The sequence below is a fragment of the Streptomyces sp. NPDC050145 genome, from assembly GCF_044460245.1.
Taxonomy (GTDB): Bacteria; Actinomycetota; Actinomycetes; order Streptomycetales; family Streptomycetaceae; genus Streptomyces.
Genome location: NZ_JBITJS010000001.1, coordinates 571449 through 626645 on the forward strand (window position 1 = coordinate 571449; position 55197 = coordinate 626645).

The following is a 55197-nucleotide window of genomic DNA, read 5'->3' on the forward strand; positions in this document are numbered from 1 at the left end:
GGGTGAGGCCGTAGTTCTGCAGCAGCGGGTTGATGGGCTGGAAGTACGTGGTGCCGCCGCTGGTGCAGTTGCCGGAGCCGCCCGAGGTCACGCCCTGGGCCTGGCTGCCGGAGATGAACGAGCCGCCGGAGTCACCGGGCTCGGCGCACACCGAGGTGCGGGTCACGCCGGAGATGGTGCCCTCGGGGTAGGCGACGCTGGTGTTGAGCTGCTGGACCGTGCCGCAGTGGTAGCCGGTCGTGGAACCGGAGCGGCAGACCGAGGAGCCGACCGTCGCCTGCGTCGACCCGGCGACCTGCTGCGCGTTCCCCGCGACGACCGGTGTCGCCGTCCAGCTGCTGTTGGCCGCGACCCAGGCCATGTCGTTGCCGGGGAAGATCGACGCCTGGAAGGTGCCCTGCGCGACCTGGTTGTAGCCGCTGGTGCTGGTCCCCGCCCGGCCGCAGTGGCCCGCCGTGGCGAAGCCCTGCGTGGTGCCCCGGGTGACCGGGAAGCCGATCGAGCAGCGGCCGCCACCCATGTAGTACGCGTCGCCGCCCCGCAGGTCGTACAGCGGGCGGGGCCGCTCGGAGGTCTTCAGGACCCGGGCGAGGGAGGCGTCCACCCCGGCCGCGGAGAGCAGACTCCGCGCGGCGGCCGGCCGGACCGCCTCCACCACGAGCGTGTTGGAGCGCACGTCGACGTACCAGGCGGGCGCGTCGGTGGTGCCCCGCTTCGCCGCCGCCCGGTCGAGGCGGGCCTTCGCGGCGTCGAGGTCGGCCAGGGAGTGGCCGACCACGGCCGCGGTGGCGCCGCGTTCCTCGATCGCCGCGACGTCCTTGGCGTCGGTCGTCGCCACGGTCAGGGCGCCCGAATCCGCGCCGCGCACCCAGGCGCCCGCGAAGTCCTTGCCGAGCGTGAGACGTAGCCGTCCGGCGGTGGCGCCCGCCTCGGCCTCGTTGGCCAGCCGGGCGTACGCCTGCTGCTCGCTGATGCCGAGGTCCCGCTGCATGGCGTGGATGACGGCGGGCGAGGCCTCGGCGGTCCTCATGGTCTGCGCCGCGGACGGCGCACGGTGTGACGTCGGGTCGGCGGTCGCGGTCGCGGTCGCGGTCGCGTTCGCGGAGCCGCTGAGCCCGGCCACGAGCAGCGCACCGGCCGCCATGGCCCCCGTACACAGGGTGCGGGCGGGTCTGCGGAGTCGTTGGAGCATGGGGTGGTCTCCTCGGAAGGTTCGGGGAAGTGCGGGAAGTGCGGGGAGTGCGGGGAGTGCCCAAACCGTAGGAGCGCCGGGCCGGCGGCATAAGACGTCAGCCGACCCCCTGCCCCGGTGTTATGGAACGCGCTGCTCCGGGCCGATCAGGCCCGCGTGCGCGCTGCGGGCCTGATCCAGGACCTGCGCCGCAAGTTCCGGCCGCTGGGCCGTCGCGTGCCAGCCGAGCAGATGGCGCCAGACCAGGGGCGTTCCAGTGACCGGACGCAAGGAGATGCCGGGCGTGGCCGGGAACGAGGCCCGGCACAGGCCGACCGTCCGGCCGACCCGCACCAGATGGACGCAGGACGCCGTGTCCGTCTCGTACATCCGGCGCGGGCTGAATCCGGCGCGGGCGCAGGCGGCGGTGAAGCAGTCGGCGAAGCAGCCGTCGCCGGGGACGCAGGCCCACTCCTGGTCGGCGAGCGCCGCAAGGCCGATCTCACCGGCGCCGGCCAGCGGGTGGTCGTCGGCGAGCATCACGAGGACGGGGTCCACGGCGATCTCCCGCCAGACGAGCTGCTCGGGGCCGGGCGGGGTGGCCGATCCGCAGGTTCCCGTCAGGGCGAAGTCCAGTCGTCCGTCGGCCAGTTGACCGGCCAGCTCGCGCTCGGACCAGGAGGCGCTGGTGGTGACGGCGGCGCCGGGCGCCATGTCCGTGAGCCGCTCGAGCAGTGCGCCGAGCAGCGGGCCGTGGGTGCCGCCGAGCCGCAGCCGCTCCGGCTCCTGGCGGGCCCGGGCGAACCGGGTCGCCTCCATCTGGAGTTCGGCGACGGCGGGCAGCACGACCCGGGTGCGCTCGAGGACCAGCTCGCCGAGGGCCGTGGCCCGCACGCCGTACCTGCCCCGCTCGAACAGGGCTCCGCCCAGGGCTCGTTCGATCCGTCTGAGCTGTGCGCTCAGCGCCGGCTGGGCGAGCCCGAGCGTGGTGGCCGCCCGGGTGAGGCTGCCCGCCTCGGCGATCGTCCGGATGGTCCTCAGATGCCGCAACTCCAGCTCCATGCAGTGAGCTTGCGGGGCGGGCGGGACAGGAGCAAGAGGCTGGTATGGACCAATTGTGGCGGCGGCGGGACGATGGGCCGATGTTCAGGACGACTGTCTTACCTGGAACACCGTGCGCCCCTCCGCACCCCGGAGACGTACCCCTGCACCGGCTGGAGACGGCCGGCCCCGGCGCCACGCCCTTCGCGGCGGGCGGCTTCGACGCGCTGGGGCCGCTGGCCAGGGACCGCGGACCGCACCGGCACACCTTCTACGAGATCGTCCACGTCACCGCGGGCACCGGCACCCATGTGGTCGACCTCGCGCGCTGGAGGCTGAGCCCCCCGCACCTCGCCGTGATCTGCCCCGGCCAGGTCCACCACTGGGAGTCCGACCGGGACCTCACGGGCACCCTCGTGCTGTTCACCGAGGACTTCCTGGTCGACCACCCCGGTGACCGGGCCGTCCTGCGACGCCTCGGCGAGCGGTCCTGGTTCGGCCTGGACACCGAACAGGACGCGCGCATCGGCCTGTTGGCGGACGAGCTGGTCCGGGAGTACGGCGAGCGGAACCCCGGCTACGAGAGCGTGCTGCGCTCCCTGCTGCACGTCCTGGTGACCCGGGCGGACCGTCTGCCGGAGCGCGCCGCGAGGTCCCGGCCGGCGCAGGGCCGGATCGGCGCCGTCGCCGAGGCGTTCGCCCGGCTGCTCGCCGACCGGCGCGAGGCGCCCGCGTCCACCGAGCGGGACTGGATCGTCCGGGAGTGCGCCCGCCGCCTCGGCGTCACCCCCGGCTACCTCACCGAGGCCGTACGGGCGGCGACCGGCCGCAGCCCCGGACGCCTGCTCATCGAGGCCCGCGCCCAACAGGCACAACGGCTGCTCGCACACACCAGCCTCTCGGTAAGACAGATTGCCGACCGCACCGGGTTCGCCGCCCCCGCCTACTTCAGCCGCTTCTTCCGCCGTGAGACCGGATCGAGCCCCGGCGCCTTCCGAAAACACCACAGTCACCACCACCAGTCCCTCGAAGCACCGCGGCGGCGTCCCTAGGTTCATTGGCGATCCGACAGCCCCCACAAGGAGCAGGCATGGACAGCCAGACGAACCCACCGCACCCTTCGCACTCCCCGCTCGTCAGCCGCAAGACGGTGCTGCGCGCGGCCCTCGCGGCCGGCGCCGCCGTGCCCCTAGCGATGACGGGCACCCCCGCCCTGGCCCGCACGTTCGCCGACGCTGGCACCCCGGTCGAGGTGACCCCGGCCTGCGACGACGGCGATGACCCGACACCGAGCCAGATCGAGGGCCCGTACTTCAAGCCGAACTCCCCGCAGCGCACGAGCCTGTTGGAAGCCGGGACGCCCGGCATGCGGCTCACGCTCACCGGATACGTCTTCGGCCTGGCCTGCCGCCCGATATCGGGCGCGCTGATGGACTTCTGGCAAGCGGACACGAACGGCGCCTACGACAACACCGGCTTCCGCTTCCGCGGCCACCAGTACACGGCCTCGAACGGCTCCTTCACCCTGACCACGATCGTGCCGGGCCTCTACCCCGGACGCACCCGGCACATCCACGTGAAGGTCCAGGCACCGGGCCGCCCGGTCCTCACCACGCAGTTGTACTTCCCGAACGAGCCCCGCAACAACACCGACTCGATCTACGACCCACGCCTGCTGATGGCGGTGCGCGACGGGGGAGAGGGCCGCGAGGCATCGTTCGACTTCGTCCTCGACGTGCCCCAGGACCCGGGCGGCGGCGACCCCAGCGACCCACCGACCGGCGGCACCTGGGCCGTGGGGACGACCTACGGGACCGGCGCGACGGTCACCTACGGCGGCCGTAACTACCGCTGCCTGCAGGGACACACGGCCCAGCCCGGATGGGAGCCGCCGAACGCCCCGGCTCTGTGGCAACTCGTCTGACCTCGGCGGCCGGGGGAGCGGGTACACGCTGCCGTCACCGCCGCCCCGGGGCCGTGTCCCGAATTCGACGTGCGTCACGCTCGGGGTACTCACTCCGACTTGATCGGCCACGCTCCCGCCGAGTGTGGCAGACCAGCGGGGTTGCTCGGCTGATGCCCGACGCCGCGGTCCTCCCGCCGCTGCCGCGCGCCTGCTGTTCGTGTTTACTCGGGGCGGGTGGTCACTGCGGTGTGGTCGGGACGGTGATGCCGGATGTCGGCGCGTCCGTGGTCCTCTTCGGGTCCGCTTTGGAGAGGGTGCAGACGCCGTTCACACAGTTGCGTTCGAGACGGCCGCGGGTGATGGTCTGCGCCAGGCCGACCATCCAGCAGGTGGGGCAGCCGCGGAAGGCGATCAGGGCCAGCGGGGCTGCCAGCAGGGTGGCGGGGCCGAAGGCGGGCACGAGGGCGATCGAGCCGGCGATCAGTCCGAAGCCGATGGCGCCGCGCGCCAGGTGGCGTGGGACGGTCTTGCTGGCGAAGTTCGTCTGGGGCGTTGCGGGGTTTACGGCGGTCGGGGTGTTCGTGTGCTTCGCGGTTTTCACGTTGGTCATGGTCGTGCCTCTCCTGAGGCTGGTTGGTTGGTCGGTGTGAGTGAGTGACGCAAGGCTGTGCGGGCTCTGTGCAGCCGTGACTTCATCGCGGCGTTGCTGAGACCGAGTGATCGGGCGACGGTGTTGCCGGGCAGGCCCTGGATGTCTCGCATGATCAGGACTTGGCGCTGGTCACGGGGAAGTGCACTCACCGCGGCCGCGATCCGTTCCGCTTCCATCTGGCGCAGCACTGCTTCCTCGGCGGACTGCTCCGCGGACGTCTCCGGTTCGGCTGCCGTCTGGTCACTGGGTGAAACGAGCAGCCGTACCTGGCGGAGGCATTCGTTGCGCACGATCCGGAACATCCACGAGGCGAGCGCGCCGGTAGCGCGCAGCGTGCCGAGCTTCCGGTACAGAATGATCAACGCCTCCTGCGCCGCGTCCTCCGCGTCCTGCGGTGAGGCGCACAGCGACAGGGCGAACTTGCGCACGTGAGGCTGCGACTCGAGGACGACAGCGGTCAGCGAAGTGACGTCGCCGTCCTGGGCGGCCTTGATCAGCCGATCGTCCGGCCAGGGTGAGCGTCGTGTCATGGGTCCTACTCCTGCCCCGAGGGCGCAATGTGTGAAGGAACTTGTCAGCCATGGCTCTTCTTCCAGCGCCTCATGAGGTGCACGCTGCACGCGGACACCAGCACAACGCCGATCACGATGATGCCAACGACCATGGTTTCCTCCTGATATCCGTCGGCCCACGCGGCCGGTACACGGATAAGAGGCGGGGAACCCCGGAAAGGATTCACCCCGGTCGTAGGAGATCCTCGAGACGGTTCGGCGTGCTGTCCCGGCAGATGCCGGCCCTGTCCACAGTGAACGTTCTCGATGGCTCAGCCGGTTTCCCTCTCGTCATAGGGACCGTGATCACCGCCGCCAGCGTCACCCAGGACAACTACGGTGGTGCAGTCTTCGCCGCTCTTGGATGCGGCATCAAGCCCCGAACGCGTTACCCGGCCCGGCGGTATGCGAGGAGCCCTGCCCTGCCCCGGTTTACCTGCGGCGCGGGGCGTCGCGGGCCCCCGGTTGTCCACTCTCGCTGCCACGCCCCAGAACGCGCCTATCAGGGCCCGCACGCCGGTGTTTGGCGCCTGGCTCGACCGCCGACGCGGCCACGGCGAAGCTGACTGAATCACGAGCACGCTAATTTTGAACGTGTTCAGTTCTTGGTTTAGGCTCACCCACGACAAGGGAGCGGGAGCCGATGAAGATTGTGATTCCAGGGGGCACCGGGCAGGTCGGCGCGATCCTGAAGCGTGCACTCGACGCGGCCGGACACGAGGTCGTGATTCTCACCAGGCGCCCCGAACGTGAGGGCGAGCTCCAATGGGACGGTCGGACTCTGGGGCCCTGGACGGAGGCGGTGGACGGCAGCGACGTCGTCATCAATCTGGCCGGATGTACGGTGAGCTGCCGATACACAGCGGCCAACCTGCAGGAAATGATGGACTCGAGGGTCGACTCCACCCGGGTCGTGGGCGCCGCGATCGCGGGCGCCGCCCACCCGCCCAGGGTGTGGCTGCAGATGAGCACGGCGACGGTGTACGCGCACCGCTTCGACGCCCCCAACGACGAGGCCACTGGGCTGATCGGCGGCGCCGAACCGCGCGTGCCGCGATACTGGCGGTACAGCGTCGAGATCGCCAAGGCCTGGGAGAACGCTCAACAGCAGGCCGAAACGCCGGCCACGCGCAAGGTCGCTCTACGCTCGGCCATGGTGATGAGCCCGGACCGCGGCGGGGTCTTCGCCGTCCTGCGTGGACTGGCCCGACTGGGGCTGGGCGGCCCGGTCGCCGGTGGAGCACAGTACGTGTCGTGGATCCATGAACACGACTTCGTGCGCGCGGTGGAGTTCTTGATCGACCGGGAGGACATCGTAGGGCCGGTGAACCTGGCGGCTCCCCATCCGCTGCCGCAGCGCGCGTTCATGCGCGCCCTGCGCTCCGCGTGCGGTGTGCCGGTCGGTCTGCCTGCGACGAAGTGGATGGCCGAGGTGGGCGCGTTCGCTCTGCGTTCCGACACGGAACTGCTGCTGAAGAGCCGTCGTGTCGTCCCGGGCCGACTGGCTCAGGCCGGCTTCGAGTTTCAGTATGCACAGTGGCAGCAGGCTGCAGATGAGCTGGTGCGTCGGGTGCACAAACGGGGGCGGAGATCGTCCTCGGCACCCCGGTGAACGGATCCAGGAATGCGGCTTGGGCCTCACCGTACATACGTCCCGAAGTGTCGATACAGCCTCCCCGTACCTCCGAACTGCTTGAGCACTGGCGCCCACACCGCCTCGATGTGGGCGACCGCCTGGTCCTCCTCGAGCCACTCGGAGAAGCTCAGAACCTTCGTGCCGTCCAGGCTGATGCCGCAGAGGTCCTGAAAGGAAGAGGCCTTCTGGGCTCCGTCAGGAAGAAGTGACGACTGCCCCCGGCCCTCCGACAAGATCGAGGCGAACTGGCATGGCAGAGCAGGGCACCCATTCGTCTACGCGTCCGTCAAGGCCGCGAGTTCCTCGTCCGCCTCCCTGAGGCGCGGATGATTCTGCCGGGTGAGCCCTCGGCGGGCGGCCTCCAGAGCCGTACGCGCCTCGGCGGTGCGGCCGAGGCGGCGCAGCACGACGGCCAGGTCCAGCCGAGCCTGTTCGCTCCACGCGGCCACATGGGCGGCCTCGAACCCTTCAAGGGCACGCCGGAGCAACTGCTCGGCCCGCTCCCAGCGGTGCAGGGCGCGGTGGTCGAGGCCGAGGTGGTACCGCGTGTGCACCCGGTACAGCGTGACGATGGCTTCGGGCTGGCCGGAGAGGCCGGTGTCGCACAGCCGTTCGCTCTCCCGGTGGATGGCCAGCGCCTCCTCCGGCCGCCCCATGGACCGCAGATGGGCGCCCAGCGCGTTGAGTGTCGACAGCTCCGCCGGCCTGCTCTGGGGCGCGGGGCTCTCCCGGTGGCAGTCCGCCGAGTCCTTCAGCCACGCCAGCGCTTCCTCGGCCCGCCCGAGGTGGTGCAGGGCCCCCGCCCCGTAGCCGAAGGCCCAGCCGGCCTGCAGGAGATCTCCGGCCGCGCGGGCGGCGGCCAGGGCCTCGCGGGCCGCCGCCAGGCCCGCCACGTAGTCGTGGACGCACAGATTGCACGACCAGGCCAGGTAGTTGAGGTGCACGGCCTCGTCGCGACGGCTGCCGAGTGCCCGCGCGGCGGCCACCGAGCAGCGGAACACCTCCGCCCACTGCTCCCAGTGCTGGGTGCGGTCCGAGAACCAGTACATGGCCTCCACGGTGTCCAGCACCTCCCGGTGGTGCCCGTCAGCGAGCGCCTGCCGCAGCGCACCCGTCCACTGCGCCCGTTCGGCCTCCAGCCAGTCGCGCGCCTCGTCCGCGTTCCGGGGTGCGGTCGGCGGATGCGGATCACCGTCGGGCGCGCGCTCGCCGTCGTAGTGGAGCGCGGCCGCCCGCGCCCTGGCCAGCGTCCACAGCGCCGCGTGCTCCCGTGCGGCCGACATCTCGACGGGTTCGTCCTCGGTCAGCTGCTCGGCGGCGAACAGCCGTAGAAGATCATGGAAGCGGTAGCGCTCGACGGCCGGATCGGGCTGGAGCAGCCCACGATCGGCAAGACTCTCCGCGAGCAGCCGCGCCGTCCGCAGCGTGCACCCGGCCAGCAGCGACGCGGTCTGCGGCGAGAAGTCCACCCCGTCGGCGAGCGTCGCCCGCCGCAGTATCCGTTGTGCGTCGGGGGTGAGTTGCCGGTACGACAGCGCGAACGCCGCTCGCACCTCGAGATCACCGGCCCGCAGAGCATCCAGCCGAGACTCCTCCTGCTCGAGTTGAGACACCAGGCGTCCGAGCCGCTCGCCCGGCCGGGCCGCCAGTCGTTGCGCCGCGATCCGCAAGGCGAGGGGCAGTTGTCCGCACAGGTCGGTCAGGTCACGTGCGGCCTGCGGCTCTGCCGCCACCCGCTCGGCACCGATCGCCCGGCCGAGCAGCGCTATCGACTCCTCCCGCCGCAGCACATCGAGCGCGATCCGGTGCGCCCCCTCGATCCCGGCCAGCGCACAGCGGCTGGTCACCAGGGTCAGCGCCGGCCCCGACACGGGCAGCAACGGCCTGACCTGCGTTTCGTCCGCCGCGTTGTCCAGAACGATCAGCATCCGCCGCTCCGCGACGGTCGTCTGGAACAGCGTCGCCCGGCTCTCGCGGTCGTGCGGCACAGCGGACTCCTCCACTCCGAGCGCACGCAGCAAGCGCCGCATCACGTCGTGAGGTTCGGCCGGATCCGTTCGCGTGCCCCGCAGATCGACGGCGAACGCCCCGTCCGGAAAGCGTCCGGCCAGGTCGTGCGCCCCGCGCACGACGAACGCTGTCTTGCCCAGCCCCGGCTGCCCCGTCACCAGCACCGCCACCGGATGAGCGGGACCGGCCGCAAGCGCCACAGCACGAAGCCGCACGAGCTCGGCCTCGCGGGCAGTGAAGTCCCGTACGTCACGCGGCAACGCCAGCCCCGCAGGCGTCGCGGGCACCGGCGTCCGTGGTCGCGGTCGTCCCAGAGTCGCCGCCCGCTCCAGCGCCTCCGCGTCGGTCGCGTCAGGCGACAGGGCCGCCACCAGCGCGGCGACCGTCTGACGCTGCGGACCTCGGGTGCGCCCCCGCTCCATGTCGGCCAGCGCCCGCACACTCACCCCCGCCCGGTGCGCCAAGGCCTCCTGACTGAGCCCGGCGCGCGTGCGCAGGCGGTTCAGCAGCGGCCCGAAGCCGGCGGTGGCATCGTCGGCGGGGGCACCGGCAGGGATGTTCATCGTGCGTTCTCCGGTGCGGGGCTGGGAGCGGACAGAGGAGTAGAGCAGGGCACATGTGAAGGAGCAGGTGTTCCGGCAGAAGTGGGCGAGCCGTACTTCCGCCGGTAAGACTGCCTCGTGGCGGCCACGGTTCCAGTGGTGGACTGACGGGGGCTCAGACCCGTCCCCCTACTCGTCCCTCCCCTTTATTCCTGCCTGGAGCTGGTCATGTTCGGAAAGATCGCGCGTGCGGTCATGGTCGGCGCGCTCGCGCTGACGCCCGTCCTGGGAGCGACGTCTCCCGCTTCCGCGTACACACTGCCTGACATCGGACTTCCGCCCGCGGGAGACGACGGCCGGGACCAGGTGCACAAGGACTGCGATGCCGCGTCGATCGTCTCGCCGGGGCACGGAGGCATCGGTTCCGGGCTGACCTCGTGCATCCTGGCGTCCCAGGAGGACCAGGCGAACACGAAGCGGACGCGTGGCGAGTTCGTCCAGGAACTGCTCACGCTGATCGACACCGAGGTCGGCAACTGGTACAACGTCATGATCTTCGACATCAAGGGCAAGAACGCCTTCGGCGACCCGTGGTTCGTTCACGACTACCACGAGGACTTCAAGGACGTCGCCTTCACGATGGACGTCGACTGGGACGACCCGACGTCCCGAGAGGACCAGACCTTCCGCATCTGGGTGTTCTCCGGTGGCGGCACATTCGAGAACCCGGGTGACGGCGGCTGGATCAACTGGGGCTTCTCCGGGAACTACACGCGCAGGACCGAGGGCGGCACGGGGTACGTGGACTTCTCCCCGACCTACATCCCCAACTCTCCCGGTGGCGAGGTCCCGATCACGAACCGTAGTCCCAGTACCCCCGTGGGCCCGGACATTCCGCGGATCTACCCCGAGGGCGAGATGACCCCCCAGCAGCCCCTGGCTCTCACCACGACCGCCTCCGCCGCCCCGCCCACGATCGTTCCCGTCTACATCCACACCCAGCAGAGCCTGGCCGCCGTGCCGAACGCCGCGAAGTCCGGCGCGAAGATCGTGGCCGGGAAGTACGGAACCCCGGGCGCGCTGTGGGTGGTGACGCCGCTGTCCAACGGCCGCTACCGGATCGACGACGGCCTCGGCCTCTCCCTCACCACGAACACCACGACGTACCAGGCCAACCTCGCGCCGTGGAAGGGAAGTTCGACCCAGCAGTGGGAGATCGTCCCCAACGGTTCGGGCACCTTCCAGATCCGCAACTCCAGCCAGGACTGCCTCACGTACGACGAGGCGTACAAGACCCTCGGCGTCTGGACGTGCAACGGCGCGAAGGACCAGCAGTTCGGGATTGCCCAGTAACCTGCGCCCACCAACTCCTTGACGATGGCACCGGCAGCGCCGTGCACGACGGCGGTCACCCCGCACGCCGATCCGGTGACGCAGCACAGGGTGGCACACGGCCGGCCGCGTCACCGGCACGCCCCGGCTCTTCATCTCCCGTACGGCAGAGCGTCACGCGCTCCGCCGGCTCGGCCGCATCGCCGAGGCACGCACGACACCGGAAGCCGCCCACCATGGGCTCACTCGGCAAAGTCATCCTCGCCGGGCATAGGCCGAGGCGGAACGCGCCGCCCTCGCGCGTGCGTAGACCGACGGTCGACAGGAGCCCCAGGTCACCGCGGACGCTCAACTGTGCCTCCGCCACCGCACGGCTGTGTATCAGTCATGCATCACTGCAGGTCAGCCCTATGGGTCGATGAGTGGACCCGGGACGCCGGGTGCGTGGTGGAGCGTGAGGACAGGCATGATGGGGGGCCGACGACCACCCCGCCCGATGGATACGCATGTCTGAAGCCACTCCCGTGATGATCCTGCTCGTCGAGGACGACGAGGTGATCCGGAGATCCGTCGCGATCGCTCTGGAACGCTACGGCTACGCCGTGACCGTCGCCGGTGACGGGCTGACGGGGCTCGAACTGTTCAGGGAGGGCCGCCACGACCTTCTTCTGCTCGACGTGATGCTGCCCGGGCTGGACGGCATCGGGCTGTGCCGCCGCATCAGGGAAACGAGCATGGACCCGATCCTGATGATGTCCGCGCGTGGCGACGCCCTGGACGTGGTCTCCGGGCTGGAGGCCGGAGCGGACGACTACGTGGTCAAGCCCGTCGACACTGCGGTCCTGGTGGCCCGGATCCGCTCGCTGCTGCGCCGGGCCACGTTCGTCTCCCCGGTACCCGCCGGAGCGGCCGGGCCGGAAGAGACGGCAGAACGGGAAGGGGAGTGCGACCGGCTGGTCTTCGGGGACCTGACGATCGACTCCGCCGCGCTGGAGGTGTCCAGGGGCGGCCGCCGACTCTCCCTGACGCCGACCGAACTGCGGCTGCTGCTGGAGTTCGCGGCTCATCCCGGAATCGTGCTGGACCGCCAGACCCTGCTGCGCAACGTCTGGGACTACGGCTGGGACGGTGACACGAGGGTCGTCGACCTGTGTGTGCAGCGGCTGCGCAAGAAGATCGGCGCCGACCGTGTCGAGACGGTCCGCGGCTTTGGCTACAAGCTGCGGCGCTGAACGGAGTCACGGACATGACGGTCGTCCGCACGCTGCTGAACCTTCGCTCGATGCGCTGGAAGACCATTTTCCTGGTGGCCGTGGCGTGTTCCTCCATGGCACTCACCATCGGTCTGCTCGTGCACGAGTCGACCCTCGAAAGGTCGATGAACGACGGCGCGGCCAAGGCCCGCAGCAGTCTGGACCGCGCGATGAGCGAAGCGGAAACCTCGGGTCAGGAGCCGCCGTCGGTCACCTCCGGTGAGCTCCCGGACGCCCTGCTGCGGAAGCTCGATCGCCACGGCGAGGGCACCCTCTACGAGAACGGTCCGCCTGCCCCCGGCTACTGGGCCGCGCGGAGAGAAGGCGGGCGGCTGTACGCGGTCGAGGTCGACATGACCACCGACCTGCTCACCCGCCAGGCCCTCGACCGGCACCTGTGGAAGTACTCCCTGCTCACCCTGGCCGTCGTCATCCCGGCCACGGCCCTGGCCACCGCACTCCCGGCCCGGCGGCTGCGCCGGGTGGCCCGCACCGCCCGCAGCATCACGGCGGGCGACCTGAACGCCCGTACAGCCATGGGCGGCAGCGGCGGCGACGAGATCACCGAGATCGCCACCACCGTCGACTCGATGGCCGACAGCCTGCAACGACGCCTCGCGGACGAGCAGCGCTTCACCGCCGACGTCGCCCACGAACTGCGCACCCCGCTGATGGGCCTGCTCACCTCGGCCGGGCTGCTCCCCGAATGCGAGGCCACCGACCTCGTACGTGACCGTGTCCAGGTGCTGCGCGACCTCGTCGAGGACCTCCTCGAGATCTCCCGCCTCGATGCGGGAGCCGAGCAGCCGATGACGCGGCCGGTGGCTCTCACCGAGCTCGTCGAGGAGTCGGCGGCCAGAACCGGCCTCACCGCGCGGGTGACCACCCAGGGCGCACCGGCGGTGGCCAGGACCGACCCCCGGCGCCTGGACCGGATCGTGGCCAACCTCGTGGTCAATGCCCACCGCCACGGTGCCGGCCCCGTGGAGATCACCGTCTCCGGTGCCGCGATCACCGTCCGGGACCACGGCCCCGGCTTCCCTGCGGAGCTCCTCGCCGACGGCCCCCGGCGCTTCCGCACCGGTGCTGTCGAGCGGGGCCGCGGGCACGGCCTGGGCCTCACGATCGCCCGGGGGCAGGCGCAGGTGATCGGAGCGGAGCTGGACTTCGCGAATCATCCGGAGGACGGAGGGGCGGTGGCGGTGCTGCGTCTGCCTGAGGATCACCAGGGACCGGGCGGTCCCGACGCGGCAATGTTCCAGTCCTAGCCACTGACCACGGGTGCGGGCCGCTCTGCCGACCCCGCCTGTCCGGCCGGTCACGGAACGATACACGGCTGATGCCTTCCTGAGCATCAGCAGAGCAGTCGCAGCCAACGGCCAGACAAACCACTCCCGCAGCCTTGCAGGCATACCCCGACCCGCACGGCAGCCCCCGGAGGTGGCCTCCATGTCCCTTGCTCTTGCCCTCGCCCGTCGTCATCGCGTCGCCGGCGGCGCGCTGGCCCTGCTGGCCCTGGCCGTCACGGCCGTCACCGTGGAGCGCGGAGCCGCCCCCGCGTCCGGCGGCCGGAGCCCGGTCCTCGACGGAAGCACGATCCGGTGGCCGCAGGACGGTCAGAGTGCCGTCGAGCTGTTGGGCAGCGGCTCCCCGGAGGCGCGAGGCGACCAGCGACCCGTTGCGATCGCGAGCCTGACGAAGGTGATGACCGCCCACGTCATCCTCAAGGAGCATCCGCTGCGGCCGGACGAGCCCGGCCCGCAGATCGAGGTGGACCGGCAGGCCGTCCACGAGGTGGCGGTCGGAGGCGAGTCGACCGTTCCGCTCCAGTCCGGCCGGACGTACTCCCAGCGCCGGCTCCTCGAACTGATGCTGATCCCCTCGGGGAACAACGCCGCCCGCCTGCTGGCCCGCTGGGACTCCGGCAGTCAGGAGGCCTTCGTGAAGAAGATGCGGCGGGCCGCCGACGAGCTGGGCATGGACCGGTCGACGTACACGGGAGCCAGCGGTATCGAACCCACGACCACGAGCACGGCCGTGGACCAGTTGAAACTGGCCCGGCAGACGATGAAGGACCCCGTCTTCCGCGAGATCGTGGCCAGCCGGAGCGTCACCGTGCCCGGCATCGGCCCGATCACCAACACCAACTCCCTGCTGGAGATCCCGGGCGTCGTCGGCCTCAAGACCGGCTCCAGCACCCCGGCGGGCGGCAACCTCCTGTGGGCCTGCGAGGTCCGCACCGGTGACACCACCCGTCTGCTCCTGGGCGCCGTCCTGCACCAACGGGCGAACACCACGCCCAGCGAGGGACTCCACGCGGCCCTGGAGAGCAGCCGCCGACTGATCACCGATCTCCGCGACCGGCTGTCCTCGGCACGGACGGGACGCTGAACCACCATGACGACCACACGAACGGTGCCTGGCGCCCCTGCCTGCGACACGGAGCTGGACGAGCCGCGTGACGTTGCGGCGACGGCAGCCGAAAGCCCGCGGCAAGACCGAAGGACGGCGCCATGGCGGCCGGCCCAGTGGTGGCGGTCGAGGCGCAGGGGCACGACCACCACAGCCTGTTCCGTCCTCCTCGCACTGATCGTCGCGGGCCACCGATGGATCCCCGACGGCCCGGGCCACATGGGCAGCCTGGCCGAGACGCTGCTCCCTTGGGCAGCCCTCGCCCTTCCCGTGCTGCTCGCCGCGGCGCTGCTGCGCGGATCACGCGTGGCGACGGCGGCTCTGCTGATTCCGGTCACCGTCTGGCTCGCGGTCTTCGGCGGCAGGTTCGCGGACAAGTCCTCGCCCGGCGGAGACCTCACCGTCGTCAGCCACAACGTCCAGCAGGAGAACCCGGACCCGCACGGCACCGCGCAGAGCCTGATCGCCGCCCGGGCGGACGTCCTGGCACTCCAGGAACTGAGCCCCGACACGGCGCCGGCCTACGAGAAGGCCCTCGCGGCCACGTATCCGTACCACTTCTACGAGGGCACGGTGGGCCTGTGGAGCCGGTACCCCCTGCGCGGCACACGCCCCGTGCCGATCATGCCGTGGACCCGGGCCCTGCGCGCCACGGTGGACACTCCCGAAGGGCCACTCGCCGTCTACGTCGCCCACCTCCCCTCCGTCCGCGTCACCCCGGCCGGATTCACCATCGGCGCACGCGACGAGGCCCTCGGCCGCCTGGCCGCGGACCTTCGGGCAGAACGCGTCCGGCGCGTGATCGTGACGGGTGACCTGAACGGCTCCGCCGACGATCGCGCGCTGGGCCCGCTGACCCGCCACATGGCCTCGGCCCAGTCCACGGCCGGCGAGGGCTTCGGCTTCACCTGGCCGTCGAGCTTCCCCGTCGTCCGGGTCGACCAGATCCTCATGAAAGACGTGAAGGCCACCTCGGCCTGGACCCTCCCCGCGACGACAAGCGACCACTTGCCCGTGGCTGCCCGCCTCAACCTCGCCGCGGACCCTCAAGCCGGCGATCGTGCCCTCCCGGTTCGGCCGTCCACCTGGCGCTCGGCTGATGCGCTGCGCCACGACGCCGAGCGAATGCCGCGGTGATGGCCACGGCACCGAGTTGAACATGTTCAACTTTCGTGACAGCGTGTGTGCTTGACGGTCTGGTGCGCGATGCAACCGGCGTTGGACGTATGCAAGGGGGAGTCATGCGTGATGAACGAGGGCGGGTCGCTGCGGGGTTGCGTGGGGTGGTCTTGGCGGTCGCGGTGTTGACGCTGGCCACGGGGTGCATGTGGCAGCAGCAGACACTGGCTCGGGCCGACATCGTGGGCACCTGGACCGAGGGTGATACCGGGACCCTGCTCTTCAAGGACGATGGCACCGTCGTCGTGACCAACCTTGCCGAGTTCAATAATGACGGCGACAAGGTGTCCCAGTGCAGCGGTACCGGCGAGTGGGGCGTGTATCCCGACGGCAAGGAAGCGGAGCAGTTGTGGACCACGGTCTGCGACGGGAACCCGTGGGAATTCGGCGGCTCGAAGGCGCATCCGACGATGCAGCGCAGCGTGGGAGATCCTGACAACGGGGACGACCAAACCCTCAGCCGCAAGTAGCGGAAGCCGCCCGGCGCGTCCAGCCCGTCATCCACCCGACAACCCGGCCGTCGCCTGCTCATCGGCGAGCTGCTCGCGCATCCGTGGCCGCACCCGCTCGGCCACGGCTAACTCGTCCTGCTCGGCCGCACGTCAGACGGCTGCTTGACCAGCTGCTCTTCCATGCGCGGGCTCTGTGGAATCGTGAGCTGCCGAAGGCCTGGCACTGCGCTTTGAACCACCGGTCGAGGGCGTCGCCCTGTGGCGTTCGGCGGCGTGGCGGAGTATGAATCCCGGCTCGGGGTCCCGGCCGGTGGAGGGACGTGGCCGTGTCGCGGTCTCAGCCCTGCTTGCGGCTGCGCTTGAAGTGCAAGACCAGCGATGCGCCCGCACCGACGAGTACGGCGAAGACTGCGCCGCCGTAGTTTTCCTGGGTGATGCTGGCGGCGGCGATCACGGTCCCGATGACGAGGGGAAGCCGGTGGTCTGGCTGGTCCGTTTCGCGTGAGCTCCTTGAATGAACGGGCGGTGAAACGCGTCGCCGTGGTGGGCGGGCCGTTCATGCCGGTTGAGTGGCGTGCCTGTTGATCGTAGTCAGGCCCAGGACCAGACCAGCCGCACACCGGAGATCAACGCCTATCCGTTACGAGTTGTCGCGTCCCTGCGTCTTGACGTGACATCAACTCTTCACTGCGCCGCCCTCCCTGGCCGCAGTCAGGGAGCGTTCAGGGGCTGCGCGCCGGTATCCGCTCGGAGGCCAGTGACACGGTTGGGGCCGGTCCTGGTCGGAACGGACGGGGCCTTGGCCCCATCATGTGTGAGTGAACCTAGCCGGTACGTTCCTGCTCATCTGCTTCACCAACCCGGCCTCGTCCTGGAGACGACCGAGGATCCCTTGCCCGGGCCGACCAGCACCCGGCATTGCTGCCCACGTGCAGCATGATGGTCTCCGCGTCACCGATGCGGACATCCACGCTCAGGCCGAGGCCGGCACCGGCGACGGAGTGGGTCCACGCGGGGGAGGCGTGGTTCGCCTCCTTCTCCAGACACCAGCCGTTGGCCGACGTCGGGACTTTTCCCTTTGCCTCGCCTGCCTTTGCGGGCGTCCTGTGGCACAGCGCGCCGGCGGATTCAGGGATGAAGTTGCTCATGCAGCGCTCCCCGGGGCGTGAGATGCCTGGCAACTATCCGGTGAGCGTGGTCACTTCGAACGAGGGCGGGCGGCAGATCAGGCTCGTTTGCCCGTTGTCGCGCCTGCTGGTTCTCCTCTTTAATCTGCCCCGGGCAGACATCGTGCCAAGGAACGGGGAGGACGCGTGCTGAAGAAGATTGCCGCGGTAGGTGTGGCGGCCGCTGCTCTGGGCTGGGGCCTCGGTGCCGCGCCCGCACAGGCTGCGGGGATGGCGTACATGCAGGTGCGCAGCGTGGCTTACAGCCTGGGGGAGTGCCTCGATTACAGGTCTGACTACGGCCCCTACACGACCGGCTGCAACGGTGGCGCGTATCAGACCTGGCTGATGTTCGATGGCCTGGAAACGTTGACCGAAGTCCGGCAGAACGTCGGCGACAAGCTGTGTCTGGTCGCCCGCAACGGAATTCCGACGATGCGGCAGTGCTTGGCTGACGATCCGGCTGCCTTGTGGAAGGTGCACGACATCGGTGCCCAGGATGGGTACCAACTGATCAACAACGCAACGAAGACCTGTCTTGTCGCGGGGTCAGGGGCGATCCATCACGTCAGCCTGAACGCGTGCGACGGCCGCCCCTCCCGGCTGTGGGCCCCCTTCTACGCCTGACCGATGTCGACGGCTGTCCCGCCGGACCCGGCCGGTGCCTGTGCGGGTATCGAATCCGGGATCGCCAAGGCCGGCGTGTTGATCTTGTTCGCGCAAAGGGCCGTTTGTGAGATTAGCCCCGGGTGTACCCCTGACTCTGGTTCGCCTTCGGTGAAGATCATCAGTGGTCGGCGGGGACGGCTGGGGTCATCTGCTCGGGCTTCGAGAGCAGCCGCTTGCAGTCGGCGACGGCGTCGTGCTGGCCGCCGAGGGGGTTGGTTGCGGTGGGCGCCGCGCTTGACTGCCCGTCAGCAGCTCCCCGACCTGTCACGGCCGCGGCGAGGCTGCGTCAAGGAGAGCACGTCCAGCCTTGGTGAGCTCGTGCGTGGCCGTGCGACCGGCCCGGCTGCTGTCGATCAACCCGGCGTCTCGCAGGATTGCCAGGTGTTCGCTGGCAGTCGGGGGAGTGACGCTCACCAGCTTGGCCACCACGGTCGTCTGCAGCGGAGTGGCGAGGGAGGCCAGGATCCTCGATCGAGTCACCCCCAGAAGACGGTCCAGTGACCTCGGTGTGGGAGGTGCCGCCCAGAGGTACCGCCCGGATGCCGGGTAATAGATCGCCGGGGTCCAGTGGTCCGAGGTGGTGCACTGCATCCGGTCGGTGATGAACAGCGACGGAACGAGAATGAGTCCCTCAGGGCAGTCGACGTCGACGTCGACGGTCTTCTCGACGGTGATGGTGTCGCCCTCGTAGGCAGCGGAAGGGTGCAGGCGCGGAAGGACTGCACGCAACCCCTCGCGGTTGACCTGGATGGCCCGATCCAGCATCTCGGCACGCAGCGCCTGCCGCATGGACGGCCATTCCGGTTCGACAACTGCCTTCCAGAGGCGGCGCAGCGCATCGGCGGCCGCTGACCTGGCTCGATCGGGGTCATCGAGCAATCGGCGGCCCATTTCTGCCCCGCGCCCCCTCGCAGCGTCGACCAGCTCGGCGTACGTCTGGTCCGCCGGCGCGGCGAGGAGGGCATCCAGGCCTTCCTCGAACGTTGGTTCACTGGACATCGGCGATGGGTCAAGGAAGTCGGGTCGATACGCACCATCGGCCATGAAGACCGTGAGCGCCCTCAGATCCGGGAGCGAGAGACGGTGGTGGCGACGGCGGAGCCACGGGTGGAACATCGGGTGACGCTGCGGTTCGGTCAAGAGCTGGGCAAGACTGACCACTTCGTGCATCGGCGACATCGCCCACCGCACGCTTGCGGCGCCCACGCCCAATCGGTAGCGGATCACTCCACCATTGTTAGGCCACCGCCGAAGTGAGCGCGAGCAGAACGGCGAAGCGCCGAGACTCGGGTCATGACCGACACGGAGTCGATTGCCCGGCGTTCCAAGGAACTTGAGCGGGCCCAACAGACGCGAACGATCCGGCTGGGCGCCAGCGGATCGACCATCGAAGTCCTCGCGGGTCCGGCGGAAACCAGCGGGATCGTGAGCATCTACCGGTGGCGCATGTCGCCCTCCAGCCGGGGCCCTGCCCCGCACTTTCACACGACCTTCAGCGAGACCTTCATCGTTGAAGAAGGTGAAGTCGACTACTTCGATGGGCAGGACTGGCGAACACTGCGGCCCGGCGACACCGCGCATGCCGCCGTGGGTGACGTCCACGCCCTCCGGAAGGAGCGCGCCGAACCAGCCACCCTCCTGATGGCACTCTCGCCAGGTGTACCGCGTGAGGAGTACTTCGCACAGCTCGCCACTGTGAACGAGCGTGACCTGAGCCGACTTCACGAAGCCCACGACAACCATTTCGTCGACGATTACGGGCGGTGAGGGCACCGGCAGCGGCCCACCCCACTATGCGGTCGTAGAACTGCTCCCGCGCGTGAGCGCCACCGCCGAGCCGGGCCCGGAGGCCGAGTTCGTCCGCAGTGGTCCTCAAGGTGTTGGTGATCTCACTGTCACCTGTTCCACCCCTTTCCTCATGGTTTCCCATCCTCATGGTTTCCCAGCAAAGGATTCACTGTGCCCAGCATCGCCATCGTCGGAGCCGGCCCCGGTATGGGCCTGGCCATCGCCCGTACCTTCGGCTCCCAAGGGCTTCGACGTCGCTCTCATCGCCCGCAACCGAGACAAGCTCAACGACCTGGTCGGCCGGCTCGACGCCGAAGGCATCACCGCTGCCGCGTTCCCCGCGGACGTACTCGACCATGACGCACTCACCCAGGCGCTCAAGGACGCCGCCACCCGCTTCGGCGGCATCGACGTCCTGGAGTACTCCCCAGGCGGGAGCCTCGAATCCACGCCGCTCACCGCTCCGTCCGAGACCAACCCGTCCGATGTGCAGTGGGCGATGGACATCCTGCTCTACGGGGCCATTGCCGCCACACGGGCCGTGCTGCCCGTAATGCGCGAGGCCGGCGCCGGCACCCTGCTCTACACCAACGGCGCCGGCTCGGTCGACCCCACTCCGATGCTCGGCAACCTCAACGCCGCCCAGGCCGCGCTGCGCAACTGGGTACTCAGCCTGCACAAGGAACTGGCCGGCACCGGCATCCAGGCCGCGCACGTCGCCATCGGTGTGTGGATCGGCACGGACGGCCCGCCCGGAGTGCCGGTGGCCTCGGCCGACGAGGTCGCCCCCCTCTACTGGGACCTGCACACGCAGCGCGACGAAGTCGAACGCGTCTTCACCGTGTGACCCCGTCCCTGCACTGCCCGGGCTCCCTGCCCCGGCTGCTGCAGACGCTGGATGCTGCCGGCCACGGCGATGCCGTCACCCGGCTCGACTGCCCGATCTGCGGCCGCACCCTGCGGAAGGTCTCACGCCCCACACCACAAGGCCGTGCCTGCGGCTGGTGCGTTGCCCGGACCGTACTCCGTCCGTGCTCCCGCTGCGGGGAGAACGGTCACATCGTCAACCGCTCGGAAAAGGAAGGAGGGGTTTGCCGCTCCTGCTACGTGAACGATCACCGCTTCACCGGCCCGTGTGCAGATTGCGGCCGACACGGCATCTACCGGCTGCGGCACCCGGAAAGGTCGCTGGTCGCCTTCTGCCGCCGGTGCGCTGGCTACCCCGACCGTGGGTGCGCCCGCTGCGGCACCGCCCGCCCGGTTCAGGCCGCGTCCCTGGCCGGGGCAGGCTGGGCCTTCGGTGCCCGGCAGGGGAGGTCGTCGATTCCGAGGTGCGATCCTGGGCGGATGGATGAGTCAGCCGGTGTTCTCGCGGCCGCGCGGTGGCCTCTCGCCGTGGGGCGGGAAGCCGACTGGCTGCGGGAACTGACCTGCGATGACGGGTTGACGGGGTTCATGCCGCCGGCGTTGCCCGACGCGGCGTGGGTGCTGCACTCCATGTACGAGCACCAAGTCGGGCCGACGGGATGGTCCTTCGTCGAGTACAGGCGGCGTGCCGGCGCGCCCTGTCTGGCCTACTATAGCCCGCTGTTGCACGGGGCTGAGGGTTTCGACAACCTGCACATACGCACCGGCACGCTCGCGGACGCCCTGGTGCTGTACGACCACCCGGATGAGGACGGCTGGACCCCGTCCAACCTCTGGCCCCGGGACCGGTCATGGGTCCTGTGCACCGACTACGACCTATGGGTTACCAAGGTGGCCGGCCCGCCCGCCCTCATCGAAGCCCTCCTCGACGACGCGGAGCTTGAAGCCGTACGGCTGCCATGGGCAACCTGACCGACCCGGCCGAAGCTGTGCATCGGGGTGTCCATTCGGGCCGTCTAACGTGCTCGGTCACAGGTTGTGGTCGGGTAGCCGGATCACGTTGCCGTGACCCGGCCCCCTCAGAACCGGACGTGCACCATTCAGCGCATCCGGCTCAAGCAAGCCCCGTGGGCTTCGCAGGTCAGCAGGGTTGTGTGGCCCTTTTGCTGTCGCCAGCGTGATGTTGGCGGTGGCATTCGGAGTGCACGAGGCAAAGGTTGTTCCGCTCGTCCGTGCCGCCGTTTCGCCGGTAGGTGAAGTGATGCTTGTGGAGCATCTTCTTCGAGGCTGCGAACCAGTTGATCCACTCGCGTGGGCTGTCTGGTTCGTACTCGGCTCCGACGATCAGCGCCTGTTTGCAGAGAGGGCAGAGGCCCTGCTGCCGGACCGCCAGGAGAAGACTCGTCTTGTCCATCGGCGGTGGCGCCTTCCTGCGGCGGCGATCCCGCCAGTACTCGGTCAGCGCGGGGTCGTCCGGGGACGCTCTGCCCTTGACGAGCTGGTGGCGGACGATGACCGTCCAGGCGAACTTGATGAGGAAGGCCCCGCTGTCACGGTCGCCGAACACCCACCGGTCACGTCGGGACGGGTGGAACCTGCCGAAGTACCGGTCCACGATCCAGTACCTCGACTTGTTGCGGTGACGACGCCTGGCCCATTTGAAGGTCAGCTGCCACATGTAGTGATCCAACGACGAGAACGTCGTCGTGGACGCCACCGCCCGGTAGTAAGCCGCCCAACCGCGAACGATCGGGATCAGCCTGCGCAACACAGCCTCGGCATTGGCCCCGTGCAGGGCTCTCACCTCGGTCCGCAGTCGCGCTCGGAGCCTCGCGCAGGCCGCTGTGCTCGGGGTGATGATCAGTTTCTTCTGGCTCTTCCGGCGGACTGTGAAGCCGAGGAAGTCGAACCCCTCATCGAGGTGGACGACCGTGGTCTTCTCCTCGTTGAAGCGAAGATCCCTCGGCGCCAACCAGTCCTCCAGCCGGGCCCTGACCTGGTGCACCTGTTCTTCGTCGTGACAGAGCACGACGAAGTCGTCGGCATACCTCACCCGCACCGGAGTGCCTGGCATCGCGCCGGGCTCGCGCCCGGCCCGCACCGTGTATTGGCACCCTGCGGCCTGTTCCAGTCCGTGCAGAGCAACGTTCAGCAACAGCGGGCTGATCACACCGCCTTGAGGAGTGCCCTCCTCGGTCGGTGCGAACCGGCCGTGGTCGATCACGCCCGCCTTCAGCCAGCCGCGGATCAGGTCCCTGGCGGGGAACTGGCCGAGCATGGTCATGAGGTGGTTGTGGTCGATGCGGTCGAACGCGGCCGACGGGTCCGCGTCCAGGACACAGACGTTTCGGGTTCTTGCCCTTCACCGTCCAGAAGATCGCGGATATCGCGTCCTGGCAGCTGCGGCCGGGCCGGAAGCCATAGGACCTCGGCTCGAACCGCGCTTCCCACTCGGGTTCCAGTGCGTTCTTCACGCGGGCCTGGAGGACCCGGTCACGGATGACCGGGATGCTGAGTGGTCGCTGCTTCCCATTGCTCTTCGGGATGAACACTCGCTTGACCGGCTTGACCGGCTTGACCTTCCAGGGCTTCGACGACCGATGGATCTCGGCCGCCAAGGTGCCTCTCGCCTTGGGCGTGAGGGCTCGTTCCCCGTCGATGCCAGCGGTCATGAGACCACTACTCTGTTGCGTCACCCGCTTCACGCTGATCAGCGTGTTGCTGCGGCTTCGCAGCATGAGCTTCTGCAAGTTGCGGACCTTGGGTCTGATGCAAGGCTGGGCGACAGGTATGGTCCCGCGGCCTGGACGACCGGTGTGGTCATGAAGGTCTCGAATTCGATGGGGGCCAGCCGGCCGAGTGAGCAGTGTCTGCGGCGGCGATGGTAGGTCCTCCCGATCCAGGCCACGATCGCGGTCCACAGCTCCTGAGGGGTAGCCCACGTACGGCGGTCGAGGACGTTCTTCCGGAGCAGGCTGAACAACGACTCCATGACCGCGTTGTCGCCCGCCGCTCCGACTCCGCCTACCGAACCGACGATCTGATACCGCGCCAGGGCCCGCACGAATCTCCCGGACCGAAACTGAGATCCGCGACCGCTGTGCAGCACGCAGCCGGCAACGCCCTGACGCCGGGCAACAGCGTCGTCCAGGGCCGCAACGGCATGACGGGACTTCATTCGTGCATCGATGGAGTAACCCACGATCCTCCTGCTGAAGACGCCCTCGACCGCGCAGAGACACAACTTCCCCTCACTGCTTGGATTCCAGTAGTCGTCGCAACACCGATTGGAAGTGGTGTTCGGTGATGCCGGTCAGCCACAGGCGGTTCGGGCCGCCAGCGGTGAAGCCACAGCGAACCAGATCGTCGTACACCGGCGGACCGGCCTTTTTACTCCTGCCGCGCTTCTTGCCGAAGACGCTTCACCACCGGTTGTCCCGGCAGATCCGCCAGGCAGTCCGGTCGCCCATGGCCGATCCTGCCTCGCGGGCCTCGTCGGCGAGGAAGCGGCAGCCGAACTCGGGGTCCTCGCGCTGGGCAACTGCACCAGCCCCGACCAGCAAGATCACGATCTACGACTGGGGATACTAGCTGAGGTCCTCGCGTGACTGCCCAGTGTTGACGGAGAGCGTCGAAGACTGATTGCGCTGGTCAGAGGTCATGCCATGGAAGCCCGCAGCCGACGGCCGCGTAGCGTGTGGACGCGGCGGGCCGGGTGGGGACGTCATTGCTACGGTCGCTGAATGGGGAACTGGGACGAGGACGGCGTCCGCGCACAGATACGGAAGAGGGCCGCACGGGACCCGGAGCGGGAGCGTTTCGGGGCGCGTACGCATCGGTACGCTCTGACACCGCGGCTGCCAGAGGCGGAGATCCGCGCGTTCGAGGAGTCTCACGGCATCGCTCTACCAGTGGAGTACCGGTCCTTCGTCGCAGAGGTGGGCAACGGGCCGACCGGGCCCGGCCACGGCATGATGCCGTTGACCGTCCCTCGCCCAGAGGCCGACGAGGAATGGGCCGTGGACGACGAGTGGGCGGAAGACCGGCTCCCAGGCCGACTCGCCGAACCGTTCCCACTCACCGAACCCTTGCCCGGCCGGATCGCGGCACCGGCCGAACTGACCCTGGGCACGCTCTTGCTGGCCGAACAGGGCTGCGGCATCTTCGTCCGGCTCGTCCTGAACGGCCCGCACACAGGCGAGATCTGGCAGATCGATCCGGACTGGGGCGGCTTCGTACCGGTGAGCGCCGGCTTTCGCACCTGGTACACCGACTGGCTGACGAGCCCGTAGAGCGAGCGATCCGGGTCTCTGGCCTCACTCCATGTGCCGTACAGGCACGCCGGCCCGTTGATGCGCAGTTGCTGCGCGTCCCGGACAACGAGGACCGAGGATCCGCGGCGGGGGAGTACAGAGTCGATCTCCCGGTCGGCGTCGAACAGGATACGAGGTCGGTCGCCGTGCACACCTGCAACCGCCCATGGACAGGAACACCGGCAACGGAGTTCCACTGGACGACGGGCCTGGACAATAGGCGATGCAGCCGGTGTCTGAGCTCATCCGCTCACTACGGCGATGAGGCTTGCCAGGATCGCGGCGTACGCCACGGCCGGCATCACAGGCCAGATCGATTCCCCTGGCCCTGGGTGTTCAGCACCGCTCCGACACGCGCACCGAGGGTAGGGTGGAGGTTCGGGAAACGGGAGCCGGTAGGCGCCGCTGAGCTGCGCGTGCGTGGTGCTGCCTGTGGGTATCCATCGCGAGGCGAGGGCATGCCCGCACGCCCCGGATCCGCGTGTGGTCGGGCGTGACACCTGTGGTCCCCATACGGCAACGGCACGGTGAGGGCCTGCTGCTGACTGGGGATGCAGCACCAAGCCCTGCTCGCCACCGTAACGCTTCCCCGCGAGTCCGGCTCGCCCCAGGGGCGGGGCCGGACGGAGTCACCGGCTTCCCTCAGAAGTGTCTGAGGGGAAGTCCATCGTGGCCTGCAGCAGGCGTGAGCGGGGGCCGGCGGGTCGGGGACGGGGTGGGGTCAGCCTGCCGGTGAGTCGCTGACCTTGCTCACCGGGCTGATCTCCAGCTTCCCGCTGTCCTCGCCGTCGGTGACGGGGAGCGTGCCCGCCGGCCACTTCAGGGTGACGGGCTGGGTCTCGTTCGGGGGCGTCACCACCATGTCGGTCAGCTTCACGCCAGAGCCGCCGCTGTTGTTGACCGGGAACGTGACGTTGAAGGCGGCGGTCTCGCCCTCCTTGAGGATCTGCGGCACGGCCTGCTCGCCGTTGCGGTCCACGGAGACGGTGTCGCCCAGGGACGTCTTCAGGTCGACACCCGCGAAGCCGATGATGTGGCAGCTGGCGGCGCCGATGTTCTTCAAGGAGACGGTGACGGTGCCTTCCGCCTTGTCCGTGGTGTTGTCGGCGGCGGTGACGTCGAGCACGTCGGTGCGGCAGACGTCGGCCTCGCCGGCGTTGTTGTCACCGGTGCTGGTGTCACCGCCCTGGTCGCTCCCCCCGGTGCTGGCGCCGGCGCTCTGGTCGGCCTGGTCCGCCCCGCCGGTGCCGCCCGCGCTGTCCGCCGACGCGGTGGGGCCGGCCTGCGTGCTGTCCGTCGCGTTGTCGTCGCCGTTGCAGGCGGTCAGGGTGAGGCTCAGGACCGCGGCCGCAGCGACAAGGACGCTCGTGCGAGCGAGGGTGCGGGTCATGATGATGTTCTCCAGTTTCCGGTGCAGCCCCCCGCGTCGGCGGGCTGCTTGCAATCGCCACCTTGCCCGGCGTCGTCGCCGTTTCGTCGCCTTCCCGCTGCCGCGCGGTCGTTGCTCGGATTCCTCGCACGATGCGGACGGTGTGGCGGGGGCGCGTGTTCGTCACGCACGTCGAAGGAACGGGCCCGTCGTGCTGTCTGCCATGTTCGGTGCCGGCGAGAAGACGGCGACCATCCATCTGGCCGGACTCCACGTCGCCGGCATCTTCCTGCGGTCCGTCGGCTCATCCAAATGAAGGCCTGCTGCCCGCTGTCCGCGTACTCATCGAGGTGCTCAGCCAGGCTCGGATGAACGTGCTCAGCTCGGCGGCCACCAAAGCGCCGTCTGGTGAGACGAAGGGGGAACTCGGAGCAGAATCCCGGCACCGTGTGTTCGTCCCGCCTTCTCGGAAGTCCGGACGAAGAGGCTTCCTTGCCGGGTCCCTCCGGCTGCTCTGCACCAGCGCAAGCACGGTTCTCTGGAGGGCCTTGTTGTTCCCGAGACCCCGCCCGTTCCTGAGACCGGGCCGACGATCGAACCCTGACGGGGCATCAAAACATGCCGGGTGGGTGGCTCGGTAAGCCGGCCGGTGGCCATCCCGTACCGGCGCTCGCGTTGCGAGAGAGTCCGGCGGCCGTAGCTCGTTCCCGTGCTCACGCCATGGTGACGACGACTTTGCCGGCCTTGGCCTGTCCCTTCTCAACGTACTCGATGGCCTGAAGGGTCTCCTCGAACGGGAACACACGGTCGACGACAGGGCGGATCTTTCCGGCGTCGATGAGGAGGGTGAGTTCGCGCAACTGGTCGCCGTCGGCCCTCATGAACAGGAACGAGTACCTCACACCGTGACGCTTGGCGCTGCGCCGGGTTCCGAAACTGAGGGCGGTCATGGCCAGGCGGATGACCAGGTTCGCGCCGAGTTCACGAGCGAAGGCCGGGTCGGGCGGGCCCGCGACGCTGATAGCGATGCCGCCGGGCTTGAGCACGCGCAAAGACCTGGCGAGGTTGTCGCCGCCGAGGCTGTCGAGGACCACGTCGTAACCGTCCAGAACAGTGGCGAAGTCCTGTGTGCGGTAGTCGATGACCTCGTCGGCGCCGAGGTCCTTGGCCAGGTCGACGTTGGCGGTACTCGCGGTGGTGGCCACCTGCGCGCCCAGGGCCTTGGCCAGCTGGACGGCGATGGAACCGAGGCCGCCGGTGCCCGCGTGGACGAGGACCTTCTGCCCCGGCCGCACCTGTGCCCGCTCGACGAGCGCCTGCCATGCAGTCAGGGCGACCAGAGGAAGGGAGGCGGCCTCGGCCATGGTGAGCGTGGCCGGTTTGGGCGCCAGGTCGTCCTGGTGGACCGCGATGAGTTCGGCGAAGGTGCCGATGCGGTTTTTGTCAGGCCGGGCGTATACCTCGTCGCCCACCGCGAACCGGGTGACGGACGGACCGACCCGGACGATCGTCCCGGCGAGGTCGTTGCCCAGGACGAGCGGCAGACGGTAGGGCAGGAAAGCCTTGAAGTCCCCGTTGCGGATCCTGAGGTCCAGCGGGTTGACGCCCGCCGCGTGGATCCTGACGAGGACGTCGTCGGCACCCACCTGCGGGTCGGATACCTCGGCGGCACGCACTCCGGCCTGGTCGCCGTACTTCTCGACCATGAAGGCCCTCATCATCGTCTCCGTTCCGTTTCCCGTCCGTGAGAGGGCGGGGTGTTCATTCGTCTCAGGGCCTGGCCGGTACGAGATGTCTGCGTGGTGAGGTCGGCTGAAGCACGGATGGACTGTCCTCGGCGATGCCCGTCCGGGCACTCCTCGGTCAGCCGGGTGCTCGACGCCGACGCCCCGGCCAGTGCCGCATTCCGCCGTGGGGGTGCCTCAGGCAGCATTCGGCTGCGGCGCGGCGGCCAGGCTCTGCTTGACCTGCTCGGTGAGTTCGTCGGCGAGGATCTCGGACACTCCCGTCTCGACGCCGCGCAGCGCCTGGGCGGCGACGTGGGCGGCGGCGGTCTTCTGATCGGCGGGGACGGCGGCGGCCATGTCCGTGTCCATGTAACCGACGTGCAGTGCCGAGACGGCGATGCCGCGCGGCGCGAGCTCCTCGCGGGTCGCGCCGGTGAGGGCCCAGGCTGCGGCCTTGGAGGCGGCATAGGAACCGAGACCGGCCGGGTGGTACCAGGACAGGACGGACAGGACGTTGAGTACCGCACCACCGCCGTTGCCCTCGATGACGGGGGCGAAGGCCTGTGTCGCGGCGAGCGGCCCGAAGAAGTTGGTCTCCATCTCCCGGCGCACCTCGTCCAGGTCGCCTCCGGCCAGCGTCGCGCCGGTGGAGATGCCCGCGTTGTTGATCAGCAGCGTCGCGTCGGAGGCGGTCCGGGCAGCCTCCCGTATCGAGTCGTGGTCCGTGACGTCGAGGCGCAGCGGGGTGGCGCCGGGCAGGTCGATCGCCTCCGGACGGCGGGCCGCCGCGTACATCTTCGCGCCACGCTCCACGAGCTGGGCTGCCAGGTGCCGGCCGAGGCCCCGGTTGGCGCCGGTGACGACCGCGACCGCGTTGTTCAGTTCCATGTCTGCTCCAGGTCCGGCGGGCGCCGACGGCTGCCCGCACTGATTAGATTGCAGAAGTAATCTAATCACCGGGCTACGATAGATGCCAGTCGACATCCAACGAGGGGTGGTCATGGGTCGCGTATCGCAGGCGCAGGCGCAGGAGAATCGCAGGCGCGTGGTGGACACCGCATCCCGGCTGTTCCGGGAACAGGGCACGCAGGTGAGCGTCGCCGACCTGATGAAGGCGGCCGGCCTGACCCACGGCGCTTTCTACAAACAGTTCGCCTCGAAGGAGGCGCTCGTCGACGAGGCCACCGTCCATGCCTTCGCCGAACTCGCCCGGCGCCACACCGCCGGACTCGCGCAGTACGAAGGGCGGCGCGACGCCGCCCAGGAGGCACTGTTCGACGCCTACCTCTCCGTCGAGCACCGCGACGCTCCGGCGGACGGCTGCCCGGTCGCGGCGCTCGCCTCCGACATCGCGCGCGAGGGCGGGGGGCGCGAGGCCCGTCGCGTCTACACCGAGGGAGTGGCCGACTTCGCCGACTTCCTCGCCACCGACGACCAGGACGGCATCGTCCGCCTCTGCACCCTGTTCGGTGCGCTGGTCCTGTCACGGGCCACCAGCGGCTCCCCGCTCTCCGAAGAGATCCTCACCGCCGCCCGCACAGCCCTGACGGAAGCCGGCTGATCAAGGGCGTGGCAGCGGCGTACGGGGGCGGCTCTCGTGGCGACGGGCGAGAGCGGCCTGGACGGCGCGACCCCGATCGGCTGCCGCGGAACAGCCCACTGTCGGACCGGCGAAGCAGGCTCCTCCGGTCCCGTCGGCTCAGGCGGATGTGGGGAACCATGGCTCAGGCCGCGGGCCGACCTCGTGGGGCACTCACCGACTCTGGGGACGGCGGCGGTTCACACCCTTCTGTGCGGGTACCCGCACGCCCATGATGTGGCAGCAGTTGCAGGACTCGCCGGACGCGGTGTTCGTCATGGTCCTCGACCCGGGTGAGGAGGCCCTCGCCCAGATCACCGGCTTCGCCCGCGAGCAGTCGCTGGGAGCGTCCCAGGTGACCGCGGTGGGCGCGTTCTCGCAGGCCACGGTGGGCTGGTTCGACCGCCTGGACCGAAACTACCGGCGGATCCCGGTCGACGAGCAGTGCGAGGTGCTGTCGCTGCTCGGGGACATCGCCGTGGGGGAGGAAGGGCCGACGGCGCACCTGCACGCCGTGCTCGGGCTGGCCGACGGCACGACCCGCGGCGGACATCTGCTGGAGGGCCGGGTGTGGCCTACGCTGGAAGTCATCATCCGGGACAGCCCGGTGGCCTTGGCGAAGGTTCACCGCCCCGACCTCGGGCTTGCGCTGATCAGTCTGCCGGGCGACGCGCATCCTCGAGGTGCAACCGCGTGAGGAACGTCGTGGTCGGCCCCGGGAACCTCGTGGGGACGTCCGTTCATCTCCTGAGGTGGCCGCATGGGTACCGTCGTCGTGTACGAGCTCGACAAGAAGGGGCCCGCGCGCCGGCCCCCAGGGGCGCGGGACAACGGGAAAGAACGCGTCCGCAAGGTGCACGCCGCGCCGACCGCCCCGGGAGAGCCCGCGGTGACGGGGCCTCGCACTCTGTGCGGTAAGGACACCTTCGCCATGCGAACGGGCCCCTTGACCAGCGAGGGCGGTGACGGGCCCTGGTCTCCCGCGCAGTACGCGTCCGTGGTCTGCCCGGACTGCGATGCCGTGATCGAGACGTGATCCCTTCCGGCGGGCCGCCGCCGAGCGGGCCGCACTCGACGACGGACACCCCGGCAGACCTGACGCTCCGTTTGGCTACTTGGTGGCCCCCTGAGCGAAGCCGTTGTAGATGTACCTCTGCAGGAAGAGGAAGACGAGCAGCGTCGGCACGATGACCAGGACGGCCCCCGCGGAGATGCTCTCCCAGTGCGCCCCGAACGGCCCCTTGAAGCGGAAGAGGGCGGTGGAGATGGTGTTTCGAACTCGCCGCGCGCGTTCCGGGTCGAAGAGGATGCCCGCGTCGTCGAGCGCGTCGAGGTACCCGCGCAGCCTTTCCCCGTCGCTCCACAGGTTCCGGGACGCGGCGGCGATCAGTTCCCTGCGGGTCGCCGGCGGCTCGTCCACCGGGGGGCCCAGGCGAACCCGATGCGTCGGTGGCCGACCGCGATGAGCGACCCCACCGCCTCACGCGCCGCCTCTCGGTTGTCGATGACCACCGCGTCCAGCTCCAGCGAGGGCACCGCGCGGTCCACGAGGACGATCGGGATGCCCGGGTCCAGCGCGGTGCGGATGTGCCCGACCGAACCGCGGTCGACCGCCGCCGACGCAAGGATCACCCGTCCAGGCTCTTCGGTGACGGCACCTACGCGCTCGACCCCCGGGTGGCGGTCGAGCGATGCCACACCGCTGTGCGGGAGCCCCGCTGCGGCTGGCCGGACGCCCCGGGCGGTATCACGCCGCCCGAGGCCTGACCTCAAGCTTGTTTCCCCAGGTTCGCATGCCCGCCGACCTGACCGGCTCGAGGGCGCTCTCGTCGATGCCTCGGCGCTGTGGAGGTCCGGACCTCTTCCGCGTCCGGCCGGCGGTTCGGAAGGTTGCTGAGGGGCCGTCACGTCCCGGACCTCGCACGATGCCCGACAGATCCTTCGCCCCGGTCGAGGGGCCTCCAGGCCGCGCCGCTCTTGCATGCTCTGCGCGCAGCTCTTGCATGTTCTATGGCATACCCCATAAGTTACCGACAGGTAGCCCATTCGTCTTCGGGGGCACTTCATCGTCGGGAGGTGTGGGGCAGGTGAGTCCGCGCAGGAGCGAGAGCCGTGACCGGATGGTCCTCAGTGCGGCTGCTCTGCTGCGTGAGTACGGGGCGAGCGCGACCAGCATCGATCGTGTCCTCGCCCACAGCGGAGCCCCTCGGGGCTCGGTGTACCACCATTTCCCCGGCGGGCGGGCGCAGCTCATCGACGAGGCGGTGGCGCTGGCAGGGGACTTCATCGCGGGTCTGATCGACGCCGCGATGCAGTCGGACGATCCGGTGGCGGCCGTCGACGCGTTCTTCGGGCTGTGGCGTGACCGGCTGGTCGAGAGTGGTTTCCGGGCCGGCTGCCCGATCGTGGCGGTCGCCGTCGAGACCAACGACGACGCCCCTCAGCTCGCCCGTTCCGCCGCCGCCGTCTTCGCCCGCTGGCAGGAAGCGCTCGCCGCCCTCTTGGTACGGCACGGCCTGACCGAGGAACGCGGTCGCCGGCTCGGTGCCTTCATCATCGCCGCGGTCGAAGGCGCGGTGATCATGTGCCGGGCCGAGCAGAGCACCGCCCCGATCGAGGCCGCCGCCGCCGAGATCCACGACCTCCTCCTCTACGCCCTGCGCGACCGCCCCGGCACCGGATCCGGGCCCCGACCCAAGGCGTAGCTCGCAGACCTCGACCCACGTCAGATCATTAACGAAGGAGTCGCCATGCCCTCGCTCGACCGCCACGACAACGTCTTCGTCCTCGACCTCGGAGACGGAGAGAACCGCTTCCACCCCGACTGGATCACCGCCGTCATCGCCGCTCTCGACGAGGTGGAGAAGGCGGAAGGCCCTCGCGCCCTGGTCACCGCCGCCACGGGGAAGTTCTACTCCAACGGGCTCGACCTGGAGTGGCTGTTCGCTCACGCCGACCAGCACCAGGACTACGTCGTCTCCGTCCACGCGCTGTTCGCGCGGATGCTGTCGCTGCCGGTGATCACGGTGGCCGCCCTGCAGGGGCACACCTTCGCCGCCGGCGCCATGTTCTCGCTCGCCCACGACTTCCGTGTCATGCGGGCCGACCGCGGCTACTGGTGCCTGCCCGAAGCGGACATCAACATCCCCTTCACCCCCGGCATGTCCGCCCTCATCCAGTCCCGCCTGGCGCCGCAGACCGCGCACACGGCCATGCTCACCGCCCGCCGCTACGGCGGCGCCGACGCCGCGGCCGCCGGCATCGTCGACCAGGCCGTCGCCGAGGACGCCGTACGCTCCACCGCGATCGAGATCGCCCAGGCACAGGTGAACAAGGCCGGCGACACCCTGGGCACCATCAAGGCCCGCATGTACGCCCCGGCCCTGGCCACCCTGCGCGACACCACCAACCCGCTCGGCTGACCAGCCCATCCCCGCGCCCCCGGATGCACTCCTTCGGGGCGCGGGCCGCCCCAGCTGCCCACCGCATGAGGAGACAGGGCCGATGCCCACCGACATCACCTGGCACAAGAGCGCGTGCATCCTGTGCGAGAACAACTGTGGCATCCAGATCCAGACCGAAGGCCGCCGTTTCGCCAAGATCCGCGGCGACAAGGACCACGTCGCCACCGCCGGATACACCTGTAACAAGGCCCTGCGCCTGGACCACTACCAGAACGGCGGCGCCCGCCTCACCACACCCTTGCGCCGGGAGCAGGACGGCAGTTTCACCCCCGTCGACTGGGACACCGCCGTCCGCGAGATCGCCGCCCGGCTCAAGACCGTGCGCGACACCCACGGTGGGGAATCGATCTTCTTCTACGGCGGCGGGGGACAGGGCAACCACCTCGGCGGCGCCTACAGCGGCGCCCTGCTGCGCGCCCTCGGCGCCCGCTACCGGTCCAACCCTCTCGCCCAGGAGAAGACCGGCGAGGGGCATGTCGACGCCCACCTCACCGGCGGACACACCACCGGCGACTTCACCCGCGCCGAGGTCTCGCTCTTCCTCGGCAAGAACCCCTGGCAGTCGCACGGCGTCCCGCGCGCCCGCACCGTGCTCAAGGACATCGCCAAGGATCCCGGCCGCACGATGATCGTCGTCGACCCGGTCCGCACCGAGACGGCAGACCTCGCCGACATCCACCTCCAGGTCAAGCCCGGCACCGACGCCTGGTGCCTGGCCGGTCTCCTCGGCGTCCTGGTCCAGGAGGACCTCCTCGACCACGCCTTCCTCACCGCCCGTACCACCGGCGCCGACACCGTCATCGCCCAGCTGAAGGGGGTGGACGTCGCCCGCTGCGCGCGGACCTGCGGCGTGGACGAGGACCTGCTGCGCCGGGCCGCCCGCGCCATCGGCACCGCGTCCAGCGTCTCGACGTACGAGGACCTGGGTGTGCAGCAGGGCCCCAACAGCACGTTGGTGTCCTACCTCAACAAGCTGACCTGGTTGCTGACCGGGAACTTCGCCAAGCCCGGCGCCATGCAGCCGCACTCGTGGATCGCCCCGCTGGCCCGCTACTCCACCAGCCCGCGCCGCACTCCCGTCACCGGTGCGCGGATGCCCGGCGGGCTGGTGCCCTGCAACGTCATCGCCGAGGAGATCCTCACGGACCATCCCGACCGGTTCCGGGCGATGATCATCGAGTCGTCCAACCCGGCGCACTCCCTGGCCGACTCCGTCGCCTTCTCCCGGGCGCTCGCCGCGCTCGACCTGGTCGTCGTGATCGACATCGCCCTGACCGAGACCGGCCGCCAGGCCGACTACGTCCTGCCGGCCGCCTCCCAGTTCGAGAAGTGGGAGGCGACGTTCTTCACCTTCGAGTTCCCCCACAACACCTTCCACCTGCGCGCCCCAGTCCTCGACCCGCTGCCCGGCACCCTGCCCGAACCCGAGATCTACGCCCGCCTCGTCCGTGAACTGGACGCCGTCCCCCGCGGCAGGCTCACCGCGCTGCGCGCGGCGGCCCGCCTGGGCCGCACCGCGTACAAGCTCGCCTTCGCCGCTCTGGCCGTTCTCGACAAGTCCACGGTCGCCATGGCCCCGCACCTGCTGTACGAGACCCTCGGCCCCACTCTCCCCTCAGGTGCCCGCTCCGCCGCCGTGCTGTGGGCCCTCGCACAACGCATCGCCAAGGAGTACCCGGCCGCGATGCGCCGGGCCGGACACCGAAACGCCGACGCCCTGTTCGACGCGATGCTGGACGGCCGGTCCGGGATCACGTTCACGGAGGACGAGTACACCGACGCCTGGAACTACGTCCCCCATCACGGCCACCGCATCCCGCTGCCCATCCCCGAACTGCTCGGGCTCCTCGCCGACCTGGACTCCACCCCGGCCGTCCACACCACCGAGGACTTTCCGATCGTCCTGGCCGCCGGCCAGCGCCGGGCCTTCACCGCGAACACGATCTTCCGCGACAACGCCTGGCGCAAGCGCGACGCCCAGGGCACACTCCGCGTCAGCGCCCACGACGCCGAACAGCTCGGACTGTCCGACGGCGCCCCTGCCCGGATCACCACGAGCCGCGGCACCGCTCAGGCACTCGTCGAGATCGACGACCGCCTGCAACCCGGGCACGCGGCCCTGCCCAACGGTTTCGGACTCGATCTGCCCACCGAGGGCGGCGGCACCGAACGCACCGGCGTCGCCCTGAACACCCTCACCGACCTCGCCTGGCGCGACCCCATCGCCGGCACCCCCTGGCACAAGCACGTCCCTGCCCGCATCGAGCCTCTTCCCGCCTGACGAGCACCCGCGTCCCCGGCGGCCGCGCCACCGGCACCCTGCAAGGAGAACGACCCGTGACCACCACCGACTTCGCCGCCATGACCGGCCTGGAACTGATGCGCTGGATCCAGACCGAACGGCCCGCCGACATCCCGTCCATCGGCCGCCTGCTCGGCATGCGCTTCGACGAGGTCGACCACGGCCGCATCGTCGTCTCCCTCGACACCCGCCCCGACTTCGCCAACCCCCTCGGCACCGTCCACGGCGGCATCGCCGCCACGCTCCTCGACTCCGCCATGGGCTGCGCCGTCCACACCACCCTCCCCGCCGGAGCCGGCTACACCACCCTCGAACTCAAGGTCAACTACATCCGCGCCGCCCGCACCGACGGCCAGACCCTCACCGCCACCGGCACCGTCATCCATGCCGGCCGTCGTACCGCCACCGCCGAAGGCAAGGTGCACGACGAGCAGGGCAAGCTCGTCGCCCACGCCACCACCACCTGCATGATTCTTTAGGCTGCCGGGCCCGGCCCTGGGGGGGGCAGGCTGGTCCGCCAGGCCTTCCTTCCTTGTACGCCGAGGGGTTCGAAACATGAGTGTGCCTGCGCGCGCCCGTCCCGCGCGGTGCTGGAGGCGGGGGACGGGCGCGCGCAGGCAGGTTTCCCCGCGGGGCTCTGAGCCGGTCAGTCGTCGGTCGCGTCGACGACGTCGGCCAGGTCGACGAACTTGAAGTTGGTCGACGGGCGGTCGGGGTCGCCCGGGGCGTCGTGGCCGTCCTGGACGACGAGCAGCCCGTTCGGGTAGCGGCGGCCCAGCGGCTCGTTCAGCGCGGCCGCGCCGTCGCACTCCTCGGATCCGTCGATCCCGCCGGCGGTGGGCGTCACGCGGAAGCCGCCCTCGTACTCGTTGTTGTCGGAGATCTCGCGGTCGTAGGCCGCGAAGGTGTTGTCGCCCTGGCTGGAGGCGAGGAGCAGACCGTCGCCGTCCTTCTCGTTCACCAGGGTCAGGCCCTCGACGTCGGCGGTGAGGTGCTTGCCGCCGAAGCCCGGGTCACGGCCGGGGACGCACTCCTCGCTCGCCGGGTCGTACGTGCCGGGGACGCCGTACTCGCGGACCTTCTCGACCAGGCGCGGGGTCCCGGTCAGGTCGGCGGGCAGCCGCCAGATGCCCACGTCCTCCTGACCCGCGTACAGCGTGCCGTTGGCCGGGTCGACGACCATGCCCTCGACGTGCGGGAGTTCGTCGGGCTCGTTGCAGGGCGACCACGAGGTGCCGTCGGGCAGGGAGAAGGTCTTGGGCAGATCGAGCGTGCGCACCTTGGTGTAGCCGATGGTGCCGTCGGTGCGGGCCGTGAGTTCGAGAAGGGCGAGGCGGGTGCGCTCGCGCTGGCTGGCGAGCGCGTACGAACGGCCGGTGTTCTTGTCCGTCCAGGTCGCCAGGCCGTACGCGGTGCGCTGGTCGTTGATCTCCTCCTGGGAGGAGGAGAAGACCGGTGCGGCGTTCGGGTCGGTGACGTCGGTGAGCGGTCCGGCCGTGCGGTTCGGGTCGATGCGGTAGACGCGGAGCCGGTCGGTACCCCGGTCCGACGCGACGGCGAGGTCTCCGAGCCGCGAACTGTGGATGAGGTCCACGTTGTTGAGCCGGCCGGGGGCGTCGTCGGGGCCGGGGGCCGAGGGGGCCGGAAGCGACTGGACCTCACGCGCGTCGAGGTCGTACACCCGCAGGCCGCCCTGCTTGGCCGTGGCGATGACGAGGCTGCGGTCGGGGTCGGCCGGGTTGCGCCAGATCGCCGGGTCGTCCGCGTCCGCGTTCCCGCCGGCCGTGTCCTTGTGCAGGGTGGCCGTCTCCGCGTGCGGAGTCACGGCGGGCAGCGATCCGGCGGCCTGCACCGGGGACGTCGCCGTCACGGCGAGCGCGGCGACGGCCGTGGCGAGCACGAGCAGTGAGGTACGGCGAGTGGTCACGTGAGCAACTCCTTGATCTTGGTGGTCGGGCAGCATCGTGTGGTCCTCATGCGAGGGGAAAGGGGGCAGCGGGTGTCGGCCAGGTGAATGAAGCGTTGCGACACGCCGTGGCCCGGGGAGCACTGGTGAGTGGACGTCAATCACCGCTTTCCGTAGGGGACGTTCGGGGCTGTCGTGATGCCGGTGTCAGATAGGGCCGCTGAGCGTTCTTGTGTCGCGCGTACTTCGTGTAGGCCTCCTGCGTCGAGGGGATCGTCGAGGTGGCACCGACCGGGACGTCCCACCAGCTCTCGCTGTCGGGTGCCGGGCACAGCGGGTCGGTCTCGACGTGGATGACCACGGGCCCCCCGTCGGCCGGCCACGCCTTGGCCCGCGCGATGGCGTCCACGAGTTCGCCGCGGGTGCGCACCTCGATGACGTGGGCGCCGAGGCTGCGGGCGTTGGCGGCGAGGTCGGTGGGCAGGCCGGGACCGTCGAGGCGGCCGTCGGCGGAGCGGTAGCGGTAGCGCGTGCCGTACCGCTGGGAGCCGACGGACTCCGACAGCGAGCCGATGGAGTGGAAGCCGTGGTTCTGGACGAGCACGACGATGACCTTGATCCGCTCCTGGACCGCGGTGGTCAGTTCTGTGGGCATCATCAGGTAGCCGCCGTCACCGACCAGGGCGAACACGTCGCGTGAGTCGTCGGCGAGCCGGACCCCGAGCGCGGCCGGAATCTCGTACCCCATGCAGGAGTAGCCGTACTCGACGTGGTACGCCTTGCGGTCGCGGGCCCGCCAGAGTTTGTGCAGGTCGCCGGGCATCGATCCGGCCGCGCACAGGACGACGTCGCGGGGGTCGGTGTGCTCGTTGACGCACCCGAGGACGGTGCCCTGCGTGAGCAGGCCGTCGGCCAGACGGTCCGTCACCTCGGCCGGAGGATGGTAGGAGCGCTCGACCTGCTCGTCCCACGCCGCCCAGAGCGCGGCCTGCCGCTTCTCGTGCTCGGCCGGGACGCGGTGGCCGTGCAGGGCCGTGGCGAGGGCGTCGAGGGCCTCGCGGGCATCCGCCACGACCGTCAGGCCCGCGTGCTTGCCCGCGTCGAAGCCCGTGATGTTGATGTTGACGAAGCGGACGTCGTCGCCCTGGAACGCGGTACGGGAGGCCGTGGTGAAGTCGGACCAGCGGGTGCCCACACCGATGACGACGTCCGCGTCGCGCGCGAGGGCGTTGGCCGCGGTTGTCCCGGTGGCGCCGACACCGCCCATCGCCTGCGGATGGCCATGGGGGAGCGACCCCTTGCCGGCCTGTGTCTCGGCGACGGGGATGCCGGTCGCCTCCGCGAAGGCGAGCAGGGCCTCCTCCGCGCCGGAGTAGTGGACGCCTCCCCCGGCGACCAGCAGCGGGCGCCGGGCCTGCCGGACGAGGTCGGCCGCCGCGGCGATGCGCGCCGCCTCGGCGGGCGGTCTGGCGATGTGCCACAACCGGTCCTCGAACAGCTCCACGGGCCAGTCGTGCGCTTCGGCCTGGACGTCCTGCGGCAGGGCGATCGTCGCGGCACCGGTCTCGGCGGGGTCCGTGAGCACCCTCATGGCTCCCAGGAGCGCGAACGGCAGCTGCTCGGGCCGGGTGATCCGGTCGAAGAAGCGCGACAAGGGGCGGAACGCGTCGTTGACCGTGATGTCGGCGGCGTAGGGCTGCTCCAGCTCCTGGAGCACCGGAGCGCTGGGCCGGGTGGCGAACGTGTCGGAGGGCAGGAGGAGGACGGGGATCCGGTTGATCGTCGCGAGGGCCGCGCCGGTGAGCATGTTGGTCGAACCCGGGCCCACGGACGCGGTGCAGGCCCAGGTCGCCAGCCGGTCCTCGTGGCGGGCGTATCCGACCGCCGTGTGGACCATCGCCTGCTCGTTGCGGGCCAGGACGTACGGGAGGCGGTGGGGGTCCGCCGCCTCCTGCTCATGCTGGAGCAGCGCCTGGCCGACGCCCGCGACGTTCCCGTGCCCGAAGATTCCGAGCACTCCCGCGAAGAACCGTCGCCGCTGTCCGTCGCGTTCGCCGTACTGGGCGGCGAGGAACTCCACGATCGCCTGCGCCACTGTCAGCCGCACTGTCGAGTGCCGCGCCGTGCTCATCCGGTACCTCCTGGGGCCGTTGGGTTTGCCGCGGACGGAATCAGCCGCTCGTCGAAGGGAAGGTCCGGCCAGGTGTCACGGACCCAGGCGTGCGCGGGGTCGTCGCAGATCAGCCACGCGCGCTCGGGGCCCGGGCCGGCCATGACGTTGAGGTAGTAGAGGTCGGCGTCCGGCGCGGCCGCCGAGGGCCCGTGCCAGCCGTGCGGGACCAGGACCACGTCCCCGGAGCGCACCTGGGCGCACACGTCGATCGGCCGGTCGTCGTCGGAGGCGTAGACGCGCTGGTAGCCGACGGGGTCGGTGCCACGCGCGTCGGTCGACCGCGTCTCGAAGTAGTAGATCTCCTCCAGCGCCGTCTCCTCGCCCGGCCGCTCGGTGTCATGTTTGTGCGGGGGCCACGAACTCCAGTTGCCCGCCGGGGTGATGACCTCGCACGCGATGATCGAATCGGCGTCGAGGGTCCCGGGAGTGCCGAAGTTGCGGACCGTCCGCGAGGCGGATCCCGCTCCGCGTCGCTCCACGGGGACCTCGGCGGCGGCCAGATGCCGGAACCGCGGCCGGTCACGCGCCGAGACGTCCGGACCGCCGGACACCAGGGCTCCGGCCACCGCGACGCGGGCCCGGCCCGCGGTGGCCCGGACGGTGATCCGGGCACCGGCCGGCACGTAGGCGGTGTCGGTGGGGCCCGCGAACACGCTCGTCCTGCCCGCGAGCGGGGCCGTGTCGCGGTGGCCGTCCGCGGTCACCGCGGTGACGTGGACTCCGCCCGACAGGGGGACGACGATGTGCTCCCAGTCCGAGCCGGGCAGCGTCCGTGTCTGGCCGGGGGCCAGGGTCGTCACCCGGAGGCCGGTGTGATGCCAGTCGGGGCGACGGGCGGTGACCGCGACGTCCCATTCCCGGTCGGACGCGGTGCCCCGGGGCAGCACCCATCGGTCGCGGCCGCTCATGTGCCGCTCCGGTGGACCAGCCCGGCGGCGATGTCCACGGCCGCTGCCACGTCGTCGTCGGGCGGGTAGAGCAGCGCGCGGCCGACCACCAGGCCTCGTACGGCCGGGAGCGTCAGGGCCGCGTCCCACGCGGCGTACCTCGCCTGTGGGTCGCCGTTCGGATCGCCGCCGAGCAGGAGGGTCGGCAGCGTCGTCGACTCCAGGACACGTTCCAACTGGTCGACGACCGGCAGCTTGAGCCATGTGTAGGCGCTGGTGGCGCCGAGACCGCTCGCGATGTGGATCGACCTGATGACGCTGTCGGGGTCGAGGAGATTTCGGACACGGCCCTTCTCGCGGACTGAGAGGAACGGCTCGACCATCGCCATGAGACGGTGCTCGGCGAGGCTGCCGACCACTTTCGCCGTGGCCTCCAGCGTCGCGACCGTGGCCGGCTCGTCAAGACAGATCCGGGTGAGGGTCTTGCCCCCTTCGAGGCCCTGTGCGGCGATCGCCTCGGGGGTGTACGCGGTCATCCGGTCGTCGAGTTCGAAAGCCGAGCCCTGGATCCCTCCGCGATTCATCGAACCGATCGCGATCCGGTCCTCCAGCACTCCCATGAGAAGGAGGTCGTCGAGCACGTCGGGGGTGCCGAGCACACCGTCCACACCGGGACGCGACAGGGCGACGGCCAGCCGCTCCAGTAGCCCGGCGCGGCTCGCCATGGCCCCCTCGTCGCCCCGCACGCCGAGGGCGCCCCGGGCGGGATGGTCGGCCGCGACGATGAGCAGGCGGCCGTCCTCCCCGCCCAGCGTGCGGCGGGAACGCTTCTGCCAGGACCGTCCGATGAGCTCCGGCTCGCGGGCCCGGATGGCGGTCAGCTGTGCGGAGTTCATCCGATGGCCCCTTCGGCGTGGTGCGGTGAACCGGCGAGGGCCGACTCGACCTCGGCCGTGGTCGGCATGGCGGTGGAGCAGGCCAGGCGGGACGCCACGATCGCCCCCGCGACATTGGCGAACTCGACGGTCCGGCGCAGCGGCCAGTCGCTGAGCAGGCCGTGCACGAGGGCTCCGCCGAAGGCGTCGCCCGCGCCCAGGCCGTTGAGGACCTCGACGGGATGCGGCGCGACCTCGATCCGCTCGTGTGCGGTGGCCGCGAGGACACCCTTGGGTCCCTGCTTGACGACGGCGAGTTCGAGGCCCCGGTCGAGGAGTGCGTCGGCCGCTCGGTGCGGGTCCGTCTCGCCGACGGCGATCTCGCACTCCTCCCGGTTGCCGACCGCGACCGTGACGTGGTCCAGCGCGCGGTCCACCTGGTGGCGGGCCTCCTCGGGGCCGGCCCAGAACATCGGCCGGTAGTCGAGGTCGAGGACGGTCACTCCGCGGCGGTCGCGGGCCTGCCAGGCGGCGAAGTGGGCGGACCGGCTCGGCTCGGCCGACATGCCGGTGACGGTCGACCAGAACACGGTGGCGTCCCTGATGTCAGCGAGCGGCAGCGTCGCGGGATCGATCAGCAGGTCCGGGGCCGCGCCGTACCGGTAGAAGTACAGAGGGAAGGAGTCGGGCGGGAACACCTCGCAGAAGGTGACGGGCGTGGGGGGCCCGTCCGGATCCGTGAGCGGCGTGATGTGGGCCGGGTCCACGCCCAGCCGAGCGGCCTCACGCCGCACGTACCGGCCGAAGGGATCGCGGCCGACGCGACTGATCAGGGCGGTGCTGCGGCCGTGCCGGGCAGCCGCGACCGCGACGTTCGTCGCGCTTCCCCCCAGGAACTTCTCGAACGTCCGCACCTCCTCCAGGCCGACTCCCTGGTCGAGGGGGTAGATGTCGACTCCGGTCCGTCCGATGCAGACGAGGTCGTGCGCCATCCGCGTCAGACCTCCGTCAGGTCGAGGCCGAGCAGGTGGCCGAGGGAGGCCCGGACGTCGTCCAGTGGGTCGTGGGCGCCGTCCTCGCCGGGCGGGGCGTGCAGGACGGTGTCCTGCTCCAGTACGTACCAGCCGGTGTAACCGTGCGCTTCGAGGCCGCGGACGATCGAGGCGATGTCGACGTCGCCGGCGCCGAGGGGCGCGTACATCCCGTCGGCCACGGCCCGTGTGTAGGAGACGGCGCCCGAGCGGACCCGGTCGGCCATCTCGCGGTGGACGTCCTTGAGGTGGACGTGGGCCACCCTGTCGGGGGCCGCGGCGGCGAGGGCGACCGGGTCGTCGCCGCCCACGAGCAGATGCCCGGTGTCCAGGCACAGCCCGATGCCGCATCCGTCGAGCACCCGGCGGACCTCTTCGGCGGTCTCGACCATGGTGCCGACGTGCGGGTGGAGGGTGGCGGTGAGCCCCCGGGAGTCCGCCGTGCCGGAGATCCGGTCGAGGTTGGCGAGGAGCGTGGACCAGCCTGTGGCGTCGAGCGCGGGGCGCTGGTCGTAACCGTCGGCCCCCGTGGCGGCCGCGACGACCACCGTGCCCGCGCCGGCGGCCAGCAGGCCCGTGATCGCCCGCTCGACCTCGGGCAGCGGGTCGTGGCCCGGATCGTGGAGCACGGCGGGCACGAACTGGCCGACGGCCCGCAGGCCGTGCGAGGCGAGGGTCGCGGCCTTGTCGGCCGGCGCGTCGGGCAGGAACCCGTCCGGCCCGAACTCGGTGGCGGCCAGGCCGATCTCGCACATCTGACGCAGGACCAGGTCCGGGGCGAGCTGGTGCCCCCAGCCCGGTACCTCGCAGACTCCCCAGGAGATCGGCGCTCCCGCGATCCGCTGGGCGATGGGTGAGGTCACAGCATGCCTCCTTGGGTACCGGGCGTGGCGGCCCGGTCTCGTCGTCTGCCCGGAGGGGCGGTGCAGGCAGCGGTTCGCATTCCTGGCCCCTCCTTCTGCTCCGCGCGGTGTGCCTGGACGGCGCTCGTTCGCACGGCATCGAGCCTGTCTTCCCTCTGACGGCCTGTCAACCTAATGTCCTGACAATCTGTCTTGAAATGGTTCCTTGGTCAGCGGGCCCTGTCCGGGAGCCGGGCCCGCGAGTCAAGTACCGTGCCGTCAGGCCGGGTGGCCGGTGCCGAGCACGTGCTCGACCAGATCCGCCACCGCGCCCAGCGCACACGCGCCGACGACCAGATCGGCGGCGCCCCGCACCTGCTCGTGCCCGTCGCCGACCGCCGCGCCCAGCCCGGCGGCCCGCACCATGGCGGTGTCGTTCGGGTTGTCACCGATCGCGGCGATCCGCGCCAGGGGCATGCCGTGCGCCGAGGCCAGGTGCCGCAGCGCGTTCTCCTTGCCCGCGCCCGGCGGCAGGATCTCCAGATACGTGTCCTCCGACTGCACCAGCCGTGCGGCGGGACACGTCGCGCCGACCAGCCGTGCCAGCGGCTCGAGCCCCGGCCGCTCGGAGATCAGCATCACCTTCGTCGGAGGCCCGGCGGGCGGGGCCGAGCCCAGCTCGATGCGATCCCGCGCGGCGTACGCGGCGAGCGCGGGGGAGTGCCGCAGCACATAGGCGTCCTGGCCGGAGAAGGCGACCGCGCCCACGTCCTGCGGCAGCGCGGGCACCAACTCGTCCCGCACCGCCGGCCAGAGACCGCCCAGATCGAGGTCGAGGAGGCGTGCGCCCGTTCCCGGGTCGGTGATGCGCGCCCCGTTGTAGACGATCAGCGGTGTGGTCAGGCCGAGTTCCCGGTGGTAGCGGCCCGCGGACACCTCGTTGCGGCCGGTGGCGACGACGACTGTTCCGCCGAGTTCCTGGTAGCGGCGCAGGGCACGGGCGCTGCGCTCGACGATCCTGAGCCGCCGGTCGACGAGCGTGCCGTCGAGATCCGTGACGATCCACGCGTAGCGCAGATGCACGCCGGTGGCGGTCATCGGGCATCCCACCGGGGCAGTCGGGTCAGGTACCAGTCGACGAACTCCTCCGCGGCGGTCGGCACCAGGTCCGGCCCGTGGGCGAGATAGCCGGGCTGGTCCCAGCCTTCGTTGCCGGCGAACGGCCGATAGACCGCCCCCGCGCCGCGCACGAGCACCTGCGCGGCGCACACGTCCCAGGCGTTGACCGAGGTGCCGAGGGCAGCGTCGCACCAGCCGGCCGCCACATGGGCCAGCGTCAGCGCGGCGCTGCCGGTACGGCGCACGGTTCCGTAGCGGGCGACCAGGTCGCCGAAGCGGGGGAGGGCCTCCGCATCGCCCCGGGCCAGCTCGCGGGAGTTGGGGAACCCCGTGATGAGCAGCCCCCGGCCTTCGTCGCGTACGCCGCTGGGGTGCAGGCGTGTGCCGTCCAGGTAGGCGCCGCGGCTGTCGGCGGCGAAGACGTGCCCAGCGACGGGGTCGACGATGGCGCCCGCCACCGGCACGCCGTCGACGGCGACGCCGACGGACGTGCAGAAGAACGCCAGGCCGCGGGCGAAGTTGGCGGTGCCGTCGATGGGATCGACGTACCAGGCGATGCTGCCGTCCCTGCCGTGGCGGCCGTCCTCCTCACCGATGACCGTGCTGTCGGGCACGCGCTTGAGCACCAGCTCCCGGATGCGTTCCTCCGCCTGCCGGTCGTGGACCGTGACGGGGTCGTGCTCGTCGCGCTTGAAGTGCACGTCCATCGTGTCGCGGAACGCCGCGAGCAGGTCCGGCGCGACAGACAGCGCGGCGTCGGTGGCGGTCCTCATCAACTGCTGTGAAAGGTCGTCGAGTTCGGTCATACGGCGGCGGGCTCCTTTGTCGTCAGCGCGGTGCGCAGCAGCTCGAACAGCTCGGTGCCGTCCGAGACCTGGACGTCGGGCTGCGGCCCGAGGGCCGCGTCGCACCGGTCCGCGGGGCGCATCAGGACGGTCGTGCCGACGCCGGCCCGGCGCCCGCACAGCACGTCGCGGTCGTAGTTGTCGCCGACGTACCAGCAGTCGGCCGGGTCGACGGACAGCGCTCGTGCCGCCAGCAGGATCATCTCGGCGGCGGGTTTACGCAGCCCGCTCTCGTCGGAGTACACCTGTACGTCGAGGTAGGGGGCGGTGCCGAACTCGCGCGCCAGGTCCCGGTTGAGGGCGCCGTTCAGGGTGTTGGACACCACGCCGGTGCGCACGCCGTGGGCGCGGGCCAGCTTCAGCGTGTCCAGCATTCCCGGAGCGAGCTTCTTGTCGGCCTCGGCGACGATCAGTTCACGGCACAGCGGCACGGCCTCCGCGCCGACGAGAGCCCGCGCCGCCGGGGGCCAGTCGGCGGCGATGAAGTCCTCCCACAGCTCCCGGTGCCGGATCTCCCGGGGCTCGACGGTGCGGACGTGACCGTTCTTCCAGGCGCGGTAGGCGCTGCGTCCCGCGGTGATGTCGGCGAGCACGGCGTCCCGGTCCAGGCCCGCGCCGGGGCCGATCAGCGCGACGACGCGGTCGGCGAAGGCGGGCAGCCGCTCGGGGTGTTTGACGGATCGCGCCAGCACACCGCCGTGGTCCAGGAGAAGGGCGCGCGGCGGACGCGGCTCCGGCCCGACCGGGTCTCCTGCCGGTTCCTGATGCCGCGGGCTCATCGGCCCGCCTCGCTCAGGAGCAGGGCGCGCAGTCCCGTGGGGTCGGCGACGATCCGGTCGGGCTCGGCCTGGACGACGTAGGGGCGGTCGTACGTGCCGCGGGCCTCCATGAGGACGGTGGCACCGACTCCGGCGCGCCGGCCGCACAGAACGTCGCGGTCGTAGTTGTCGCCGACGTACCAGCAGCGGGCGGGCTCGGCGGCCAGGGCGCGCGCCGCCGTCCGGATCAGCTCCGGGTTGGGTTTGCGTACCCCGATCTCGTCGCTGTAGACCTGCACGGCGACCCGCTTGTCCAGGCTGTGCGCCGACATGAACTCCCGGTGCACGGAGCCGGCCAGCGCGTTGGAGACGATGCCCACGCGGATGCCCAGTTCGTCGCAGGTGTCCAGGAGTTCGGCCATGCCGGGCCGGACGGCGCGGTCCTGCTTCAGCTGCCCGAGCCGGTGGCACAGGGGCTGTGCGTGGGCGGTCACCCAGGCGCGGGCGGCGTCGGGCCAGTCCGCGGCGACGAACTCCGTCCAGAAGCGCAGGTGTGTCATCTCCTGCGGGGCGAGCGGCCGGCTCATCGCGTTCTTCCAGTGCGCGTCGGCGGCGGACGCGGCCCGGAGGTCCGCCTCGATGTGCCGGGCCGTCAGGTCGTGGCAGCCGGCCCCGGTCAGCGACTCGTGCAGTTCGGATGCCAACTCCTGAGCCCAGGCGGGGCGGTTGGTGGTGGCCACGACCACTCCGCCGAAGTCCAGCAGGAGGGCGGTGGGGCGGGTCAGCTGGCCCATGTGGCGGAGTTCTCCTCGTTCTCGTCGGACCGTGGGGGCGCGGGAATCCTTGTGGCGTCGGGCAGCCGGTCGCCGGCGGCGTCGAACAGGTGCAGGTCGGCCGTCCGGGCCGCGCAGCGCACCCGCAGGCCCGGCTCGGCGCGCACGTCGCCGTAGGCGACCAGGTACAGCTCGGTGTCCGCGGCCCGCACCAGGACCGTCCAACTGGACCCGGTGGGCAGGGCGGTCTGCACCGTGGCCTCGAAGACGAAGTGCGCGCCGGGATCGGTCTCGCCGTCAACGAGGATGCGCAGCGCCTCGGGACGCACGCCGACGGTCGCCAACTCGCGGTCCAAGGAGGGCCGTTCGGAGACGACGTGCTCCCGGGCCGCCGTGGCGAAGCTGTCGCCCCCTGAGCCGACGTCGAAGATGTTCATCGGGGGGCTGCCGACGAAGCGGGCCACGAACGTGTTGGCGGGCCGGGAGTAGACCTCCATGGGCGGCGCCATCTGCTGCACCACGCCCTTCTTCATGACGACCACGTGCGTGGCCATCGTCATGGCCTCCAGCTGGTCGTGCGTGACGAAGACGATGGTGTGTCCGGTCTCGTCGTGGATGCGCTTGAGCTCGGCGCGCATGTCCAGGCGCAGCTGGGCGTCGAGGTTGGACAGCGGCTCGTCGAGCAGCAGCACCTCGGGATCGACCGCGAGCATCCGGGCGAGGGACACGCGCTGCTGCTGGCCACCGGAGAGCTGTGCCGGGTAGCGGTCGGCGGCCCAGTCGATCTGCATCATCCTGAGAGCGGCGGCCGTGCGCTCGGCGCGCTCACCGGATCTGACCTTGCGCACCTTCAGCCCGAACTCGACGTTCTTGGAGACGGTGAGGTGTGGCCACAGCGCGTAGTTCTGGAACACCAGCCCCATGTCGCGCTTCTCGGGCGGTACGAAGACGCCGTCGCGGGTGGAGTCCATGATCCGGCCGCCGACGGTGATGGTGCCGGCGTTGAGCGGTTCGAGGCCCGAGATCATGCGCAGCGTCGTCGTCTTGCCGCAGCCCGAGGGGCCGAGCAGGCAGGTGAACGAGCCGGAGGGGATCTCCAGGTCGAGGTCGTCGACCACGGGTGGTCCGGAGCCGTAGCTCTTGCGCACCGACGAGAGCGTGATGGTCGGCATGGGTGTCAGCCTCCGAGTCCGGACGACAGGTTCGTCTTGGTCAGGCGCTGGGTGAGGTAGGTGGCGAGGAACGAGACCAGGGCGATGACCAGCACCACCGCGTTGGCCATCTGGTCGTACGCGTAGTCGACGAGGTTGATCGACAAGGTGGTGAGCAGCTCGGTGCCGGACGTGGTGAGCATGATGACGATGCTCAGTTCCTTCAGGCCCGAGATGAAGGGCAGGATGACTCCGGTCACCAGGGCGCCGCGCTGAATGGGGATGATGACCTTCCGCAGCCGGGTGAACCAGCCGGCTCCGGAGACCTGTGCGGCCTCCTCCGGTTCGCGGCCGAGCTGGGTCATGGCGCTGATCCCGGAGCGCGACGCGTAGGGCAGGTGGGTCACGGCGAGCACGATCACCAGCAGGCTGATCGATCCGTACAGTGCCGGGACCGGGCCGCGGCGCACGGCGAACAGGGACAGGAACGCCGCCGCGAAGGCGATGCCCGGAACCATGTAGGGCAGGAAGCTGATCTGGCGCAGCAGGGTGCCGACGCGGCTGCCCCCGGCGCGGACCACCACGTAGCCGATGAGCAGGCCGACGACGCCGCAGACGAGGGCGGCGAGGCCGACGATGCGCAGGCTGTTCCAGGCGGCTTCGTACAGCTGGCCGCCGCGCAGCACGCCGTGCGGGAAGCCGGGGGCGCCGCTGAGGTGGTCGGCGATCCAGTACCGGAGGGTGAAGTTGTCCTTGTGGAAGACGCCGGGGGTCTTGGTGACGGTGGTCAGGGCGAGACTGGCCACGGGGATGACGACGCCGACGGCGAACACCGCGAGCGCGGCACAGAACGCCGGCCTGCGCCAGCGGCCCAGGGGGTTCACGCGGTCCATGGCGCCCTTGCCGCCCACGGTGACGAACCGCTTCGCCTCCTTGGCGAGCCGGGTGTCGACGATGATCGCCAGGATGCCCACGACCACGATGACGCCCGCCAGGACGGCGGTGACACCGCGCTGTTGGCTGTTGACGGACCGGAACAGAGAGGTGGACAGCAGGTCGTAGTTGACCGGCAGTCCCAGGATGTAGGGGGTGCCGAAGGTACCGAGGATTCGGCCGAAGACCAGCAGGACCGAGGACGACAGGGACGGCAGCATCAGGGGCAGGGTGATCCGGCGGGCGACGGTGCCACGGGAGGCACCGAGGATCCGGGCGGAGTCCTCCAGCTGGCTGTCGATGCGGCGCAGGGCGTTGCCGAACAGCAGCAGCACGAAGGGGTAGTAGTGCAGCCCCAGGCAGATGATGATCGGCACCTGCCCGTAGGCGAGCCAGTCCGGTGTGTGCACGCCCCAGGCCTCGAGGATGCCGATCTGGCCGCCCGAGGAGGAGTTCTTGAACAGCGCCAGCCAGGCGAGGGCGAAGGTCCACGACGGGAGCATGTACGGCACGACCAGGGCGGTGGACAGCCACTTGCGGCCGGCCACATCGGTCCGGGTCAGCAGCCAGGCCGTGGAACCTCCCAGCGCCACGGCGACAACGGTGACGCCGACGGACACCACGACCGTGTGCAGCAGTGGTTTCCAGAACAGCAGCTCGGCCACGGGCGAGCGGAAGACCCGCCAGAAGTAGTAGCCGGTGAGGGCGCCGGAGGACTGGCCGGAGCGGCCTTCGTCGCCGACCTGCACCTGGCTGGAGTCCGACAGCACCGCGACGAGCGGGGCGACCACCAGGTAGAGGAGGACCGCGATGAGGAGGATGCCGAGCGGCACGGTGGGTTCGTGCCGCAGGACGCTGAGCCGGTAGCGAAGCCGGTTGAGCCGTGGTCTCGGTGGATCGCCGCCCGGGGCGTCGGGCAGGGCGGCGGGGGAGCGGGTGGCGGCGGCCATGCGGGATCTCCGTTGAGTGTCCGGGCGCCGGCCGGCCCCGTCGCAGGGTCCGGCCGGCGGGTGGTCAGCCGTGGTTGAGACGCCAGAGGTCCTGCATCGTCTGCAGGTTGTCGAAGTCGCTCTGGAGCCTGGCCGGGTCGAAGACGAGGAGCTGCTTGTCCCAGTCCGTCAGGCCCGCCGGCATGAACGCGCCCCGCTTGAGCTTCGGATTGCCGGGTACGCCGCCGGTGTCCATCTGCGTGTCCACGCCGGCCTGGGTGAGCATGAAGTACACGAACAGCTTCGCGGCGTTCGGGTGCTTCGTCTTCTTGGCGATGGCCGTGTACTTCGGGTACTGGTAGCCGGACCAGGGCTGCATCCCGGTGCACACCTTCATGTGGTAGCCCTTGTCCTTCGTGTCGCGGAACTTGGCGTTGGACACGAGCGCGAAGCGTGGCTTCGTCTGGTTGGGCGCGGCGACGGCGGCGGCCGCGTCGTCGTCGGAGGAGGTGACGATGGGGGAGTTCTTGGCGAGTCCCTTGACCCAGGTGTCACCCGCCGATTCCCCGGCCGGGATCTCCTTCTTGTACTTCTCCTTGTACGCGGCACGCAGCTTGTCGTCGCCGACGGACTTCAGCTGGTTGAAGAACTCGACGATGTTCGGCTTGCCGAGCGGGTCCTGCAGGGCGACCTTGCCCTTCCAGGCCGGGTCGGTCAGGTCCCAGATGTTGTGCACCGGACAGCCCTTGGGGAAGAGCTTGGGGTTGTAGACCCACAAGTTGCCCTTGGACAGCACCTGGAGGGGGTTCTGTGCCTCGGCCGGGATGTCCCCAGCCACCGTGCCGGGCAGATAGGTGTACACGACCTTCTGAGGGAGAAGCTGCCCGACCAGGGAAGGGCCGTCCTCGTAATTGGTGACGTCGATCGTGATGTTGCCCGACTGGTTCTCCCTGGTCATCTTCTCCAGGGTCTCGCCGACCTTGCTCTTCACACCGGTGGCCTTGATGCCGTACTTCGCGGTGAAGGCCGCGGCCGTCTTGGTGACGTCACCGGTGCTGTCGTAGACCGTGACCTCACCTTCCTTCTTGGCCGCGGCGATGACCTGGTCGAGAGCGAATCCCGAGTCGATCACCGCCTTGGCCGGTGACGTGGCGTCCTTTCCGGTTCCCGCCGCGCCGCCTTCGCTCGTCGACGGCGCGCAGGCGGCGCCGGCGCCGAGGGCGCAGACAAGGGCGACGGCGCCGACGCCGCGCCGTGCGGCACGACGGTTCCGTGTTGGCTCAGAAGTGTTGCTGGGCATTGCCTGACCTCCCGCAGTGACCCGGAGACGACCGGGCTGGAATGGCGTGGGCCGAGGCCAGGGAGTACGGCTCGGCGACCCGATGGCGGACAGCTTCGACCCGCTGCGAACCGTATGTCAAGACATTCTGATGAAACCAACTGGCAGCCCTCCGTTAACGGTTGAGTCACCGGAGCGTCATCTCCCGTTCAAGCAGGGGTAGTCGGCCCTCACGCCTTTAATTGTCCTGACATACTTATGTAAGCTCCTGCGGATGCCGTGCGAAGCCCGGCGCCGGCGCACACCCGAGCAGGCCGGACCGATGGACCGAGAGAGGCCTCCCGTGATCGTCACCGTCGCACTGTGTGTCACCGCCCTGGCCTTCGTCTTCATCTGCGGTGCTAATGACGGAGGTGCCCTGCTGGAGCTCGCCGTTCGGCAGCGTGGCCGTTCGGCGGGCCTCGTCCTCGCCCTCCTGGTCCTCGCCGTGGGCCTGGGGCCCGACCTCTTTGGGCTGGCCGTGGCCCGGACCTTCACCGGACACCTCGGTCAAGGCCCGCCCATGACAGCGCAGTTGGTGTTCCTCGCGGGTGCGGGCGCCTCGGTGCTCCTGGTCCTGCTGCTCAGCTGGCGCGGAGTTCCCACCTCGCTCACGCTGGCCGTGCTCGGCTGCCTGGCCGGGGCCGGCCTCGCATGGGGCGTCCGGCCGATGTGGGGCCGTCTCGCCATGGTGCTGGCCATCGGTGTCACCGCACCGCTGGTCGGGCTGGCGGCAGGCTGGCTCATCGGCCGGGCGGTACGCCGCATGCCCGCCGTGCGCGGGATGCCTCGCCTGGTGCGCGGCCTGCAACTGGTGGCGTTCGGCTCGCAGTGCCTCGCCTACGCGGCCAACGACGCGCAGAAGATGTTCGCCGTGGTCGCCGTGGCGTTCGCCGGTGACACGCTGCTGGCCAGTCCGTGGGAGGCCGGCGACGTCATGGTGGCGCTGGTGTTCGCGCTCGGCGCGCTCGTCGGCACCCGGCGGGTGGCCCGCGGCGCCGCGCGACGACTGCTGCCCGCACGCCCCTGGCAGGTCATGTCCGCCGAACTCGCCTCGTCCGCAGCGGTGTTGTCCACCGCGGGGCTCGGGGTCCCCGTCAGTATGACCCAGTCGGTGGCGGGCGGCCTGGTCGGCACCGGCATGAGCGAGGGCAGCCGGCGGGTGCGGTGGCAGTTCACCATGCCCCTCGTGACCGCCTGGCTGGTGACCCTGCCGGCCGGCTTCGTCGCCGGCTTCCTGGCCGGCCTGATCCTCAAAGGAGTGGCCTCATGGTGACCAAGGCTCTGCGCCGCATCGTCGGAGACCTGACGGGACGCTCGCACCGCAGGACCCTCGACCTGCTGTCCGGCCAGTTGGAGGCGACGCTGAAGGGCGTCGATCTCGCGGTGGATCTCGCCGCGGGGCGGATCCCACCCGCCGCGGCCCGCACGCTGATGGGCGACGTCGAGCACGAGGGGGACTGCCGCCGCGCCGAGTTGGTCACGGAGCTGTCCGTGATACTCACGACGCCGATCGACCGCGAGGACCTGTACCGCTTCTCCCGCTCGGTCGACGACGTGCTCGACAACCTGCGGGACCTCGTCCGCGAGACCGACCTGTTCGGCATGCCGGGAGATCCGGCGGACCTCCCGGCCCTCGGGGCGGTCCGCGACGGCCTCGACGCCTTGCGCGTCGCCGTCGCCGACCTGCTCGTCGACCCGCGCCGGGTGCAGGAGGGTGCGATGACGGCCCGCAAGGCGGCGGGCCGTGTGCGACGCGAGTACCAGCTCTCCCTGGCCGCCCTGTTCCGGCAGGAGCTGGGCACCGACACCCTGAGCAGGCGCGAACTCCTGCGCCGACTGGACGTGATCGGGCTCCGCCTGAACAGCGCGGCCGCGGATCTGTCGGACGCGCTCCTCAAGCGCGGGCACTGAAACGGATCAGTGCGCGGTGACCGTCATCTCGAAGGAGTAGCGCGAAGCGCGGTAGACGTGCGAGCCGAACTCCACCGGTCGGCCGGCACCGTCGTAGGCGACGCGGCTCATGGTGAGCAGGGTGGCGCCGCGCGACTCGCCGAGCAGCTTCGCCTCCGTGGCCGTGGCCTTGCGTGCCCCGATGGTCTGCTCCGCCGTGCTCAGTGCGATGCCGCAGCGGCGCAGCAGCTGATACAGGCCGCCCTCGGCGAGCGCCTCCTCGGACAGGTCGAGGAGGCCCGCCGGGAGATGGTTGGTCAGGAGCGCGATCGGCTCGTCGTCGGCGAAGCGCAGGCGCTCGACGCGCAGCACGCCTTCCCCGGCCTCCACCCGGAGTGCGGCGGCGACCTGCGCGTCGGCGGAGACCGTGCCGATGGACAGGACCGTCGTGCGGGGACTGCGCGCGTCACGTTCCAGATCCTCGTAGAGGCTGGAGAACTCGACGTGGCGCCGTATGCGGTTCGTGACCACCTGGGTGCCGACGCCGCGCTTGCGGGCCAGTAGTCCCTTGTCGACGAGGTGCTGCATGGCCTGACGCATGGTCGGACGCGAAAGCCCGAACTGGTCAGCCATGTCTATCTCGTTGGTCAGTCGGGTGCCGGGCGGCAGCTCCCCGTTCTCGATGAGCTGCTGCAACTGCTGGGCGAACTGGAAGTAGAGGGGAACAGGACTGCTCCGGTCAATGGTGATCTTCCTTGCGAGCAGCTCCATGACACCCTCCTGCACCTACTGCACCGAGCAGCCAGTATGCCTCATTCCGCTCAAGCTCAGTACGTCCGTATGTCATGACAACCTCTTGATTCACCGCGCCCCGGGAGATAGAAAGCAGAGGGACCCGATCCGGTCCACCCTGCCCGCACGGAAGGCTGTGTACATGCGCATAGGTCTCATCGGAACGGGCCGCATCGGCGCGTTCCATGCCGCCACCCTGGCCGCACTCCCGGCCGTCACCGGTCTTGTGCTGCACGATCCAGTCGAACGCTCCGCACGCGAGGCCGCGGCCCGGGTGGGAGCGGATGTCGCACGGGACCTGGACGCGCTGTTCGCCGCACCGCTGGACGGCGTCGTCGTGGCCGCACCCACGAGCACCCACGCCGAACTCATCCTGGCCGCCCACCACAGAGGGCTGCCGGTCTTCTGCGAGAAGCCGGTCGCGGGCACACTCGCCGAGACCGACCGGGTGCTCGCATCCCTGGACCCATCCGGCGCGGCGCTGCACATCGGGTTCCAGCGCCGCTTCGACGCGGGCTATCAGGCGCTGCGCGAGGCGGTCGCCGACGGACGTCTCGGCTGGACGCACACCCTGCGCGCGTGCACCGCCGACCCGACACCGCCGCCCCCCGGCTACATCCCCCGTTCCGGGGGGATCTTCCGGGACTGCTCGGTGCACGACTACGACATCGTCCGCTGGGTCACCGGCCGCGAGGTCGTCCAGGTCTACGCGACGGGCGCCAACCGCGGCGAAGCCTTCTTCGCCGACGCAGGCGACGTGGACACCGCGGTCACCGTCCTCACGCTCGACGACGGCACCCTGGCGACCTGCACCGCGACTCGCTACAACGGAGCCGGATACGACGTACGCCTGGAGGCCTGCGGCTCCAAAGGCACGCTGGTCGCGGGACTCACCGAGCAGACACCGGTGGCTTCGGCAGAGGGGGGCTCCTGGCCCGCCGGAAATCCCTACCCCGGTTTCATGGAACGCTTCGCAGACGCCTATCGAGCCGAACTCGACGCGTTCACCGAAGTGGTGGCGGGCGATCGGCCCAGCCCCTGCACGGGCCAGGACGCCCGTGCCGCGCTCGCGGTGGCCGAGGCGGCCACCCGCTCGCGAGCCGAGGGACGCCCAGTGACGATCGGGTAGGCGACAGACCGGGGATCCTCAGCTCGTCGGCTGTGAATCGCGGGGCACGGTCGCCGGATCGCCGGATCGCTGAGGTGCCCGGCGTGCCCCGTCCGTTCCGGTACGGGGCGTTGCCACCGCCGGAGCCGACGTGGACGACCCGCGCGACGGAAGCCGGCCGAGCCGCCGACCGGGGTCCGGCAGCGGCTCCGGACGGTCGGTCACTCGGGCGCACGTGGGGAGGCGGCTCTTGGCGAGGGGGGAGACGAGATCGTGGACGACGACGTCTCGCGGCGCGCCGCGCAAGGACGGCGGCTCATGCTCGACCACATACGTGTGCGACCGGTCAGTCGGAATCGCGCGCGATGTCCAGTGCGAGGGCTTGCAGGATCGCGTCTGTCGGCGCCTCCGGCTCGGTCCGGTCATATGCGTCGGCGACCGTTCCGAAGGCCAGCATGAAGCCGTTGACCAGGGCGCTCAGCG

At 70.3% G+C, this 55197-nt stretch carries 53 protein-coding genes and 3 pseudogenes (2 of these 56 running past the window's edge); 24 read left to right on the plus strand and 32 right to left on the minus strand.

The genetic code is table 11. The features are described 5' to 3' along the window. Both ACIBTU_RS02835 and ACIBTU_RS02840 read right to left on the minus strand, forming a co-directional pair. Positions 1–1192, minus strand: partial view of an alpha-lytic protease prodomain-containing protein gene (locus tag ACIBTU_RS02835; RefSeq protein ID WP_399124085.1) — the 5' portion only. It extends 185 nt beyond the left edge of the window; 1192 of the gene's 1377 nt are visible here — the first part of the coding sequence; the start codon lies at positions 1190–1192; the stop codon falls past the left edge of the window. A 120-nt stretch (positions 1193–1312) separates the two neighbouring features. Then, positions 1313–2233, minus strand: a complete 921-nt coding sequence (locus ACIBTU_RS02840; protein WP_399124086.1) for a LysR substrate-binding domain-containing protein — start codon at positions 2231–2233, stop codon at positions 1313–1315. 80 nt (positions 2234–2313) lie between these two features. Between ACIBTU_RS02840 and ACIBTU_RS02845 the strand changes: the two genes are divergently transcribed. Both ACIBTU_RS02845 and ACIBTU_RS02850 read left to right on the plus strand, forming a co-directional pair. After that, positions 2314–3264 carry a helix-turn-helix domain-containing protein gene (locus ACIBTU_RS02845; protein ID WP_399124087.1) on the plus strand — a complete coding sequence of 317 codons (951 nt, stop codon included), beginning with the start codon at positions 2314–2316 and terminating at the stop codon, positions 3262–3264. 38 nt (positions 3265–3302) lie between these two features. Further along, positions 3303–4136 carry a carbohydrate-binding protein gene (locus ACIBTU_RS02850; RefSeq protein WP_399124088.1) on the plus strand — a complete coding sequence of 278 codons (834 nt, stop codon included), beginning with the start codon at positions 3303–3305 and terminating at the stop codon, positions 4134–4136. 220 nt (positions 4137–4356) lie between these two features. Here the strand turns inward: ACIBTU_RS02850 and ACIBTU_RS02855 are convergent, their stop codons facing one another. Next, positions 4357–4728 carry a hypothetical protein gene (locus ACIBTU_RS02855; protein WP_399124089.1) on the minus strand — a complete coding sequence of 124 codons (372 nt, stop codon included), beginning with the start codon at positions 4726–4728 and terminating at the stop codon, positions 4357–4359. Beyond that, on the minus strand, positions 4725–5300 hold the full coding sequence (locus tag ACIBTU_RS02860) for an RNA polymerase sigma factor (protein WP_399124090.1): 576 nt from the start codon (positions 5298–5300) through the stop codon (positions 4725–4727). The genes ACIBTU_RS02855 and ACIBTU_RS02860 overlap by 4 nt, the downstream gene beginning before the upstream one ends. Before the next feature lie 664 nt (positions 5301–5964). Here ACIBTU_RS02860 and ACIBTU_RS02865 point away from each other — a divergent pair. Further along, on the plus strand, positions 5965–6933 hold the full coding sequence (locus ACIBTU_RS02865) for a TIGR01777 family oxidoreductase (protein ID WP_399124091.1): 969 nt from the start codon (positions 5965–5967) through the stop codon (positions 6931–6933). A gap of 299 nt (positions 6934–7232) precedes the next feature. Here the strand turns inward: ACIBTU_RS02865 and ACIBTU_RS02870 are convergent, their stop codons facing one another. After that, positions 7233–9530, minus strand: coding sequence for an ATP-binding protein (locus ACIBTU_RS02870; RefSeq protein ID WP_399124092.1), 2298 nt, complete (start codon positions 9528–9530; stop codon positions 7233–7235). Between the two features lie 207 nt (positions 9531–9737). On the opposite strand from ACIBTU_RS02870, the gene ACIBTU_RS02875 reads away from it, so the two are divergent. The 6 genes and pseudogenes from ACIBTU_RS02875 to ACIBTU_RS02900 all read left to right on the plus strand — a co-directional run bounded on the left by ACIBTU_RS02875 (position 9738) and on the right by ACIBTU_RS02900 (position 16155). Further along, positions 9738–10862: an RICIN domain-containing protein gene (locus ACIBTU_RS02875; RefSeq protein ID WP_399124093.1), complete on the plus strand. Its 1125-nt coding sequence runs from the start codon at positions 9738–9740 to the stop codon at positions 10860–10862. A 485-nt stretch (positions 10863–11347) separates the two neighbouring features. After that, positions 11348–12073, plus strand: coding sequence for a two-component system response regulator CseB (gene cseB / locus ACIBTU_RS02880; RefSeq protein WP_399124094.1), 726 nt, complete (start codon positions 11348–11350; stop codon positions 12071–12073). A gap of 14 nt (positions 12074–12087) precedes the next feature. Continuing rightward, a complete protein-coding gene (locus tag ACIBTU_RS02885) occupies positions 12088–13362 on the plus strand; it encodes an ATP-binding protein (protein ID WP_399124095.1) in 1275 nt (424 codons plus the stop codon). 181 nt (positions 13363–13543) lie between these two features. After that, positions 13544–14485, plus strand: a complete 942-nt coding sequence (locus tag ACIBTU_RS02890; RefSeq protein WP_399124096.1) for a D-alanyl-D-alanine carboxypeptidase family protein — start codon at positions 13544–13546, stop codon at positions 14483–14485. A gap of 6 nt (positions 14486–14491) precedes the next feature. After that, positions 14492–15541 (plus strand): annotated as a pseudogene (locus tag ACIBTU_RS02895) (endonuclease/exonuclease/phosphatase family protein); the annotation flags it as partial. Positions 15542–15747: 206 nt separating this feature from the next. Next, positions 15748–16155 (plus strand): hypothetical protein, encoded by a 408-nt coding sequence (locus ACIBTU_RS02900; protein ID WP_399124097.1) that lies wholly within the window; start codon positions 15748–15750, stop codon positions 16153–16155. An 806-nt stretch (positions 16156–16961) separates the two neighbouring features. On the opposite strand, the gene ACIBTU_RS02905 is transcribed toward ACIBTU_RS02900, so the two are convergent. Further along, the gene (locus ACIBTU_RS02905; protein ID WP_399124098.1) at positions 16962–17285 is read right to left on the minus strand and encodes a hypothetical protein; all 324 of its coding nucleotides are present in this window, start codon (positions 17283–17285) and stop codon (positions 16962–16964) included. A 165-nt stretch (positions 17286–17450) separates the two neighbouring features. On the opposite strand from ACIBTU_RS02905, the gene ACIBTU_RS02910 reads away from it, so the two are divergent. Further along, complete coding sequence (locus ACIBTU_RS02910) at positions 17451–17930, plus strand: RICIN domain-containing protein (RefSeq protein ID WP_399124099.1); 480 nt, start codon at positions 17451–17453, stop codon at positions 17928–17930. Positions 17931–18236: 306 nt separating this feature from the next. On the opposite strand, the gene ACIBTU_RS02915 is transcribed toward ACIBTU_RS02910, so the two are convergent. After that, the gene (locus ACIBTU_RS02915; protein ID WP_399124100.1) at positions 18237–19199 is read right to left on the minus strand and encodes a DUF5937 family protein; all 963 of its coding nucleotides are present in this window, start codon (positions 19197–19199) and stop codon (positions 18237–18239) included. A gap of 66 nt (positions 19200–19265) precedes the next feature. On the opposite strand from ACIBTU_RS02915, the gene ACIBTU_RS02920 reads away from it, so the two are divergent. From ACIBTU_RS02920 to ACIBTU_RS02930, 3 genes are all read left to right on the plus strand, one after another. Beyond that, positions 19266–19739, plus strand: coding sequence for a cupin domain-containing protein (locus ACIBTU_RS02920; protein ID WP_399124101.1), 474 nt, complete (start codon positions 19266–19268; stop codon positions 19737–19739). Between the two features lie 52 nt (positions 19740–19791). Beyond that, on the plus strand, positions 19792–20607 hold the full coding sequence (locus ACIBTU_RS02925) for an SDR family NAD(P)-dependent oxidoreductase (RefSeq protein ID WP_399124102.1): 816 nt from the start codon (positions 19792–19794) through the stop codon (positions 20605–20607). 500 nt (positions 20608–21107) lie between these two features. Then, entirely contained in the window at positions 21108–21599 is a 492-nt protein-coding gene (locus ACIBTU_RS02930; RefSeq protein ID WP_399124103.1) for a hypothetical protein, read from the plus strand. 169 nt (positions 21600–21768) lie between these two features. Here the strand turns inward: ACIBTU_RS02930 and ACIBTU_RS02935 are convergent, their stop codons facing one another. The 5 genes and pseudogenes from ACIBTU_RS02935 to ACIBTU_RS02955 all read right to left on the minus strand — a co-directional run bounded on the left by ACIBTU_RS02935 (position 21769) and on the right by ACIBTU_RS02955 (position 24196). Next, positions 21769–22962, minus strand: coding sequence for a group II intron reverse transcriptase (locus ACIBTU_RS02935; RefSeq protein ID WP_399124224.1), 1194 nt, complete (start codon positions 22960–22962; stop codon positions 21769–21771). A gap of 100 nt (positions 22963–23062) precedes the next feature. Beyond that, positions 23063–23365 (minus strand): annotated as a pseudogene (locus ACIBTU_RS02940) (reverse transcriptase N-terminal domain-containing protein); the annotation flags it as partial. Next, positions 23338–23829 (minus strand): integrase core domain-containing protein, encoded by a 492-nt coding sequence (locus ACIBTU_RS02945; protein ID WP_399124104.1) that lies wholly within the window; start codon positions 23827–23829, stop codon positions 23338–23340. The pseudogene ACIBTU_RS02940 and the gene ACIBTU_RS02945, both read right to left, overlap by 28 nt. Positions 23830–23878: 49 nt before the next feature. After that, a complete protein-coding gene (locus ACIBTU_RS02950) occupies positions 23879–24001 on the minus strand; it encodes a hypothetical protein (protein WP_399124105.1) in 123 nt (40 codons plus the stop codon). Between the two features lie 48 nt (positions 24002–24049). Further along, positions 24050–24196: a hypothetical protein gene (locus tag ACIBTU_RS02955; RefSeq protein WP_399124106.1), complete on the minus strand. Its 147-nt coding sequence runs from the start codon at positions 24194–24196 to the stop codon at positions 24050–24052. 450 nt (positions 24197–24646) lie between these two features. Between ACIBTU_RS02955 and ACIBTU_RS02960 the strand changes: the two genes are divergently transcribed. Next, on the plus strand, positions 24647–24919 hold the full coding sequence (locus ACIBTU_RS02960; RefSeq protein WP_399124107.1) for a hypothetical protein: 273 nt from the start codon (positions 24647–24649) through the stop codon (positions 24917–24919). Positions 24920–25661: 742 nt separating this feature from the next. On the opposite strand, the gene ACIBTU_RS02965 is transcribed toward ACIBTU_RS02960, so the two are convergent. The 3 genes from ACIBTU_RS02965 to ACIBTU_RS02975 all read right to left on the minus strand — a co-directional run bounded on the left by ACIBTU_RS02965 (position 25662) and on the right by ACIBTU_RS02975 (position 28924). After that, complete coding sequence (locus tag ACIBTU_RS02965; RefSeq protein ID WP_399124108.1) at positions 25662–26330, minus strand: DUF4232 domain-containing protein; 669 nt, start codon at positions 26328–26330, stop codon at positions 25662–25664. Positions 26331–27022: 692 nt separating this feature from the next. Continuing rightward, a complete protein-coding gene (locus ACIBTU_RS02970; protein ID WP_399124225.1) occupies positions 27023–28027 on the minus strand; it encodes an NADP-dependent oxidoreductase in 1005 nt (334 codons plus the stop codon). Between the two features lie 204 nt (positions 28028–28231). Next, positions 28232–28924, minus strand: coding sequence for an SDR family oxidoreductase (locus tag ACIBTU_RS02975; protein WP_399124109.1), 693 nt, complete (start codon positions 28922–28924; stop codon positions 28232–28234). A gap of 112 nt (positions 28925–29036) precedes the next feature. On the opposite strand from ACIBTU_RS02975, the gene ACIBTU_RS02980 reads away from it, so the two are divergent. The 3 genes from ACIBTU_RS02980 (at position 29037) to ACIBTU_RS02990 (ending at position 30651) form a co-directional block, all read left to right on the plus strand. Next, entirely contained in the window at positions 29037–29597 is a 561-nt protein-coding gene (locus ACIBTU_RS02980) for a TetR family transcriptional regulator (protein ID WP_399124110.1), read from the plus strand. A 250-nt stretch (positions 29598–29847) separates the two neighbouring features. Then, entirely contained in the window at positions 29848–30312 is a 465-nt protein-coding gene (locus ACIBTU_RS02985) for a PPC domain-containing DNA-binding protein (protein WP_399124111.1), read from the plus strand. A 63-nt stretch (positions 30313–30375) separates the two neighbouring features. Then, positions 30376–30651 carry a hypothetical protein gene (locus ACIBTU_RS02990; RefSeq protein WP_399124112.1) on the plus strand — a complete coding sequence of 92 codons (276 nt, stop codon included), beginning with the start codon at positions 30376–30378 and terminating at the stop codon, positions 30649–30651. Between the two features lie 75 nt (positions 30652–30726). On the opposite strand, the pseudogene ACIBTU_RS02995 reads toward ACIBTU_RS02990, so the two are convergent. Both ACIBTU_RS02995 and ACIBTU_RS03000 read right to left on the minus strand, forming a co-directional pair. Beyond that, a pseudogene (locus ACIBTU_RS02995) lies at positions 30727–30885 on the minus strand (carbohydrate ABC transporter permease); the annotation flags it as partial. Between the two features lie 116 nt (positions 30886–31001). Continuing rightward, positions 31002–31247, minus strand: coding sequence for a hypothetical protein (locus ACIBTU_RS03000; protein ID WP_399124113.1), 246 nt, complete (start codon positions 31245–31247; stop codon positions 31002–31004). Positions 31248–31702: 455 nt separating this feature from the next. Between ACIBTU_RS03000 and ACIBTU_RS03005 the strand changes: the two genes are divergently transcribed. The 4 genes from ACIBTU_RS03005 (at position 31703) to ACIBTU_RS03020 (ending at position 35860) form a co-directional block, all read left to right on the plus strand. Continuing rightward, a complete protein-coding gene (locus ACIBTU_RS03005) occupies positions 31703–32320 on the plus strand; it encodes a TetR/AcrR family transcriptional regulator (protein ID WP_399124114.1) in 618 nt (205 codons plus the stop codon). Between the two features lie 45 nt (positions 32321–32365). Then, positions 32366–33037: an enoyl-CoA hydratase-related protein gene (locus tag ACIBTU_RS03010; protein WP_399124115.1), complete on the plus strand. Its 672-nt coding sequence runs from the start codon at positions 32366–32368 to the stop codon at positions 33035–33037. Positions 33038–33119: 82 nt separating this feature from the next. Further along, positions 33120–35360 (plus strand): molybdopterin-dependent oxidoreductase, encoded by a 2241-nt coding sequence (locus tag ACIBTU_RS03015; RefSeq protein ID WP_399124116.1) that lies wholly within the window; start codon positions 33120–33122, stop codon positions 35358–35360. 56 nt (positions 35361–35416) lie between these two features. Then, complete coding sequence (locus tag ACIBTU_RS03020) at positions 35417–35860, plus strand: PaaI family thioesterase (RefSeq protein WP_399124117.1); 444 nt, start codon at positions 35417–35419, stop codon at positions 35858–35860. Between the two features lie 167 nt (positions 35861–36027). On the opposite strand, the gene ACIBTU_RS03025 is transcribed toward ACIBTU_RS03020, so the two are convergent. The 13 genes from ACIBTU_RS03025 to ACIBTU_RS03085 all read right to left on the minus strand — a co-directional run bounded on the left by ACIBTU_RS03025 (position 36028) and on the right by ACIBTU_RS03085 (position 50903). After that, the gene (locus ACIBTU_RS03025) at positions 36028–37344 is read right to left on the minus strand and encodes a phytase (protein ID WP_399124118.1); all 1317 of its coding nucleotides are present in this window, start codon (positions 37342–37344) and stop codon (positions 36028–36030) included. Positions 37345–37444: 100 nt separating this feature from the next. Beyond that, the gene (gene iolD, locus ACIBTU_RS03030) at positions 37445–39418 is read right to left on the minus strand and encodes a 3D-(3,5/4)-trihydroxycyclohexane-1,2-dione acylhydrolase (decyclizing) (RefSeq protein ID WP_399124119.1); all 1974 of its coding nucleotides are present in this window, start codon (positions 39416–39418) and stop codon (positions 37445–37447) included. Then, positions 39415–40368, minus strand: a complete 954-nt coding sequence (gene iolB, locus ACIBTU_RS03035; protein ID WP_399124120.1) for a 5-deoxy-glucuronate isomerase — start codon at positions 40366–40368, stop codon at positions 39415–39417. Before iolB ends, iolD begins: the two co-directional genes overlap by 4 nt. Further along, positions 40365–41243, minus strand: coding sequence for a deoxyribose-phosphate aldolase (locus ACIBTU_RS03040; protein WP_399124121.1), 879 nt, complete (start codon positions 41241–41243; stop codon positions 40365–40367). Before ACIBTU_RS03040 ends, iolB begins: the two co-directional genes overlap by 4 nt. After that, positions 41240–42214, minus strand: coding sequence for a 5-dehydro-2-deoxygluconokinase (gene iolC / locus ACIBTU_RS03045; RefSeq protein WP_399124122.1), 975 nt, complete (start codon positions 42212–42214; stop codon positions 41240–41242). The genes ACIBTU_RS03040 and iolC overlap by 4 nt, the downstream gene beginning before the upstream one ends. 5 nt (positions 42215–42219) lie before the next feature. Beyond that, a complete protein-coding gene (locus ACIBTU_RS03050) occupies positions 42220–43116 on the minus strand; it encodes a TIM barrel protein (RefSeq protein WP_399124123.1) in 897 nt (298 codons plus the stop codon). 258 nt (positions 43117–43374) lie between these two features. Further along, complete coding sequence (locus tag ACIBTU_RS03055; RefSeq protein WP_399124124.1) at positions 43375–44193, minus strand: HAD family hydrolase; 819 nt, start codon at positions 44191–44193, stop codon at positions 43375–43377. Beyond that, complete coding sequence (locus tag ACIBTU_RS03060) at positions 44190–45020, minus strand: inositol monophosphatase family protein (protein ID WP_399124125.1); 831 nt, start codon at positions 45018–45020, stop codon at positions 44190–44192. Before ACIBTU_RS03060 ends, ACIBTU_RS03055 begins: the two co-directional genes overlap by 4 nt. Further along, positions 45017–45838, minus strand: coding sequence for an HAD family hydrolase (locus ACIBTU_RS03065; RefSeq protein WP_399124126.1), 822 nt, complete (start codon positions 45836–45838; stop codon positions 45017–45019). The genes ACIBTU_RS03060 and ACIBTU_RS03065 overlap by 4 nt, the downstream gene beginning before the upstream one ends. Beyond that, the gene (locus ACIBTU_RS03070) at positions 45835–46611 is read right to left on the minus strand and encodes an HAD family hydrolase (RefSeq protein WP_399124127.1); all 777 of its coding nucleotides are present in this window, start codon (positions 46609–46611) and stop codon (positions 45835–45837) included. The genes ACIBTU_RS03065 and ACIBTU_RS03070 overlap by 4 nt, the downstream gene beginning before the upstream one ends. Beyond that, on the minus strand, positions 46599–47762 hold the full coding sequence (locus ACIBTU_RS03075; protein ID WP_399124128.1) for an ABC transporter ATP-binding protein: 1164 nt from the start codon (positions 47760–47762) through the stop codon (positions 46599–46601). The genes ACIBTU_RS03070 and ACIBTU_RS03075 overlap by 13 nt, the downstream gene beginning before the upstream one ends. A 5-nt stretch (positions 47763–47767) precedes the next feature. Next, positions 47768–49624 carry an ABC transporter permease gene (locus tag ACIBTU_RS03080; RefSeq protein WP_399124129.1) on the minus strand — a complete coding sequence of 619 codons (1857 nt, stop codon included), beginning with the start codon at positions 49622–49624 and terminating at the stop codon, positions 47768–47770. Positions 49625–49688: 64 nt separating this feature from the next. Next, positions 49689–50903 carry an ABC transporter substrate-binding protein gene (locus ACIBTU_RS03085; RefSeq protein ID WP_399124130.1) on the minus strand — a complete coding sequence of 405 codons (1215 nt, stop codon included), beginning with the start codon at positions 50901–50903 and terminating at the stop codon, positions 49689–49691. 322 nt (positions 50904–51225) lie between these two features. On the opposite strand from ACIBTU_RS03085, the gene ACIBTU_RS03090 reads away from it, so the two are divergent. Both ACIBTU_RS03090 and ACIBTU_RS03095 read left to right on the plus strand, forming a co-directional pair. Further along, complete coding sequence (locus tag ACIBTU_RS03090; protein ID WP_399124131.1) at positions 51226–52197, plus strand: anion permease; 972 nt, start codon at positions 51226–51228, stop codon at positions 52195–52197. Continuing rightward, entirely contained in the window at positions 52191–52835 is a 645-nt protein-coding gene (locus ACIBTU_RS03095; protein WP_399124132.1) for a DUF47 domain-containing protein, read from the plus strand. Before ACIBTU_RS03090 ends, ACIBTU_RS03095 begins: the two co-directional genes overlap by 7 nt. A 6-nt stretch (positions 52836–52841) precedes the next feature. Here the strand turns inward: ACIBTU_RS03095 and ACIBTU_RS03100 are convergent, their stop codons facing one another. Further along, complete coding sequence (locus ACIBTU_RS03100; protein WP_399124133.1) at positions 52842–53585, minus strand: GntR family transcriptional regulator; 744 nt, start codon at positions 53583–53585, stop codon at positions 52842–52844. 163 nt (positions 53586–53748) lie between these two features. Here ACIBTU_RS03100 and ACIBTU_RS03105 point away from each other — a divergent pair, with 163 nt between their 5' ends. Further along, complete coding sequence (locus ACIBTU_RS03105) at positions 53749–54735, plus strand: Gfo/Idh/MocA family oxidoreductase (protein ID WP_399124134.1); 987 nt, start codon at positions 53749–53751, stop codon at positions 54733–54735. A 325-nt stretch (positions 54736–55060) separates the two neighbouring features. Here ACIBTU_RS03105 and ACIBTU_RS03110 read toward each other — a convergent pair whose 3' ends face one another. Continuing rightward, positions 55061–55197 carry the end of a hypothetical protein gene (locus ACIBTU_RS03110; RefSeq protein ID WP_399124135.1) on the minus strand. Its footprint extends 178 nt past the window's final position, so 137 of the gene's 315 nt are visible here — the last part of the coding sequence; the start codon falls outside the window, past its right edge — the gene reads right to left on this strand; its stop codon occupies positions 55061–55063.

What these genes read in the sequence shown, in the direction of transcription:
- ACIBTU_RS02840 (WP_399124086.1), bottom strand. Translation starts at nt 2,233, where the DNA reads ATGGAGCTGGAGTTGCGGCATCTGAGGACCATCCGGACGATCGCCGAG.
- ACIBTU_RS02845 (WP_399124087.1), top strand. Translation starts at nt 2,314, where the DNA reads ATGTTCAGGACGACTGTCTTACCTGGAACACCGTGCGCCCCTCCGCAC.
- ACIBTU_RS02850 (WP_399124088.1), top strand. Translation starts at nt 3,303, where the DNA reads ATGGACAGCCAGACGAACCCACCGCACCCTTCGCACTCCCCGCTCGTC.
- ACIBTU_RS02855 (WP_399124089.1), bottom strand. Translation starts at nt 4,728, where the DNA reads ATGACCAACGTGAAAACCGCGAAGCACACGAACACCCCGACCGCCGTA.
- ACIBTU_RS02860 (WP_399124090.1), bottom strand. Translation starts at nt 5,300, where the DNA reads ATGACACGACGCTCACCCTGGCCGGACGATCGGCTGATCAAGGCCGCC.
- ACIBTU_RS02865 (WP_399124091.1), top strand. Translation starts at nt 5,965, where the DNA reads ATGAAGATTGTGATTCCAGGGGGCACCGGGCAGGTCGGCGCGATCCTG.
- ACIBTU_RS02870 (WP_399124092.1), bottom strand. Translation starts at nt 9,530, where the DNA reads ATGAACATCCCTGCCGGTGCCCCCGCCGACGATGCCACCGCCGGCTTC.
- ACIBTU_RS02875 (WP_399124093.1), top strand. Translation starts at nt 9,738, where the DNA reads ATGTTCGGAAAGATCGCGCGTGCGGTCATGGTCGGCGCGCTCGCGCTG.
- cseB (WP_399124094.1), top strand. Translation starts at nt 11,348, where the DNA reads ATGTCTGAAGCCACTCCCGTGATGATCCTGCTCGTCGAGGACGACGAG.
- ACIBTU_RS02885 (WP_399124095.1), top strand. Translation starts at nt 12,088, where the DNA reads ATGACGGTCGTCCGCACGCTGCTGAACCTTCGCTCGATGCGCTGGAAG.
- ACIBTU_RS02890 (WP_399124096.1), top strand. Translation starts at nt 13,544, where the DNA reads ATGTCCCTTGCTCTTGCCCTCGCCCGTCGTCATCGCGTCGCCGGCGGC.
- ACIBTU_RS02900 (WP_399124097.1), top strand. Translation starts at nt 15,748, where the DNA reads ATGCGTGATGAACGAGGGCGGGTCGCTGCGGGGTTGCGTGGGGTGGTC.
- ACIBTU_RS02905 (WP_399124098.1), bottom strand. Translation starts at nt 17,285, where the DNA reads ATGAGCAACTTCATCCCTGAATCCGCCGGCGCGCTGTGCCACAGGACG.
- ACIBTU_RS02920 (WP_399124101.1), top strand. Translation starts at nt 19,266, where the DNA reads ATGACCGACACGGAGTCGATTGCCCGGCGTTCCAAGGAACTTGAGCGG.
- ACIBTU_RS02930 (WP_399124103.1), top strand. Translation starts at nt 21,108, where the DNA reads ATGGATGAGTCAGCCGGTGTTCTCGCGGCCGCGCGGTGGCCTCTCGCC.
- ACIBTU_RS02965 (WP_399124108.1), bottom strand. Translation starts at nt 26,330, where the DNA reads ATGACCCGCACCCTCGCTCGCACGAGCGTCCTTGTCGCTGCGGCCGCG.
- ACIBTU_RS02970 (WP_399124225.1), bottom strand. Translation starts at nt 28,027, where the DNA reads ATGAGGGCCTTCATGGTCGAGAAGTACGGCGACCAGGCCGGAGTGCGT.
- ACIBTU_RS02975 (WP_399124109.1), bottom strand. Translation starts at nt 28,924, where the DNA reads ATGGAACTGAACAACGCGGTCGCGGTCGTCACCGGCGCCAACCGGGGC.
- ACIBTU_RS02980 (WP_399124110.1), top strand. Translation starts at nt 29,037, where the DNA reads ATGGGTCGCGTATCGCAGGCGCAGGCGCAGGAGAATCGCAGGCGCGTG.
- ACIBTU_RS02985 (WP_399124111.1), top strand. Translation starts at nt 29,848, where the DNA reads ATGATGTGGCAGCAGTTGCAGGACTCGCCGGACGCGGTGTTCGTCATG.
- ACIBTU_RS02990 (WP_399124112.1), top strand. Translation starts at nt 30,376, where the DNA reads ATGGGTACCGTCGTCGTGTACGAGCTCGACAAGAAGGGGCCCGCGCGC.
- ACIBTU_RS03010 (WP_399124115.1), top strand. Translation starts at nt 32,366, where the DNA reads ATGCCCTCGCTCGACCGCCACGACAACGTCTTCGTCCTCGACCTCGGA.
- ACIBTU_RS03015 (WP_399124116.1), top strand. Translation starts at nt 33,120, where the DNA reads ATGCCCACCGACATCACCTGGCACAAGAGCGCGTGCATCCTGTGCGAG.
- ACIBTU_RS03025 (WP_399124118.1), bottom strand. Translation starts at nt 37,344, where the DNA reads ATGCTGCCCGACCACCAAGATCAAGGAGTTGCTCACGTGACCACTCGC.
- iolD (WP_399124119.1), bottom strand. Translation starts at nt 39,418, where the DNA reads ATGAGCACGGCGCGGCACTCGACAGTGCGGCTGACAGTGGCGCAGGCG.
- iolB (WP_399124120.1), bottom strand. Translation starts at nt 40,368, where the DNA reads ATGAGCGGCCGCGACCGATGGGTGCTGCCCCGGGGCACCGCGTCCGAC.
- ACIBTU_RS03040 (WP_399124121.1), bottom strand. Translation starts at nt 41,243, where the DNA reads ATGAACTCCGCACAGCTGACCGCCATCCGGGCCCGCGAGCCGGAGCTC.
- iolC (WP_399124122.1), bottom strand. Translation starts at nt 42,214, where the DNA reads ATGGCGCACGACCTCGTCTGCATCGGACGGACCGGAGTCGACATCTAC.
- ACIBTU_RS03055 (WP_399124124.1), bottom strand. Translation starts at nt 44,193, where the DNA reads ATGACCGCCACCGGCGTGCATCTGCGCTACGCGTGGATCGTCACGGAT.
- ACIBTU_RS03060 (WP_399124125.1), bottom strand. Translation starts at nt 45,020, where the DNA reads ATGACCGAACTCGACGACCTTTCACAGCAGTTGATGAGGACCGCCACC.
- ACIBTU_RS03065 (WP_399124126.1), bottom strand. Translation starts at nt 45,838, where the DNA reads ATGAGCCCGCGGCATCAGGAACCGGCAGGAGACCCGGTCGGGCCGGAG.
- ACIBTU_RS03070 (WP_399124127.1), bottom strand. Translation starts at nt 46,611, where the DNA reads ATGGGCCAGCTGACCCGCCCCACCGCCCTCCTGCTGGACTTCGGCGGA.
- ACIBTU_RS03075 (WP_399124128.1), bottom strand. Translation starts at nt 47,762, where the DNA reads ATGCCGACCATCACGCTCTCGTCGGTGCGCAAGAGCTACGGCTCCGGA.
- ACIBTU_RS03080 (WP_399124129.1), bottom strand. Translation starts at nt 49,624, where the DNA reads ATGGCCGCCGCCACCCGCTCCCCCGCCGCCCTGCCCGACGCCCCGGGC.
- ACIBTU_RS03085 (WP_399124130.1), bottom strand. Translation starts at nt 50,903, where the DNA reads ATGCCCAGCAACACTTCTGAGCCAACACGGAACCGTCGTGCCGCACGG.
- ACIBTU_RS03095 (WP_399124132.1), top strand. Translation starts at nt 52,191, where the DNA reads ATGGTGACCAAGGCTCTGCGCCGCATCGTCGGAGACCTGACGGGACGC.
- ACIBTU_RS03100 (WP_399124133.1), bottom strand. Translation starts at nt 53,585, where the DNA reads ATGGAGCTGCTCGCAAGGAAGATCACCATTGACCGGAGCAGTCCTGTT.
- ACIBTU_RS03105 (WP_399124134.1), top strand. Translation starts at nt 53,749, where the DNA reads ATGCGCATAGGTCTCATCGGAACGGGCCGCATCGGCGCGTTCCATGCC.